Genomic DNA, 57,189 nt, shown 5'->3' with positions numbered 1-57,189 from the left:
TCGCCCCCACCGCGACGCTTCTCTGCGGTGGTTCGGGCTCGGGCAAGTCGACGCTGATGGACGCGTACGTCGCGCTCATGATGCCGCACACCACCCCGTTCAACGGTGCCTCCAACGGTGCGGTGGTGGGGCGTCCGCGCGGGCAGGAGCAGCGCAACATCCTCTCGTACGGCCGCGGCAAGCTCGATGAGTCGCGCACCGACGAGGGCACGAAGATCCGGGTGCTGCGCGGCGACGGTGTCGACACGTGGACCGCGATCGCGATGACCTGGGCCGACCACGACGGCGCCCGTTTCACCGCGGTGCGCGCCTGGTACATCCCCGCCGCCGCCCGCACGCTCGACGACGCCGTCAAGGTGCGCGCCACCGTGCACGGCGCGTTCGACCTGCGCGACCTGGAGCGGGCGGCGCAGCAGCACCTGTCCGACGCGGCGGTGCGGGCGACAGGGCTCGATACCCTCGCCACCGACCGCGAGTTCTCGGCCCGACTGCACGGCGTTCTCGGCATCGGTGCGGCGGGGGCGGGCACGAAGGCGATGAGCCTGCTCGCGCGCATCCAGGCCGGGCAGCAGATCACCACCGTCGACGACCTCTACAAGCGCATGGTGCTCGAGGAGCCCGAGACCCTCACCGTCGCCGACGCCGTCGTGTCGCACTTCGACGGGCTCGAGTCGACGCGCACGCGCATGCTCGAGGCGCGCCAGCAGGTGCGGGCGCTGCAGCCCATCCGTGCGATGAAAACGCGCATCGACGAGGCCGCCGAACGTCTGCAGCTGATCGACGCGCTCGGACGCTTCACCGACCTCGACTCGCGCGCCTCGCTCTGGCGGGCGCAGCGCCGAGTCGATCTGCTCGGCGCGGTCGAGGCGGAGCTGCGCGACCGCACGCACGCCACCGACGCGCTCGTGCGCGAACGCCAGGCCCTCGCCGACGCCGCCGAAGCCGAGCGCGAAGGCCTCGGCGACGTGCTGCGCGCGGCCGGCGGCGACCGCCTCGACGCCGCCCAGCGCGAGCTCCGCACGCTCGAGCGGCGCCTGGCCGGCATGCAGCGCGACCGGGAGCGCTTCGAGACGGCGCTCGCGGTGCTGCAGACCGAGGTGTCGACCGAGAAGCAGTTCGCCGCCCTCGTGGACGACGCGCGCCGCACCCTCGGTGACGCGGATGCCAAGACGGCCGTCCGCGACGCGTTCGTCGCCGCCAGCAGCACCCACACCGACCTGCGCCAGCAGCTCGCCGCCCTCGAGGCCGAGCACCGCCGCACGCAGACGCGAGACGACAACATCCCGCCCCGTCTGCACGAGGCACGCGAGGCCCTGGCCGAGGCCGCCGGTCTGACCGCCGCCGAGCTGCCCTTCGTCGCCGAGCTCGTGGACGTGCGCACCGAGTACGAGCCGTGGCGCGGGGCCTTCACCCTCGCGCTCGGGGGGTTCGCGACGACCCTTCTCGTGGATGCCGCGCACCTGACATCGTTCCGCGCGGCGATCGACGGCGTCCGGCTGTCGGAGCGCCTGCGGTTCGAGGGCGTGTCGACCGGGCTCCCCGAACGCGGCGGGCTGGATCCGGCGACCCTTCCCGGGCGTCTGGAATTCCGCACCTCGCCCTTCACCGGGTGGCTGCAGGACCGGCTCGAGCAGCAGTTCGCGTTCGTCTGCGTGGATGCCGCGTCGGAGTTGTCGCGGCACCGCCTGGCGCTCACCATCTCGGGGCAGACGAGCCAGGGTGCACGCGGCGCGCACGGGGGGTCGATCCGTCAGAGCGTGCTCGGGTTCTCGTCGCGCGTGCGGTTGACCGAGCTCGGCGAGCAGATCGTCGCCGCGCGCCGCGCCCTCACGGCCGCCAAAGCCACGGTCGACGAGGCCTCCACCGCCCTCGACGCGTTCGACGAGCGGCGCAGCGCCCTCGAGAAGATCGCCGACCTGTCATGGGACCAGGTGGACGTGGCATCCGTCCAGCGCGATCTGGACCGCTGGAACGAGACGATCGCCGACATCACCGCCGGCAATCCCCGTATCGCCGAGCTGCAGGAGCAGATCTCGGGCACCCGTGCCCGGGCCGGCCGCCTGCGCGAGGAGATCGGCGGGGCCAAGACCGAACAGCAGGCGACGGCCGCGCGCTGGGCCGAGATCACCGACGACGTCGACGCGGCGCAGATGCTCATCGAACGCGCGGAGGATTCCGAGACCGCCCTCTCGCCCGACGAGATCGACTACCTCGACGCTCTCTTCGTGGCACCGGGAGCGTCGGACGCGACGCCGTCGCAGCTCCTGGCGAGCTTCGACGCCGCCCTCGAATCCGCCTCCCGACGGTTGCTCGAGGAACAGCGGTCGGCGCAGGAGACGTGGGGCGACCAGCGCGAGAGCCTGCGGCGCACGCTCATCGCGTTCACCGACCGGTGGCCGAGTCCGAACCTGCTCGCCGACCCCGACGAGTCGCTCGGCGACTTCGAGCGGATCCTCGCCGACCTCGAAGCGAGCGGCCTGCACGAGCTCGAAGCGGAGTGGCGCGACAGTCTGCTGCGCCTGTCGGGCAACGACCTGACGAGCCTCGACTCGGCGCTGACGCGGGCGCTGCGTGAGATCCGGGAGCGGATCGCGCCGATCAACGACATCATGCAGGACCTGCCGTTCTACGACGACGAGCACCGCCTGCAGATCGTGCCGCGCGAGGGGCAGTCCGAGGTGCGTCGCCGTTTCCGTCGCGAGCTGCGCGACGTGCGTGCGGCCATCGACGCGGCCTCGTCCGACGAGGAACGCGAAGCGGTGTACACCCGCATGGCGCGCCTCATCAACCGCATCCGCTCGACAGCGCCCGACTTCGCCGACCTCGTCGACGTGCGCAACCACGTGCGGGTGAGCGCCGAGCGCTTCCGCGCCGACACCGGCGAGCACGTCGCCCTCTACGACCACATCGGTGAGAAATCCGGCGGGGAGTCGCAGGAGCTCATCGCGTTCATCGTCGGAGCGGCGCTGCGGTACCAGCTCGGGGATGCCGGAGCCGAGCGCCCCCGCTACGCCCCGGTGTTCCTCGACGAGGCGCTGATCAAGGCCGACGCGCACTTCACCAAGCGCGCGATCGGCGCGTGGCGCGGCCTCGGATTCCAGCTCGTCATCGGCGCCCCGAACGACAAATACAGCGCGATCGAGCCGCACGTCGACGTCGAGTACGACATCTTGAAGGACACGCGCGGACGGTCGTGGGCGAAGGCGAAGGTGGGGGTCGCGGCGGAGGGGTGAGGCGGCGCTGCGGGCCGGGTGGGCCGGGTGGGGCATCTCTGCGGAGGGGTGCTTCCACGCTGCGGGCTCGGCGGGCGGGGTGAGCCGTCGCTGCGGAGACGCGGGGGCCGAGATTCCGGGGCCGAGACTCGGGGGCGAGACTGCCGGGCCGAGACACCGGGTCGTGAACGGCCCGGGCGCGTGGGCAAGGGCGTTCTCGGGTGTTCGTCAGCCGTCCCGAGGCACCACACGCAGCAGCTGTTCGAAGGAGTCCGCAGCTGGCATCCACCGGTCTTCGCCGCCGAGGTAGACCCGCACGGCTCCCGTGGATTCGCGGCCGACGTGGAGCAAGAACAGGTTGCCCCCGGGATCGTGTGCGAACGGCATCCACTCGTCGAACGCGTCGCCGCCGCCTTGGCGAAGGTCCGCCCACAGCCGTTCGATCGGGAGCGCTCCGTGCTTGACCGCCGTGAAGCCGTGCAACATTCCTGACTCAGCGAGGGGCCACCCGCCGTTGTCCGCAGATAGAACGCGCGGAATGCCCGTGGCAACGCGCATCCGACGAGTTGCTCCAGCTCGTCGAGATCCTCCGCCCGCACGGGCAAGGCGGAGCCCTCCCAGTCTTCCGAGAATCACGGGAGGTCGGCCCAGGTTGGCAGATCGTCCACGCCGCTCACGCGGAGAATCATGTCACAGGCCAACCACGACGGGAGGGCCGACGGCTTCGATCCTGCCCCGGCGTTGCATCGTCGACCTCGGCGGCGGCGTGCCCGCTTCGACTCGGCTAGAACGGCGGCGGATCCTCGGCGATCTGGGCGCCGAGCGGCGACGTCCAGCGCAGGTCGCCGGTGTCGGGGTCGCGCGAGGGATTCCACCGAGTCTCGTGACGGATGCGGTGATGATGTCGGCACTCGGGTGCGAGGTTGTCGTCATCGGTGACACCGCCGGCGCTCCACGCGGCCAGGTGATCCAGGTCGCACTCGCGCGCGGGTCGTCCGCATCCTGGAAAGACGCACGTCGGCGAGGTCACGCCCAACCATCGACGCAAGGCGGTCGGCACGCGGTAGGTCGACCGATCGAGGGCGAGGGGCACGCCCGTCAGCGGATGCGTGAGGATCCGCACCCACGAGGTGGCCTCGCCGGCGAGACGCCGAGCCGTGTCGAGGTCGATCGGGCCGTACCCGTCGAGACGAGCGGGCTCGTCGCCTGCTCCGAGAAGCGTGAGTGCGGGGACCGTGATGACGATCGACGCGCGACGATCCGGGGGCGCGGAGGGCGTCGGCGGTGAGGCGTCGGGCGGCGGGGCGGCAGTCGGCGCGGCTGCAGTAGACACGGCGGCAGTCGGCGGGGCAGCGGCTGGCGGGGCGGCGGCCGGTACCACGGCAGCCGGTACCACGGCAGCCGGCACGGCGGCAGCCGGCACGGCGGCAGCCGGCACGGCGGTATTCGGCACAGCGAAGGAAGCGCCGTCGCCGGTACGACCACCCGCACTCGCCGGGCGTTCCTCGGCGCGATGGATCGAACCGGTCGCCGCGCGGGACCCGGCCCCGCCCGTGGACCGCGTGAGCAAATCCGCGAAAGCATCGGCCCGCAGCTGCGCGAGCGTTCGTTCCTCATCGGGGGCCACCCGCAGGTGACGGGCTGCGCGATCGACATGCGCGAGGGCATCGTGCGCACGATCCGCGGGAAGCAGAGCGGTCAGTGTGGCCATGCCATCGAGTTCGGCCGCGAGCCACACGCCTCGGTCGCGAGCCGCCCGACGGTGCCGCGTCTGAAGGGACTCGCGGTGCACGCGCTCGCGGAGAGCGCGCGCCGAGACGGAGAACCGCGCGGGCGGAAGCCGGAGAGCGCGGTCGAGGGCACCCTCGTCGAACGCCCGCCAGGATTCATGCTCGCCGGAGGCCGGAGCCGGCCCGCCAGAGGCCGGAGCCTGCTCGCCCGAAGCCAGAGCCGGTTCGTCGGCGAGCGTTGCCGTGTCGTCCAGAAGCACGTCGGGGAGCAGCGTCGAGCCGTCGGGACCAGGCGCCGGGCCATCTGCCCCGGTCGGTCCGGTCGGCGGCGACTCGGGCTCGTCGGCCGGCGACGACTCGGGCTCGTCGGGAAGAGACGTCGTCAGCCGCGCCGACTCGACGGCGTGACGCTCCGAGATCGTGCCCTCGACGAAGGCGTTCCAGATCTCGGGACAACGGCTCTGCAAGGTCTCGGCATGGGCGGCTCGCGTGCGCACCGTCTGCTCCGACAGCCGCAGGCGCGTCGCGATCTCGGCGATCACCGCCCGTGCGGCCATGTCACGCCTATCGCGGCGCACCGCCGCCACGGTGCGCCGCCGCGGGTCGGTCCACGCGATGTCGAGGGTCGGGTCGGGACCCACCCACGGCTCGGGATCGGCCACCGCCTCGTCGAGCAGCAGTCTCAGGAGGCGGTACTCCGCGGCCGTGGCCCGGTGGCGTTCGCGCACGTGGTGCTCGAGCTCGCCGAGAAGGTGCGCGGGAGTGGAGGTGAGGAGCCACGCGCCATCCTCGTCGGCGGCGCCGGTGGCACCGTCACCGAACGGGTGGGGGTCGACCAAACCCACGTCGATCGCCCACGCCGTGGCGGCGTCGGCGGACAGGTCTTCATCGCTGGGCCACGGCACGCCCCACCCCGAAGAAACCGGCTGTGACCGGCCTTTCGAAGGTCCATGGTGTCCATGCACCCAATCTAGCGAGGGGGTACGACATCGCCGCGAGCGGCACCTAGGGAGCCTGCTCGAGCAGAGCGGAGCTGCGCGTACGCGCCGCTCGCCGCACGCGAGCCGACCCACCCGCGAGCCGACCCGCGCGCGCTGCACCAATCCTCACGAGCCGACGCGCGCTGCACCATTCCGACACAAGCCGACCCACACCGCGAACCGACCCACACCCGCCAGTCGCCAGTCGCCAGTCGCCCACACCTCCCCGCCGCGCCACTCCCCACGAACCCGTCACACCGTAACGAGCACCCCCCGCGGCACCTCCGTCCGCTCCACGAAACCCAACACCTCGCCCAGGCGCCGAACACCCTGCGCCGGGTCGGCGACGACCCGCGAGGCGACCGAGCGCACGAGCACGACGACCCGCGCCGAGGGGACGACCGCGTGGCTCCCGGGAGCGGTGCGGGCTCCGGCGACCGAATCGCCCGCGAGCGCCTGGTCCACGGCATCCAGGATCTCGAACAGCCGTTCGTCGTGGCAGCGCTCGTCGTCGACACCGATCCACTCGAGGACGGCGGCAATGGTCCACTGGGGAGTGAATGGACTGGGGATGCGATCAGAGGATGCGAACGAGAGGGCCATTGGACCAGAATCACCAGGTATGACCCTTCTCGACAGAGCCACTTCCGCCCTGGTGGACCAGCGCACGGCTGTCGTCTCGGCGGAACAGCTGGCGTTGCGCCTCGGCCGTTGGGCGACGACCGACGCCACCCTCTCGGCGAGCCTCGCCGACGGCATCGCCCGGCTCGTGCGCGAGGGGGAACTGCGCGGCGGCGACCGGCTGCCCTCGGAACGCACGCTCGCCGCGACCGTCTCGGTGTCGCGGGGCACGGTCGTCAGCGCCTACGCGCGGCTGTACGACGACGGCATCCTCGATCGCCGCCAGGGCAGCGGCACGCGCGTCGCGGGGACGCCCCCGACGGCCGCGCGTCAGAGCGCCGGTCGCGCGGAGGCGCTGTACGCCACCCTGCCCTCGAGCATCGATCTGCTGCGCGCGGTCCCCCCGATCTTGCCGCTCGCCGTCGACATCGTGCAGCGCCACCGGCCCGTGCTCGACGCGAGCACCGTCGAGGGCGACCCCGCGGGCCTCCCCGCCCTGCGCTCCCTCATCGCGCAGCTGATGACCGACGACGGCACCGCCACGACGTCGGCGCAGATCCTGGTCACGCACGGGGCGCAGCAGGCGCTCAGCCTGCTCGTCGACGAACTGGTCTCCCCCGGCGACACCGTGCTCACCGAAGAGGTGGCCTGGCCCGGCTTCACCGATGCCGTGCGTCGTCGCGGAGGCCAGGTGCACGGCATCCGGCTCACGCCCGACGGCGTCGACATCGACGCGCTCGAGATGGCGATCGTGGTGCGCCGACCCGTTCTGATCGCGCTGAACCCGCACAATCACAACCCCACCGGCGTCCAGACGAGTCTCGCCGTGCGCCGGCGCATCGCGGATCTCGCCGCCGAGCACGGCGTGACGGTGATCGAGGATCGCGTGCTCGCGCACGTGTCGTTCGACGGCGTGACCCCTCCCTCACTGGCGAGCCTGCGCCCCGACGCGCCCATCGTCGTGGTCGAGTCGCTGTCGAAATGGGCATGGGAAGGCCTGCGGGTCGGGTGGTTGCGGGCGGACCCGGTGCTCGTGCGGCGACTGCGCGGACTGCGTCAGACCACCGACCTGTCGACCAGCGTCCCCTCGCAGCTGCTGGCGATCGACCTGATCGCGCAGGCTCCGGTCCTGCGCCGCACCGTGGCCACCGTGCACCGCGAAGCGGCCGACGCCGCGGCGAAGCTGCTCGCCGTCCACCTGCCCGACTGGCGGTTCCGTCCGCCGCGCGGGGGGCTGTGGCTCTGGGCGCAGCTGCCGTCGGGCTCGGCGGCCGGCTTCGCGCGCTACGCCGCGGGGCTGGGCGTGTCGGTGGCCGGGTCGGCGCAGTTCATGTCGGACGTGGATGCCGACGACCACATCCGCATCCCCGTCACCTCGACGCCCGCGGTGCTCGAGGCCGGAATTCAGCGTCTCGGCGAGGCGTGGCGGGGATACGCCGGGAGGGGCTGAACGGGCACCGATCGGGTCCGCTCCGCGCGGCGCGACGCGGCGCGGTCCTGCGCGGTGGCACCGTGCTGGCGCAGCGGCCCATAGTATGAAGTCGTGCCTTCACATCTTCCCGGGCGCCGGGTCGTCCCCACCTCGGCCATGCTCGCCGCCCTCGCGGTGCCGTCGCGCCTCGCGATCCTGTCGCTGCTGCTGTCGGTCGGGCCCCGGACGGCGACCGAATGCGCCGAGGTGGTCGGGGCGACGGCATCCAACTGCTCGTGGCACCTGCGCGAACTCGCCCGGCTCGGCCTCGTCGAGCGATCCGACGACGACACCGGCGACGCACGCAAGCGACCCTGGCGTGCGACGATCACGGGCATCGACCTGGATGCCGGCGGCGGACCCGCCGACGATCTCACGCGCGCCGCGGTGCGCTCGGCCTGGTTCGCCGACACCGACGCGCGGTTCGACGACTACCTGCGGCACGAGAGCGACCTCGCCGAACCTTGGCGCGAAGCGGCGGTGATCAGCGACTACGCCGTCCTGCTCACCGCCGACGAACTCGCCGACCTCGGTGCGCGCATCGACGCGATCGTGCGCCCCTACGTGCGTGCGACCCGGGCCGACGTCCCCGCGGGCAGCGCCGTCGCCTCGATCTCGGTGCGCGGTGTCGTCGACCCGCGCTTCGTCGACCCGCGCTTCGTCGACCCGGGCTCGGTCGGCGCGGGCTCGAGCGGCCGGCGCGCCCGGAACGCGGACGCGATGGGCCCGCGCGCCCGGGGCAACGACCCCGCCGACCCGCAGACAGGACCCCCGCGCACACCCGACCTCCCCTCCCCCGACAGCGCGACGTGAGCGGCGGCACCTGGCGGTTCCCCGGCGTCGTACGCCTGATGTCGGGGGGCGCGATCGCCGAGACCGCCGACTGGATGCTGCTGGTCGCCCTGCCCCTCTTCGTGCTCGGGGTCACCGGGTCGCCGCTGATCACCTCGATCGTCTTCGTCCTGCAGGCCGTGCTCACGGTGGCGGCCGCCCCGCTCGCGGGCCTGCTCATCGACCGGGCCGACCCCTGGCACCTGATGGGCGGCACCGCGGCGCTGCAGGTGATCGCCGTGCTCCCCCTGCTGTTCGTCGACTCGGCCGCCGACCTGTGGATCGTGTCCCTCGTCGCGGTCGTGCAATCGGTGCTCGGGGCGATCATCGAACCCGCGCGGCCGAGCGTGGCCGCCGCTCTCGTGCCCTCGGACCACGTCGCACCCGTGAACCAGCTGCTCGGCATCGGCTCGGGTCTCGCGCGCCTGGTCGGGGCACCGCTCGGCGGTCTGGCGCTGGGGCTCGGCGGAGTCGACGCCCTCGTCGTCGCCACCGCGGGTGCCTACGCCGTGGCATCCGTCGTGCTCTTCGCGCGGGCGAAACGGCGACCGGATGCCGCCACCCCGGCGAACGACGACACCGCGGCGCTGCGCACCCTCGAGGTCGACGCCGCGGGCGCCCCCGCGCGCGCCACGTTCTTCGGCGAGCTCGGGTCGGGACTCGCGATCGTGGCCGGCGACCGCGTGCTCCGACGTCTCATGCTCGTGGCGGTGCTCATGTCGCTCGCGCAGGGTCTGTTCTCGATCCTCTTCGTGCTCTTCGTGCCCCAGGTGCTGGGCGGCGGTGACGTCGAGATCGGCGTGCTGCGCGGCATCCAGGCGATCGGAGCTCTCGTGGCGGGCGTCGGACTGCTCGGCGTCGTCGGACGCGTCGCACCCGCGCGCCTGGCCGCCGCCTCGATCCTCGGATTCGGCGTGCTGTCGCTCCTGATCTGGAACCTGCCGGCGTTGACGACGTGGTTCCCGCTGTACGTCGCCCTGTTCGCGCTGGTCGGGGCGCCGGGCCTGCTCGCCATGACCGCGATGCTGACGATCGTCGACCGCGAGACGCCCGCCGGTCATCGCGGGCGGGTCACCAGCCTGCTGTTCGCCGCACTGACCGCCCTGCAGGCGGTGGGCACCCTGGTCGGCGGGTTCATCGGTACGGGACCGGCGTTCACCGTCTCGCTGCAGGTGCAGGGGGCGCTGTATCTCGTGGCCGGCCTCGTCGCGCTGACGTTGGGACGACGCGGATCCGCCTGACCCTCGGGAATGTCCGGGCCCCTCTCTACGCTGTGTGGTGAGGGCGCAGGGAAGGCGGTTGGCATGCAGGGACTCGAAGTCACGGTTCTGCTCGGACTCGCGATGCTGGTGGGCACGGTGCTCGCGCCGCGGCTGCGGGTGGCGACGCCGCTCGTGCTGCTGGTGATCGGCCTGGCGCTGGGCTTCATCCCCGAGCTCCGCGCGATCGAGCTGCCGCCCGAGACGGTGCTGCTGCTGTTCCTCCCGGTCATGCTCTTCCGCGAGGCGTGGACCACGTCGCTGCGCTCTGTCCGCCGGTCGCTGCGCTACATCATCCCGATGAGCACGCTCCTCGTCGTCGCCTCGGCGTTCGCCGTCGCCGGTGTCGCGACCTGGATGGGCGTGCCGTGGGAGGCCGCCCTCGTCATCGGAGCCGCCGTCGCCCCGCCCGACGCCACCGCGGTCGCCGCCCTCGGTCGACTGCTGCCCGCCAAGGCCTTCATGAAGCTCAAGGCCGAGAGCCTCACCAACGACGGCACGGCCCTCGTGCTCTACGCCATCGCGGTGTCGCTGCTGCTCGGCGGGCAGGTCACGCCGTGGTCGATCACGGGCATGGTGCTGCTGTCGTACGTGGGAGGTGCGGCCGCGGGCATCGCGGTGGCCGCGCTGGCGTACGTCGCCCTGCGTCGCATGCAGTCGACGCTCACGATCAACCTCACCCTGCTGCTCGTGCCGTTCCTCGCCTTCCTCATCGCCGAACTGATCGAGGCGTCGGGCGTGCTCGCCGTCGTGTTTGCGGGGTTGATCGTGGCCTGGGTCTCGCCGCGCATCACCACGGCGATGTCGAGAAGAGCGGCCGACGCCACCTGGCCCTTCGGCGTGTACCTGCTCAACGGGGCGTTGTTCGTGCTCATCGGCCTCGAGGTGCAGCTCGTGCTGCACGAGATCTCGCCGTCCGAGATCGGGATGCTGCTGCTGATCACGGTGGCCGCGTGGGTGGTGCTGTTCGTCGTGCGCTACCTGTTCCAGTGGCTCTTCTCGCCGTTCTCGAGGCCGCCCGCGGGGTCGTCGCGGTCGCTCCGGCACCGCTCCCGGGTGGTGAGCACGGTCGCCGGATTCCGCGGCGCCGTCTCGCTCGCCATCGCCCTGTCGGTGCCGACCACGACCGCGAGCGGCGAGCCCGTCGCCGGCCGCGACGCCGTGGTCTTCGTCACCGCGGGCGTCATCGTGCTCACGCTGCTCGTGCAGGGGCCGCTGCTGCCGGCCGTGATCCGGTGGGCGAAGCTCCCCAACGACGACGCCGCGATCGAGGAGTACGAACTCGCCGAACGCGCGATCTCGGGCGCCGCGCTGGCGGCACTCGACGACCTCGCCGTCGAACACGGCATCAGCGACCGGGTGCGCGACCGTGCCCGACGCGAGGGCTACGAGCGCCTCGAACTCGCCAACGCACGCGCCGTCGCCCGCCAGCGCGCGATCGAGGAACGCGACCTGGCCGAGCTCGACGCCTCGCTCGACGACGACGCCGGAGAGTCCTCGACGATGGGCCCCGTCCCGCCCGAGGCGAAGGACGAGGGCCGTCCGCGACGCCGGCTTCCCGCGCCCCCCGACGGCACCAACGGCGCCACGGGCGGAGCCGGCGCCGCCGGAATGGACACCGGTGACGCCGCCGCGCGGCTCGCCGCCGGCCCGCTCGAGATGATCGCCGTCAGCGACGACATCGACGTGACGCAGCGTTCCCCGCTGCTGCGCCACAAAGAGGCCGTGCGACTGCGTCTGGCGGTGCTCGACCGCAAGCGCGAGGTGCTGCTGCGGCTGCGCCGCGAGGGGACGATCGACGACCTCGTCGCGCGCAAGATCCTCGCCGGGCTCGATCTCGACGAGATCCGCGCGCGCGGAATCGACAAGTCGAACGACTGAGCGGGCGGCACCCGACGGCTCGACCGGGCTCATCGCCACGCGGTGACGCGGAAGCCTGTGGTCGGGCACGGATTCTCCGGCGTGCGCCGGCGCGATGACGCCCCCGACGCCAGGCGGACGATTCCGCGTCAAGCCAGCACGAGCTCGATGTTCTCGTGGTCGGCGAACACGCGCAGCACGAGGTCGAAGTACGTCTCGCCCGCTCCCGCGTCGAGGGCGTCGAGCGCTCTCTGCGCCGGTCCCGCGGCGTACACCTCGGGCCTCTCGAGCTTCGCGCGGTAGTACGCCCGAGTCGCCTCGACCCCCAGCGCCGCGCGTGACGCGGCGTGGTCGACCCAGGTCACGCGGGCCGGGGCCGCCCCGTCGAGCACACCGAACCCGCCGTACAGTAGGTCGTCGAGCGCGTCGAGGCTCTCCCCCAGCGTCCACGGCTCGTCGGGCATGAGCACGCGACCCAGTTCCCGGTAGAGCGAGGCGATGCCGTCGACGCGCGATCCCTCGAGGCGCAAGGTGAGCGGGCTCATGGCGTCTTCCTCTTCTCGATTCTCACGACGAAGGGCCGGAGCCTGACGGCATCCGACCCTCTCGCGACGAGCCCGAGGCCCGCACGTGGACGACCTCAGTTGCCGCCGTTGATGACCGACAGGTAGGCGCCGAAGGGGCGCGAGGCGTCGGTAGTGGCGAAGTCGTCGGCAAGGCCCTCGTGGGGGGTGTTCTCGTTGTGCATTCCCCGAGTGTGACCGACCGGACCCCGAGATCGACGTCGGTTGACATTCGGCTTTACTTCATCTAGCTAAATACTCGTCTACCAAGTATTCAGCCTCAGTCCGCCGCCGTCGCCGTCGGCCCGAGCATGATGATGCCCGCCCCCACGAGCGCCACCGCCGAACCGATGTAGTCCCACGAGGTGGGGCGGAACCCGTCGACGACGATCCCCCACGCGAGCGAGCCGGCCACGAACACCCCGCCATAGGCGGCCAGCACCCGTCCGAAGTGCGCGTCGGGCTGCAGAGCCGCGACGAAGCCGTAGGCGCCGAGGGCCAGGATGCCGAGAAGCGCGAGCCACCACCCGCGATTCTCGCGCACCGCCTGCCAGATGAGCCAGGCCCCGCCGATCTCGGCGACCGCGGCGAGGGCGAAGAGAACGACGATACGCGCGGTGGTCATGCGTCCCAGTTTCTCCTCCGAGGCTCGTTTTCCGAACGAACAGCGCCCGAAAAGACCTCATTGCGAACCCTTAGGTTACGGAGAGGGAACATCTCGGTAGTACCGGAGAAAGAGGACTACCGTTCCCCGCAAGGGGGTGAGCATGACTCGACCACGCACCGTGACCCACACCTACACGCTCGACGGCGGATGGCGCAGAGCCCACCACGAACCGCTGACCGTCGACCACGCCGACGACCTGCGCCACCAGGGGGTGACGATGGTGCGAGCGCGACGCGGGATGTTCGACAGCCGCGAGCTCTCGCTCCGCGAGTACCCGCCCCGCGCATCGACCCGGCCGCCCACACCGGCCTGACCCGACGGCGGCGCGCCTCACCGCCCGGGTGCCAGCAAGCCGCTCTCGTACGCCGCGATCACCAGCTGCGCCCGATCGTGCGCGCCGAGCTTGATCATCGTGTTCTTCACGTGCGTCTTCGCCGTGTGCGGCGAGATGTACAACAGCGCCGCGATCTCGTCGTTCGAGCGACCGCGGGCCACGTGCAGCAGCACCTCGCGCTCGCGGTCGGTGAGCGCGTCGAGCGCGGCGGGCGTCGGCACGTCGGCGGCGCCGGTGGCCCGCACGTATCGCTCGATGAGCGCGCGGGTCGCGGCGGGAGAGAGCAGCGCGCCGCCCTCGTGCACCGACAGCACGGCCCGCACGATGTCGTCGGGCTCGGCGCCCTTTCCGATGAAACCGCTCGCCCCCGCGCGCAGGGCCGCCACGACGTAATCGTCCTCCTCGAAGGTGGTCAGGATCAGCACGCGCGTGTCGGCCAACGCGGGATCGGCGCAGATCGCCGCGGTCGCCTCGATGCCGTCCATGCGCGGCATGCGGATGTCCGACACCACGACGTCGGGGCGGAGCCTGCGCGCGAGCGCGACACCCGCCTCACCGTCGGCGGCCTCGCCCACCACCGAGATCCCGTCGGCAGCGTCGAGGAGGTCGCGCACGGCCGAGCGGATCAGCGACTGGTCGTCGACGACGATCGCGGTGGTCACGAGCCCGACTCCCCCGCACGCGCGGGCAGGGGCAGGCGAGCGGCCAGGCGGTAACCGCCGGGGGCGAGACCCGCCGCGAGGTCGCCGCGCACCGCGTCGACGCGCTCCCGCAGCCCCACCAGACCGAAGCCCGACGACGGCAATGCCGACTCGGCGGCCTCGGGCACGCGCTCGATCGGATTGGTCACGACCACCTCCAGGTCATCGCCGTCGCGACGCAGCAGCACGTGGGCGCGGCGGGTGGTGCCGTGCTTGAGGGCGTTCGTGAGCCCCTCCTGCACGACGCGGTAGGCCACGATGTCGATCCCCCACGGGATGCCGGCGGCTTCGGCATCCGTTCCGATCTCGTCGCGCACCACGACGTCCCACCCGGCGACCCGCACCGACTCGACCACCTCGGGCACGCGCGCGAGCCCGGGCTGCGCGCGCACGGCGGCGTCGTCGGGCGCGCGGAGCAGGCTCATCATGGTGCCGATCTCGCCGAGCACGTCGCGCGAGGCGGTGCGGATGGTGGCGAGGGCCTCGCGCGCGCGGTCGGGGCGGTTCTCGAGCGTCGACGACGCGACCCCGGCGTTCAAACTGATGACCGAGATGCGGTGGGCGACGGCGTCGTGCAGGTCGCGCGCGATGCGCAGGCGTTCCTCGGTGACGCGGCGGCTCGCCTCGGCCTCGCGCGTCTGCTCGGCGCGACGGGCGCGCTCGACCACCGCCTCGAGGTAGGCGCGACGCGAGCGGGCGGCGTCGCCGACGGCTCCCGCGAGCGCGAGCGAGAGGGCCACCTGCAGCACACGCGTGTCCATGCCGGTGACGAGGGCGACGATCACCCCCGCCGACACCACGGCCCCCACGGCGGCCAGGGTCGCCGGCACCGACGTGCGCCGCTGCGCGCGGTGGGCGATGCCGTAGGTGGCCACGACCATCGCGATCGCCCCGCCCGGCGAGAGCGTGCCGAGGGCGAGGGCGGCGATCCAGACGGCGACGCTCACGGCCAGCACGACCCGCGGCGCCCGGCGACGGAACGGCAGCGCCAGGGCGGGCAGCAGCACGAGCACGAGCACGAACGGGTGCGACGGCCGCATCTCGGCGAAGGGCACGGGCGCGAGGGCCGGGACCGCGACGAGCACGACCAGCACGACGTCGATCAGCCAGGGCCGACCGGCCCACGGCGAGCGCGGCGCCGGCTCGTTCGTCTCGTCGGGCCTCACGGCTCCAGTCTCCCGCGTCCTGCGGCCCCGGCCATCGCCTGGCGGGGGCATTCGCGAATCCCCCACCGGGGGTAGACGACCGCCCCGGCGGTGGGACGCGCACGATCTCGCCGCGAACGAGGCTGAGGTCATGGCATCCGACCCTCCTCCCCCACTGTTCTCGATCACCGATCTGCACAAGTCGTACGGTCGCGGCTCCGCCCGCTTCGACGCCCTGCGCGGGGTGAACCTCGACATCCATCGCGGCGAGAGCGTCGCGATCATCGGCAAGAGCGGCTCGGGCAAGTCGACGCTCATGCACCTGCTCGCCCTGATGGACGCCCCGACACGGGGCACGGTGCGCCTCGACGGAGTGGATGCCACGACGCTGCGCGGACGTCAGCTCAACCGCACCCGCAACCAGACGTTCGGCTTCGTGTTCCAGCAGTTCTTCCTCACGCCCAGCGCCTCGGTGTTCGACAACGTCGTGCTGCCGCTGAAGATCGCGGGCGTCGGCCGCGCCGAGCGGAGCCGACGGGGGCGGGCGGCGCTCGCGGAGCTCGACATGGACGACAAGGCGCGCAACAAGGCCACCGCACTCTCGGGGGGACAGAAGCAGCGCGCGGTGATCGCGCGGGCCCTGGTGAACGACCCGCAGGTGATCTTCGCCGACGAGCCCACCGGCAACCTCGACACGGCCACCGGGGCCGTCGTCGAAGACATCCTGTTCCGGCTCAATCGTGAGCACGGGATCACCCTGATCGTCGTCACCCACGACGAAGACCTCGCCGCGCGCTGCGACCGGCGCGTGCAGATCCGCGACGGTCTCATCGTCGCCGACGAACGGCACGCCGCATGAGAACCGTCGATCTCGTCTCGACCGCCGTCGCGAACACCTTCCGCTCCAAGACGCGCACGATCCTCACCGTGCTGGCGATCTTCGTGGGCGCCTTCACCCTGACCATCACGAACGGCCTCGGTACGGGCATCAACGCGTTCATCGACAAGACGGTCGCCTCGATGGGGGCCTCCGACGTGCTCACGGTGACCAAGACGACGTCGGCGACCTCGACCGGGCCGCAGAAGTACGATCCGGATGCCGTCGCCTCGGCGCAGCAGACGGGGGGCCGCCCCGGCGCCACGGGGGAAGTGACGGCGCTCACCGATCAGGACATCGCGACCGTCTCGCAGCTCCCCGGCGTGGAGAAGGTCGTTCCCGTGACCTCGGTGTCGATCGACTACGTCGAGGCCCCCGGCGGGGACCCCTACACGGCGCAGGTGGGCAGTCTCGTCGCCGGGCAGACGCCGCAGATCGCCGACGGGGCGGCGCCCGACGATGCCTCCGACGCGCTGCAGGTCGCGCTCCCCGACGCGCTGGTCGCACCCCTGGGGTTCGCCGACGCGAACGACGCGGTGGGCGCGACCGTGACGATCGCCGTCACCGACCCGGTGCGCACGCAGCACCTGGTCGAGGCGACCGTGACCGGCGTGACCGAAGCGGCCTTCGGCGGGACGACCTCGCTCACGACCAACTCCGCGCTCGAGAAGACCTTATTCACCCTGCAGAACACCGGCGTGCCCGCCGACCAGCTCGACCGCTACGCCTCGGCGAGCGCGACGGTGTCGTCGTCGGCGACGACGGCGCAGATCGACGAGGTCAAGGCCGCGCTGACCGACGCGGGGTACACGGGAACCACCGTCGCCGATCAGCTCGGCACGTTCGAGTCGGTGATCGACGGCATCGTGCTGGTGCTCAACGCGTTCGCGGTCATCGCCCTCCTGGCGGCGAGCTTCGGAATCGTCAACACCCTGCTGATGTCGGTGCAGGAGCGCACCCGCGAGATCGGTCTGATGAAGGCCATGGGAATGGGCAGCGGTCGCGTCTTCACCCTGTTCAGCCTCGAGGCGATCTTCATCGGTCTGCTGGGCAGCGCTCTCGGCGCCGTCATCGCCATCGGTGTCGGCACCGCCGTCAGCGCGCAGCTCGCGGCGAGCCTGTTCAGCGATCTGCCCGGGCTGCAGCTGATCGCCTTCGACCCGGTGTCGATTCTGCTGACCGTGCTCGCGGTGATGGGGATCGCGTTCCTCGCGGGGACGCTCCCGGCCGCGCGCGCCGCGCGGGCCGACCCCGTGGAGTCGCTGCGATACGAGTGACGGCGGTGCGCCGAGCGGCGGGCCGGGGCGGCGGCGGATCATGCCGATGCCCCGGCCCGCCGCTCGCGCGCGGCGATCTCGGCACGACCACTGCGCCGCCCCGCGCAACCCCGACGGCGGTGGAGTGATCGTCTGTCATGCTCGGGCAGTGAAGTCGTTCCGTTGCCGCGTCTGCGGAAATCCCCTGTTCTTCGAGAACTCGGTCTGCCTCTCGTGCGGCACCGGCCTCGGTTACTCGCTCGAAGAGGCCGAGATCGTGCCGGTCGATGCCCGGGGCCGGTACGTCGACGCCGCCGGACTCATCTGGCACGTCTGCCGCAACCTCAACCTGTCGGGCTGCACGTGGCTCTCCCGCTTCGAGGGCGGGCAATGCTCGGCCTGCGAGCTGACCCGCGTGCGGCCGAACGACGCCGACGCCCGGGGTCTGTCGCAGTACCCGGTCGCCGAACGCGCGAAGCGGTGGCTGCTCGTCGACCTCGACCGCCTCGGCATCCCGATCGCGAGCAAGGCCGAAGACCCCGACCGCGGCCTCTGTTTCGACCTGCTGTCGAGCGTGGCCGAGAACGTCACCATCGGTCACGCCGACGGCGTGATCACGATCGATCTGGCCGAGAGCGACGACGCCCACCGCGTGCGCGTGCAGAGGCAGCTCGGTGAGCCCTATCGCACGATGCTCGGCCACTTCCGCCACGAGGTCGGGCACTACGTCGAGTGGGTCTTCGTCGAGGGCACCGACCGCATCACCGAGGCGCGCGCGCTGTTCGGCGACGAGACCGCCGACTACCAGGCCGAGATCGACCGCCACTACTCCGAGGGCCCGCCGAGCGACTGGGCGGAGCGGTACATCTCGACCTACGCGAGCATGCACCCCTACGAGGACTTCGCCGAGACGTGGGCGCACGTCCTGCACATCACCGACACGATCGAGACGGCCTCCACCTTCGGGCTGACGAACGTGTCGGGCCCCGGGGAGGTCCCGCGCTTCCGCGAGTTCGTCACCGAGGTGTGGATGCCGCTGTCCGTGGCCCTCAACATGGTCAACCGATCCATGGGCAAGAACGACCTCTATCCGTTCGCCCTCCCCGACCGCGTGCTCGACAAGCTCGACTTCGTCGCGTCGCTGCTGTCCACGCGCTGAGCGGGCTCGGGTCTCACGACCGCGTCGCGAACGCGCCGGGCGTCACACCCCAGACGCGGCGGAAGTGCCGGGTCAGGTGTGCCTGATCGTGGAAGCCCGTCTGCGCGGCGGCGTCGGCCGGACGGCATCCGTTCCCCAGCAGCCGCCGCGCGGCGTCGACCCGTCGCCCCACGAGGTACCGGTGCGGGGCGATGCCGTACGTGTCGGAGAACACCCGCACCGCGTGGCTCGGGTGGGCGCCGAGCTCGGCGGCGGCCGCCGCGATCGTGAACGACTCGGTATAGCGGGAGTCGAGCAGCACGCGAAGCCGGCGCGCGAGGGGCACGTCGCGCGTCGCCGGGCGGGCCGTTCCGGCGTGGCGGTACACGGCATCGCGCACGGCGAGCAGCCAGTGCTCGGCCGCCATCTCGTCACCCGGGTGCGCCAGCGCCGCGTGCACCCTGCGTGCGGCCGCGTGCGCGGGCGGCGCGGTGACGGTGGGCCGGTGCGCGATCCGGCCCGTCAGCTCATCGGGGAGCCAGTCGCGGCGAAGGTAGAGCACCTGCTTGCGGTACCCCGACCCGGTGACGGCCGGGCGCCCGTCGTGGGCGACGCCCGGGGGCAGCAGGGTCACCGCGGCGGGCGATGCCCGGTGCTCCGCGCGGTCGAGGGCGTACGTCACCGCGCCGCGGTCGACGAGCATGACGGCCCAGTCCTCGTGGGTGTGCATCGGATAGCTGTGCGCGAAGCTCGCGTGGTAGACCTCGCGCAGCATCGGCACGTCCGGGTGCCACGCGCGCACCCGGTTCTCCATGCAAGAAACGTACAAGACGCCGCGGCGCCCGGTCGCGATGCTGGAGGGATGACCGACGACATCGTCTCCCCCGCCCCGCTGTTCGACACGAAGGTGGTCGTGGTGCTCGCCGACGGCCTCTCCGCCTGGCAGGAGCTCAACGTCACCGCGTTCCTCGCTTCGGGTATCACCACCAGTGCGCCCGACCTCGTCGGCGAGCCCTACCGCGACGCCGACGGCACCGACTACCTGCCGATGCTCCGCCAGCCCGTGATGGTGCTCACCGCCGACGCGGGCCTCCTCGGCCGCGCGCGGGCCAAAGCGGCCGCGCGCGACGACATCGCCCTGGCGATCTACACGCGCGAACTGTTCACGACCTCGCACGACGCCGCCAATCGGGCCGCCGTCGCCGGCGTCGCCGCCGCCGACCTCGACCTGGTGGGCATCGCCGTGCGCGGTCCGCGCAACGCCGTGGACCGCATCCTCAAGGGCGCCGTGTTCCACGCCTGAGTTCGGCGAACGGAGGCGATGCGGTGCAGCCGCGCACCTCGGCGAGGCCGAAGGGGCCGCGGCATCCGTTCTAGTCGAGCGCCGCAGCCGCGGTCGCCGCGTCCAGCAGCGATGCCACCGCTTCTTGCTGTTTCGCGTCGACCCCCGAGAGGGCGGCCGAGAAGGCGTCGTCGAAACGGGTGAGGCAGTCCCACGGTTCGACGCTCAGATCGACCTGGGCGAAGATGTGGTTCGCGCGCCGGTCGTCGAGGTCGACTTCTCGGCGCAGGATGTCTCGGCGCACGAGGCGGTCGACGATGGTGGTCACTCCCGCCGACGTCACCCCGAGGTGCTGCCGCAGTTCCGAGGGGCGGATGCCGGGATTCCGGGTGATGTGCAGCACGGCGACGACGTCGACCTCGTTCAAGCCCAGAATGCGGCGGGCCTCGGCGAGACAGCGCGCCCGTTCCACGAGATATCGGTTCAGCGCGGCAACGACAGGGGAGGATTCGTTCGTCATATCGATTCAGTTCGTTTCGCGGCTCTTCTGCGCGTGTACACCTCACGGTACCCGGCGGGGCGTCGGCACCCGCCGCGGCGCGGGGCACTTGACATCCCGGTCATTGTGGTGCGCGGTGCCTTTACGTCGCACTCCGTCCGCGATACGGCAGACGCGAGGCGCCGCACCCCCATGGTCCGGGATGCGGCGCTGCGACGGGACGCTTTACTTCATTCGTCCGAAGGTCGCATCGATGTCGGCCATCTCCATCGCGGCCGTCGCCTCGATCAGTTCGCGCAGTTCGGCATCCGCTCCGGGAGAGAACTCCTCGAGACGTTCGGGCGCCACGGTGATCGGGGTGCCGGCGGGCGCCTGCTCGCTGGCGTCGAGTTGGGTTCCGTCGTGAGAGGGCGAGGCGCCCTGGAAGATCTTGCCCGCCTCGGACTGGTTGCCGAGGTCGAAGGAATACTGCTTGCTCTGCAGACCGAGGTCGAGCAGCCGCTTGACCTCGGGGAACTGCTCGGCGTTCGTCTTCGGAATAGGCAGCGAGGTGCGCCAGTTCACCCCGAGCGTTTCGAGAGCTTTGGCGTACGCGTTCTCATGGGCCTGGTCGCGCACGATCAAGTACGCGATGGTGCTGCGCGCCATCTTGTTGTCGGTCATCTCGTACAGCCGGCACTTCTGCAGGCGCCCGGTCGATTCGAGCATGAGGTTGTACAGCAAATCGAGCACGAGGTTGCCGGAGTTGTAGACGTAGCTTCCCGACCACGGGTTGCCCGCCGCATCCACGGGCAGCGCACCCTGAGCACCGACGAGGTAGTGGTGGATGTTGCTGTGATCCACCGCGATGCTCAGCGGAGTCGCGCCGCCGGCTCCCGGCTGATCCACCGGATCGCCCGGCTTGCCCTGATACGCGGGAGAGCCGTCCAACAGGCGGGAGATCGTGGTGCCGATGAGTTCGACGTGGCTGATCTCCTCGGTTCCGATGCCCTGGATCAGATCCTTGTACGCCTTGCCGGACGGGCCACGGAAGTTGATGCTCTGAAAGAGGTACTGCATCATCGTGCGCATCTCGCCGAATTGACCGCCCAAGCCCTCCTGAAGGGCATTGGCCGCCGCCGGATCGGGCTCGTCCTGGGCGATTTCATTGATGAATTCCTGCAGGTGGAAATACATGGTGCCTCCGAGGGGGAATGGTCCTCGAAGTGTCCGCAGCATCGGGGAGCGCCGCTCCCCCCTCGCCATCGCGGGCGACGGCGGGTACGCTTCCCGGCTCGTCGTCGGGGCGCGGGAGAGCAAGCGGACGGGCGCGGTGTTCCTGGCTTGGGCGCTGCCGCAGCTGATGTCGCGCCGTGTCTAGACAGCCCTGGGCGGCTCCGGGAACGACGAAGCCCCGGCAGATCTTGCGATCCACCGGGGCTTATCTGTCGGGATGACAGGATTTGAACCTGCGACCCCTTGACCCCCAGGCGTCCAGATGCCCCCGCCAGAGCCGAAGTCCGCATGATTCCGGGACTCAGATAATGCAGAGGACATCACGAGATGCATGGTTTGCATGATTCTGGTCTCCTTCTGGTCCCCCAATGCCTGCCATTCGACTCGTCATGAACGTGAAGGTGTGCGTAGCAAGCGGCATCTTCTACAGAGGGATCGGGCGCTCAGGTCAACGAGGGGTATGACGTTGAGCTTGTGGCAGGCGTCGACCACGGGCGCCATCAGCCCGCTCAAACAACTCGTTGAACCACTTCACGTTTGCGGTACGTGCGGCTGCCTGAGTTACACGAGCGCCAGCAAGGTACCGCTTACCGCCGTAAACGGTGCCGAAGCGGATGCCAGGACCGATGCGATGCAATCCAACTAGTTGCGGCCCGCCGCCTGAGTATGGGTCCGCACCCTGTGCCAGGGCCTCGGTGAAGGCACTGTAGATGGCTCGGCTAGTTCCGCCCTGAAGGCTCTCCTCCCATAGGCGTTCTGCGTTGCGGACCTCGTGAGCGCCGCTCCCTGCAACATGGAGCCGTGCCGAGGCGCGCGGCATCTCGACCTCTCTCAGGTTCCACGTGGCGGTAGCAGCTTCGAAGGTCATGATGGCTAGTTCGAAGACCGAGTCCATTCCCTCTCGTCTCCGTATTGCCATCACGATTCCGAAGTCCCGCTGCTCTTGCCTCGGGTAGTCCGTCCAGAGGCGCCGGATGCTGCTCGCGATACCGCCGAAGGCCGCCCGGCGAGGCCGGATGGTGCCTACGGCAAGTTCGTCGATGACGGTCGGTAGTGCGAGCGCCGGGAACAGCACGTCTCCCCAATATCCGAAGATGTGCGGCGTTCCTGGAGCCGCGAATGTCTTACGTCCTTGGTTCCAGAGGTGTGAGTCGCCCCAGGTGATGCGACTGTCGCTGGCAATGTAGATGGAGGAGACTTTGCGCTGGTCAACGCCGGCCCACGCGACGATCGTGGTCACGAAACCTGCCTCCTAATGAGGACCCGGGGCACCGGCTATGCCGGCACCCCGGGGAAGACCTGAGTGCTCCCGCGAGGGGAGCAGGGACACCTCGTACCGCCTCGATGATGGCAGCCTCAGGAGTTGCGTCCTCGGACGAGCTGCGACGCTTCGTCCAAGGTCATCGCCAGTAGGCGACTCTCGCATTCTAGAGGATGGCGCCGACCAACCTCGTGCAATCCAGCATCCCTCGTTCGCCCGCGACTCTATGCCAACAGCAATGCCCGCCGACCGGAACGCCGAGAACTTCGAGGCCCTGCCGCTTCTGCTTGGCCGGAGGGCTATCCACACGAGGCTTAGCCGAGATGCTATCGGCATGGGAACCGACGCTTGGCGGAACTGGAACGCATTCAACGAAGGGCTCCCGGAAAGTGAGAACGCAGACGACGAGCTCTACTCGGACCGACACTTCGTCGGTGGCCCGTCGACCCACGGTCCGTACACGCTGACCACGATCATCGGCAGGGGCCTACCCTCCGCCGTGCCTGCGGTCAGACCGGCAGTGAGGCTGCACACCAGTGTCCACGCGAATCTCATCCCGGAGACCATCATTGATCGCGCACTAGCGCCAGCCGATTCCGCTGCCTACCACGGTGGCACCGCCGGCGACGAGGTCGCTGCACTCGCGTCGTTGGAACTCGGCGTACGTCTCCGGGTAGCAGGAACCAGCCAACTCTCCGGTATTCACCGAGACGGTGAAGAGCATTCGCCCATCTACTTGGAAGTGGCGCCCCTCGCGCATCCTGGTCGTCCCGGATACGAGTTCGTCCCAGCTGCAACCAGCAGGCCTGCTGATCTCGGATAGCTCAGCCGCCTGGATTCGTTTTGCAGTATGGAGGAGACAGCTCAGATCGAACTGGTGCGTGCCGCTCGTGCGTATGCCACAGGATTGTGGTGGTCCAATGAGGATCAGAACCAGGCTTGGCTTCAGCTGGTGACCGCGGTGGAGATCGCCGCGAACCACCGGCAGCAAGTTCAGACTGCGCCTGAGAGCCTGGTTCAAGCCCTATGGCCTGAGCTCTGGTCAGCACTTACAACCGCAGGTGACACTGCCCGCGCCCAGGTTGCCTGGCTGGTCGCGCCTCAAATTCGAGCAACAAGGAAGTTCGTCGATTTCCTAGTCGCATGTGCACCGGAACCTCCAGCTCTCCGTCCGCCCCACGGCAAGCTGGAATGGGATGACATGGCTCAACACGCGAGGCTCATCTACGGCCATCGTTCGACTGCTCTTCATGCAGGAAAGCCGTTCCCCCTGCCAATGCTTGAGCGTCCTCGCTCCGAGGAGAACGGCACTATCCAGGAGGTGCCGTGGGGCCTCAACAGTGGCGGGCAAGGCGGTATCTGGGACGCGAAAGAAGCCCCGATGTTGCTCTCGACGTTCGAGCACATCGCTCGTGGCTCGCTCCTGAACTGGTGGGATGAGCTGCGCGGTGCTTGAGCGATGCGATCAGCTAACGGACCTGACACAAACCTCAGATCTACCACACGGCTACTCAGGGCATTCCCCGTACCCGACGCAGGTCTATCAGGATGGGCGCTATGCGCACGTGGTTGCCGCATCTCACGGCCGCCAGCCAACCGTAGCCTCCTGAGCGATAGGAACGATCAGGCTCCCCAGCGCCTGGGCCCGGCCCTCAAGGCCAAGTAGCCTGATTGTATGGATTCAGTTGAACTTGAACGGTCGGGCCAACGTTGACTCGACCTGGATACGTCGATCGCAGCAAGCTGCAGAACTGGGCAGACACGCGCTCAGCGCAGTCCGAGTTCCCGCGACTGGCGCGGCGTCTCGTCCTCGAGACCACCCCGGGGGTGCTGGAACTCGGTATGCCCGCTGGCGAGGGCGTCGCGGCGGGCGATTGGGATGGTTCTATCCGCACAACGGATGCCACCGCGTGGGTTCCTGAAGGCCTCTCCGTCTGGGAGTTGTCAGTCAACTCAAGCCCAAACAAGAAGGCGGATGAGGACTACGTCAAGCGCGCCGCCACCCCGGATGGCACCGCCACCGGAGACTGCACTTACGTGGAAGTGATCTTGCGGCCGTGGACTGCCCGCGCATCTTGGGCGAGGGGTAAACGTGGCGACAAAGTCTGGAGGGACGTTAGGGCACTGGGCCTAGATGACATTGAGATGTGGCTCGAAGCAGCGCCAATCACGTGGGCATGGTTTTCCGAGGAACTAGGTCTCTCGCCGCGCGGGCTCCGAACCGGATTGACGTGGTGGCGTGATTGGGCGGCGCAAACGAATCCGGCATTGACCTCGGGAGCCGTGCTCGCGGGCCGAACGGATGCAGCACAGGAGCTTGAAGACCGAGCGGCGACGTCCGGTTCGATTACCTCGGTGGCCGGCGCGTCATTGGAAGAGGTCTGCGCCTTCGTTGCTGCGGTCGCCGTGGATCGCGACGAGCAGGGCAAGGGACAGATGCTTGCTCGGCTTGCATTCGTTGACGACATATCCACTTGGAGGCAGTTGGCCGCATCATCTCAACCGCTCGTCTTGGTCCCTCGCACGCCCGAACTGGCGAGGGAGATTCCGACCGGAACGGTCCACAGTTTCTGCGTGCCGGTCGTCGCCGAGGAAGGCGCGGACGTCATACTTCCGCCGTTGGACCCGTCCGTGTTGGCAGACGCGCTGAAGGCCGCCGGCATCGCGGACAGCGAAAGGGCCGACAGGCTCGGCAGACTCGGACGTCGCAGCTTGACAGCCTTGCGTCGAAACATCGCCATCCAGGCCGCACTCCATCGACCGGTGTGGGCTGACACAACTCCCTCACGGCACTTCCGATCGATCCTCTTGGCCGGCTCATGGGGAGACAACGCAGCAGGCGATCGTTCGATGATCGAGGCGTTGACCGGGGTCGACTACGAGACGTTTAGGGATTCGATTACAGGGATCGTCGATAATCCCACCGATCCCCTGGCGATCCGGACCGATGGCGCATGGCATCTCGTCTCAGCCGTAGATGCGTGGATGCTGTTGGTGTCAAAGCTGACGTACGACGACATGCAGCGATTCGAGAGTGTTGTTGAGATGGTCTTGGCGGAGGGGGACCCGGCCCTTGATCTGCCGCGGGACCAGCGTTGGCGGGCATCGATCGACGGTAAGACCCGACGCTATTCAGGCGATCTCCGTCGAGGCCTCGCTCAGTCACTGGCCCTGTTGGGTGTGTACGGCGGGACCGTGACCTGGTCGGGTGGAGCATCGGGTGCAGGGGTCGCCAATTATCTGGTCCGGAAGCTGCTGGAGTGGGCATCGGCAGACCCCACAGGACGTGCCTGGCAATCACTCGCCGACATCTTGCCGCTGCTAGCTGAGGCTGGGCCAGAGGCGTTTCTCGATGCTGTGAGCGTAGCGGCTACGGGCGAGGAGCCGTTGTTGGCGACGATGTTCCAAGACAGCACTGATGAGTCCGGCCTCTTCTCTGGCGGCACTCCTCACACCAATCTGCTGTGGGCTCTTGAGTGTCTGTCGTGGTGCCCCGACTACTTCGGGCGCGCGGTCGCTCTCCTTGGGCGTCTCGACGAGATCGATCCTGGCGGCCGAATGTCGAACCGCCCGGCCGCGTCGCTAGCTGCGATCTACCGACCGTGGCATCCGGACGCGTCTGTCGATCCCGACCGACGCATTGCGGTGCTCGACTCGTTGCGCCGTCGGCATCCTGACGCCGCGTGGAAGTTGGAGTGCAGCATGCTTCCCGAGGGCCATAGCGGGGTTCACTTTCCGATCAGCGCGCCCGTCTTCCGGACGTGGAGGCCGAACAAGCAGTCCGTTACATATGGCGAGATATGGAAGATGACTACTGCGGCAGTTGAGCGCTGCATCGAGGACGCAGGTGCAGATGCTGAGCGGTGGGCAACGATCCTCGATCGTACGTCAGCCATGGCGCCAGCGGATCGGGAGCGTGTCGTTGCGGCACTCGATTCGATCGCCGATCAGGCTGATCTCGCGTCTGACTTCAGATATTCAGTGTGGCGATCGCTGATCGACCTCATTGGGCGTCATCGAGAGTTCACGGATGCCGCTTGGTCACTGCCAGAAGAGGAGCTGGCCAAGCTCGAGTCGCTAGCGGCTCGGTATCAGCCCGAGTCTGCTTATCTCCGACTAGTCGGACTGTTCCAGTCATACACACCGCACATTGGCGCTCGGCGATTGGATGACTACGAAGGCTTTGAACGCGAGCTTGGGCGCCTGCGCGTGGAAGCGATCAAGGAGATCGAGGCCGAAGGCAGGTTCGACGCCATCACCAAGTTGGCACGCGATGCGACCGTGCACGGAGCCGTCGGCATCTCCCTTGCGCACCTCGGATCATCGTATGACTCGGAACTCCTCGGCTGGTTGGCGATCGAGGGCCCAGACGATCTCGCCGAGACCGCAATGTCGTACTTCTCGGCCCGCTACGCGCTCGAGGGGTTCGACCTGATCACGGGCCTCCTCGCACGGGACGACCTCACTATCGAGCAGAGGGCCCGGCTTCTCCTGGTTGCACGAGAAGACCTCACGGAAGTGTGGGCAATAGCGGCTGCGGATCAGGAACTTGAGACTCGTTACTGGATGGCATTTCAGCCGCTCGGATTGGGTCACGACTTCGACAAGCTTGACGAAGTCGCCGACCGATTGATCCGTGTCGGCCGCCATGCCGACGTCCTGCACCTTATGAGCATGTACTCCCGCAGGGAGAAGGATGGGCCACGCCCGGAGGGCGCGAAGCTCATCGTGCGAGCGCTCGACGGACTGTTGGCGGATCAGGCCCAATCTGCCGCCGCGCGCGGCTTGCGGACATACGACTTCCAACGGCTTTTCGCTTACCTCGAAGCCATGCGCGACCATCTTGAGCCCGGCGATCTTGTCCGCCTCCAGTGGGCGTACCTTCCTGCGCTTGGCTATGACGCGAAGATCCCAGCGCTGTCCGAGAGTTTGGCTGCTGACCCGTCCGGGTTCGTCGGAATGGTCTGTCTCGTGTTTCGTGCTCGACCAGGGGCGGAGGACGAGGAGGGAGTTGAGGGCCAGGCTGACGACGAACAACACGACGCATCAATGGCGTCCAACGCCTATCGCCTGCTCAATGCATGGGATTCGCCGCCCGGGCTCGTAGACGGCTCCATGGATGCCGAAGTGCTTCGATCCTGGCTCGACAGGGCGATGGAGCTCCTGACAGAACGTGATCGGACAGAAGTCGGCCTGCAACAGTTCGGACAGGTTCTTGGGCACACCCCGCCGGACCCGGACGGCACATGGCCGGGCGTCGTTGTGCGGGACCTTCTAGAAGACGTGCAGCTCGAGCACATCGAAACGGGGCTCTACCTGCACGTCGTGAACAGTCGCGGCATCACAAGCCGTGGCCTGGAAGACGGTGGGGGTCAAGAATTCCAACTTTCCACCGACTACCGAGCCAAAGCAGAGGCACTCGCTGACACCGCGCCTAGAACGGCCGCTCTATTCCGGCGAGTCGCCGCTTCGTACGACAGCGACGCACGGCGCAATGAGGATGACGCCGAGCGCTTTAGGCGTGGCCTCCACTGACCACCGCGGCGCCCGACGCATCTGCAGACCGCTGAAATCCTACGGAGAGTTTGGCCAGTCCTACAGCGACTTCGTCATGCTCGCAGCGCTCCACTCCTCGCCGCACAATCCCCCAGGCGTCCAGACGGTTTCGACAGGGTCAGATTCCGCGTGGTTCCGGGCGTCAGATCACGCAGAGCATGTCACGAGCTGCATGGTTTGCATGGTTCTGGTCCCCGGTCCCCCAAAGGTCACGAGCCTAGGCGCCGAGTCACGCTTGTTCGTCGTCCTCCTGACGAAGGTCGCGAGCCAGCCGCATCAGTTCGCGGGTCTCGGCCTCATAACCGGGCTTGCCCACGTTTCGGAAGGGACTTCGGTCGGCGTCCGGAGGATTGAAACGGTAGGCCGAGTTCGGCAGAGACTCGCCCGGTACACCCTCCCTCAAGGATCGCTGCAGGTCCGCGCGGAACTCTTTGACAACGTCGTCCAGCTCTTCGCTCTCATCGAGAGCGAGCCAGGCTAGATCGTCGTCGTTCAGAGGCGGGAGCCCCGCTGCCTTCTCGTCCTGCTTCTTGCCTTCGATGTGCTCGCCAAGACGAAGCTGCCAGCCAATCTGATGAACGCGCGCGATTACCTCGCGCATGTCAGCATCGTCGGATACATCTGACGGAGCCATGACCTCGCCAGTCTTGCTAAGACCAACGTAAAAGCCGCGCTGCTTCGATCGGTCATGGCGACGTGCCCACGACCTAATCGTGCCAAGATACGCAGCGTTCTCGCCGGGATCGGAGGGCTCCACGCCGAACCAGTACCTCTCCTCCACGAGGAAGCGGTGAACAGCCTCCAGCTTCTTCTCATGACTCCCCCACAGTTCATCCAACCGATCGCACCTAAACGGCTCTCCGTCTGCGATATGGCACATCTCGACGCGGCGCTCATGAACGGCAATGGCCTTGCCCGACTCTTCGAGGCCCAAGATCGCAAGGGATCGTGCGAGAGCACCGTGTCCGACGTCGAGGAGAGCCAGAGCAGATGTGAGCAGCGTGTTGGCGTTCGCGAGCAACGCGTCTTGCAACCTCACCACTTGCACGGGGCTGAGGTCTGGGAGCCTTCGAACTGCCACGGCTCAAGTCTGCCAGCGAGGATCGTGCTTCTCGCGCCGACGGGCTCGTCGAGCCCGCCGGTGCGTAGCCTTAAGGATGATGAGTGCCAGCGAGTCGCGGGCGTCGTCCGCCGCCGGAACATGCAGGCCAACCGGTCACGTGACACGGGGCCTTGTCCCAATTGACCGTGTCAAGGGGCTGCGGGGCGAAGCAACTCGTCCGGCACTCATTGGCCACGCCGAGTCACCTCAGCTCCTGACCAGGGCGCGTGTACCTTGGAAACGCGGGCGATCCGCGCCCAGTAGACCGTGAGGAGGATGCCAGGTGGCGGCAGTCAATGACGAAGCGTCGTTCACGTTCAGCTGGCTCGCTTTGAAGCTGCTCGGGCGGGGTCTGTACTCGAACCCGTGGAGCGCGCTGTCAGAGCTCGTCGCAAATGGGCTCGACGCGGGCGCCACTGAGGTCTATGTCTACGTGGATGCCCGAGACAAGTCGAACGCCATTGTAGAGGTCATCGACAACGGCGGCGGCATGTCCCGCCATGACATCGACACGTATGTCAAGGTCGGCTACGACAAGCGCAAGGCCGAGAGCCACAACAATATCGCCGATGCCACCCCCAAGGGCCGCAAGGGGATCGGCAAGCTTGCCGCTCTATTTCTCTCACCGCACTTCTATCTGTCGACGAGGCACGTGGAAGGAGCCTCGTCGTGGGAGCTGGACGCACGTGAGGCCGAGGTAGACCTCGATGCGCACCCCAGCCTTGTAGCCGTAGATGCGACGTACTCGACCCCAAACGACACGATGTGGGCCAGACTCGATACCGGTACACGACTCACGATGCTCAGTGTTGATCTCACTGGGTATGGAACCCAGGCTGTCAACGCGCTCGGGACTCGCCTCGCAAACCAGTTCCTTCTGCCAGTGAGCGCGACGCCCCGAATATTGCTCTGGGTCCAGACGTCCAGCGCTCAGTCGGAGCCCGCGTACGAGCCAGTTGGGAAGAGCATCGCGTTCGGCAATCTCGCCGAGGTCGTGATGAACTTTCCCGACTCCTCTCTACAGCCAGTGGAACTCGCGTCCTCGGCGCAGGATTTACAGATCCCCGCGAAGGGACTGCCCGGCGACATCTACACGCACACGCCTCGGCGTTCTCTTATGCGCGCAGAGCCGGAACAGGACGAGGCCTGGGCCGAAATCGCGGACGACGTCGATCCTGAAAATCGCACCTACCTAGGCGTTCACTACAGACTCACCGGTTGGATCGGTGTTCATGCGACTATCGACAACGATTCCGCCCAGGCCAACGACGCACGCTTTACGAAGAACAGGTACTACAATCCGGCCCAGCTCCGTGTCTACGTGCGCGGAAAGCTGGCAAGCGATCACCTGCTCTCCCAGCTCGGGCTAACCGGAACCTACGTCAACTACATCGAAGGTGAGATTACGTTCGATCTCCTTGACGAGGATTCTCTTCCTGACATCGCTACGTCAAATCGGCAGGACTTCGACGAGACAGACAAGCGCGTAACGTTGCTGCGCGCACTCGTTCGGCCGCTGGTTCGCTACTTGATCCAGGAACGCAACAAGCTGGCGAGCCTCATATCCACCGAAGTCGGCAGAGAGAAGGAACGCCGCGAGACGGCGAGCAAGCGGCACTTCGCCGAACAGCTTCATGCGGATCTGGAGCAGCACGAGGAGATACCGCAGAGCACCAGAGACGAACTACAGATGGTGATCACGAACAAGATCCAGGGCGACGTGACACCGAAGCAGTCGTACCGGGTGTTCATATCCCATGCCAGGACGGATCGGGCGTTCGCTGTGTTCATCGATGAGCTCCTTCGGGCACGCGGCGCGAAGCAGGAAGAGATCTTCTTCACTTCCCGGACAGGGGCGACAGATGTGTTGCTCGACGCACAGGCGTTGAGCGAAGTGGTCAAGCGCAACATCACAGATGACAACACACTGATCTTCTATATGACGAGCAAGAACTTCCTCGCGAGCCAGTTCTGTCTTTTCGAAGGAGGAGCGGGATGGGCGACCCGGTCCGTCAGCGAGTACCTGAAGCTGAACGTCGAGTATGGCACCATCCCAGGATGGCTGACCAACGGGAGGGGTGAGGCGGTTCTCCTCGGTGCGAACAACACGATCGAGTTGACACCGGAGGTTCACAACTACCTAGTCGACGGAGTTCTCAACCCAATGATCGCCCACCTGAATCGCGGGCGAGACATCGCAGGCGAGCAGTCCATCCCCTCTTTCACTAGCGCGGAATTCCCCACCGCCGTCGAGATGGCTAAAGAAAGCAAGACGCCGCAGGACTACTACGATCCCGCCATCGTCGAGCATTGGGAAGCAGTAGTCCAGGGAGAGCTTGCCGGCTATCTGGAGCAGTACTTCGCACCGTCGAATGAAGCAAAGCGGATAAAGGAACTCGAGGTCGAGAACACTCAGCTGCGCGCGCTACTAGAGAATCAACCGGCTCCCTGAACGCCGCGTCCGCCAGCTAGTAAAACTAGCTGGCGACGGACTCGAGTTGCCGAGTTTCGTCAGGAATCACGTCCACTTCCATGCTGGCTAGCAACGGAACGAGATAGTTTGCCGAAAGCCACTCCACGACGGGCGCGCAGACCGCATCTCCGAAACCGGAGTATGCGTGATGTTCTTTCACGCCGTCGATCAGGTATTCCGGGGCGCCCATAAGTGATGCGTACTCGCGTGGAGTCATCCACCGGATACGGACGTCACCACGCCCGAGGAAGACGACCGCCTGCTTCGACGAGCCGCCGCTAGACGTGCGCAGACAACCGGCAATGCCGTCGGAACGCAGTTCCCAGCGTGGTGTTCCTTGGCGCATTCGACGGTATGCGGTGCGCGCAGTATCCGTCTTCCCGTCCCGAAGCGTATTGAACCTCTCGGACTGCAGGTCAGACAACGAGCCGACAAAGGCGTCGACACGCTCGGTCGACCACCAACGCGGATCGTCCTCGCTCAGTGTCTCCAGGTATGCGACGAGCCCGTCTGCGAGGAGCGGCGGCGGCTCCGGCACGCGCATCTTGTGGGTCACGAGGGCGGGGTCATCGAAGATCGGGGCCAACCAGTCCGGACGCAATGGACTTGGTTCAGTCACAGTCGCGACGGGCGCACTGGTGCCGATGAGGAACAGTCGCGGCCGCGATTGAGGGACGAAACGGCGGGCGTCGATGCTTAGGACATCCACCGAGTACCCAAGCCCGTTGAGCGATCGGATCGCGCTCGCGATGTCCTGCCCCGAGTGGCTCGTCGCGAATGCTGTGACGTTCTCCAATGCTATGACCGGTGGACGTGCGGAACCTAGTTTGCTCAACGCCTTGATGAAGTGCCAGAAAGTGGAGCTTGCGATTCCACGGTGAAGTCCAGCACGCCCGCCGGCGACCGAAAGGTCTGTACAGGGGAACGACGCCCAGGCTATGTCTGTGTTTTCTGGAAGTTTCTCACGAGCCACCTTGCCCAGATCCTCAACGAGGAACGTATGGTCTTCGGAGGTTCCGAAGTTTCGCTTGAACATCGCATGCTTCGTGGGCGCTATATCGTTAGACCACACGACGTCGATTCCGGCTTTGGACATCCCTAGCCGGGCGAGACCGATACCGGCGAAGAACTCGGCAGCACGCCATGCGCGTGGCGAGTCCTCAGCCATCATCTCTAGCTTCCTCCAAGGGGTGTTCGCAGTAGGTCATCTGGCGCATCGCCCTGAGGCTCAGAGCGTTCGGGTCTAAGCCTACTTTCTGGTCTGGCGGTGCGTGCGCTCCACGCCAACGCCGGGCGCGCCTCCACGTATGAAGCGATCAAAACAATGGCAGCGACCAGCTTCCTTGTGCGCGCGGTCGAAGCGTCCGGTCACCGTGTGCTCTGCGCTAGCGCCCCACGCGGAAGCGCTGGCCAATCGGAGCAGCAACTATGGGCGGAGCGGCCCCCGACCTGCACATCCGCACCGTCTGCATCGTCTGCATCGTCTGCATCGTCTGCATCGTCGACTGTGGCCTGGCCTGTGCACGCGATACGCGTCCGGCCGGCACCACACGGCGGGACGCGTCGTGGCGAGCAGCCATCGATCCGATCCCGCACGCTCCCGACCCCAGACCGTCACCGACGACTGAATCGGCAGCCTCCCGGCGATCAGGCGCTGACGCCCGCGCGGCGCGCGCGCACCTGCTCCGCGATGTGCTCCGCGACAGTGGCCGGCGGCTCATGCTCCCAGAACCGCAGCACGAGCCACCCGCGGGCCTCAAGCAGGGTCGTCGTCTCCAGATCACGAGCCTGGTTCCGGCCGATCTTCGTGCTCCAATATTCGAGGTTCGTCGCTGGCATCGAGAAGTGCTCGGGGCAGCCGTGCCAATAGCAGCCGTCGATGAATACAGCGACGCGGACCCGGGTAAACAGCAGGTCCGCCGTCCGACGGAGGCCCGGCTCTGGACGAGGGCCTCAAGTTCGCCGTCCGGGCCCTCGGCGCACACGCCCTCGCCTCAGCCAGGGGTCCAGAGGAGGACCAACAAAAACCGTCGCCGGACATGACGAAGACCCCGATGAAAATAGCTTCTCATCAGGGCTTTTTCGTCGGGATGACAGGATTTGAACCTGCGACCCCCTGACCCCCAGTCAGGTGCGCTACCAAGCTGCGCCACATCCCGTTACCCGCGAGCGGGCAACTCCCCTATGTTAGCCCCTCCCCGACCCCGCCGCGAACCAGCGCACGCCCCGGGCGTGTGGGGCTCGGCGGCCCGTTCTTGCGCGCGAAGGATTGTCGATGTCGGAGCCCCTCGCTACGGTCGCGTCATGACCATCGAGATCCTCCCCGCGACCGGCGACCGCTTCGACGACGCCGAGACGGCACTCGACAGCGGCGACGGCCCCGAGTGCCAATGCCAGTGGTGGCTGCTGCCGAACGGCCCCTGGAAGGAAGCCTCCGTCGATCAGCGCACCGACCTGTTCCGCGCCGAGCTCGACGGTCCCCGCCCGCCGGGCCTCATCGCCTACGTCGACGGCGAGCCCGCGGGATGGGTGCGCGTCGGCCCCCGTGTCGCGCAGCCCCGTCTACTGCGCACTCGGGATGTGACCTCGTCGACCGCCGAGAGCCTCCACGCCGATGATGTCTGGGCGGTCTCGTGCTTCGTCGTGCGCACGCAGCACCGCGGGCGGGGCCTTGCGGCGAAGCTGCTGGATGCCGCGATCTCCACCGCCCGAGAAGCCGGCGCCCGGGTGGTCGAGGGGTATCCCCTCGACCCGAAAGCGGCGAAGCGCTCGTCGAACCAGCTCTTCCGCGGCACGGTGTCGGTGTTCGAAGACGCGGGGTTCACCGTCGTCGACCGGCCGAAGCCCGACCGCGCGCTCGTCTCGCTCACCCTGCGGGACTGACCCGCGCGCGCCCATGCCCGTGCCCGTGCCCGTATGAGCCCCCGCGCCGTACGCCAGCAGCACCGACCCGTGTCGGTAACGGCGCCCGAGACGCCCACCCGCAGCACCCCACTTACGATGGGAGTTCCCCCGACGAGAGACCTGACATGACCGACGCCCCCACCAGCGCCCGCGTCGACGCGTGGCTGTGGGCGGTGCGCGTCTATAAGACCCGGTCGGCCGCGACGACCGCCTGCCGCGCGGGCCACGTGCGCGTCAACGGCGACCGGGCCAAGGCCGCGCAGCCCGTGCGTCCGGGCGATGAGTTGCGGGTGCGCATTCAGGGCTTCGAGCGCATCCTGGTGGTGAAGAAGACGATCGCCAAGCGCGTAGGAGCAGCCCTCGTCGCTGAGTCGGTCGATGACCGCACTCCCCCACCGCCCCCGCGCGAGAGCGTGCCGTTCGTTCCCGTCCGCGACCGGGGAGCCGGTCGGCCGACCAAGCGTGATCGCCGCGACATCGAGAAGCTGCGCGGCCGAGACGGCGAGTGAGGCATCAGCCGCCACGACCCGGCGGCCGCAACCCCGCGCACAACCTCCGCGGTGCGCACAACCTCAGCCACCCACGCCTGAATCGCACAGAGGTTGCGCGCATCGCTGAGCGTGCGCCGCGCCACGACCCCACCGCCGCGCCGCACCGAACCAGCCACACACACGACCCGGCGGTCGCACCCCGCGCACAACCTCCGCGATGCGCACAACTTCAGCCACCCACGCCTGAATCGCACGGAGGTTACGCGCATCAGTGACCGTGCGCCGAGCCGCGAAAACCCCGCAGCGCCGGCGAACGAGCCCGACGCACGCGCGTGAGCTCAGTCCAACTGCTCCAGCAACCACCGCGTGCCCTGCACGACAGCGCCGAGCTCCTGCACCCGCGCGGCGAGGCCCCGATCGCTCGTCACGACGATCACCGGGCTATGCAGCGCGACCAGCTCGCGGGTGACGGCGACGATCTCATCGTCTCCGGAACCCTCGGCGATGCGCACCGAAACCCCCGCCTCGTCGACGGTGGCGGAGCGCGCCTGACCCTCCAGCACCGCGGTGACCGGCGGGAACCAGCGCGTCGCCGAGAGGCCGAGGGTGTCGGCATCCATTCCCGCCACAGCCCTCGCCGAAACACGTGCGAGCAGTCGCGACGCGGCTCCCGCGCGATCCTTCCACCAGCCGTCGGGCACCGACCCGACGACGTTGGCGACGTCGACGACCACCGCGGGGCGGGTCGACAGCGCGGTGCGCAGCGCGGGCCATGCCGAGGCGAAGCCCGGATGCAGGGGCAGAGAGTCGACCCGGTCGACGGCGACCCACTCGAGGGCCACGCTCTCGGGGTCGCTGATCACGGGCTCGAACGGCACCGTGACGTCGGCGACGAGGGTCGAGTACGACCAGATCCCGAGGTCGAGGACGCTCTCGAAACGCGCCCGCACGGCATCCGCCGGCACTCCGGCCTCTTCGCCCGACTCGCGCAGGGCGCCGTCGAGGGCCGATTCGTTCTCGTGGCGCGCACCCCCGGGCAGAGCCCAGGTGTCGCCGAAGTGACTCCACGAGACCCGGTGCTGCAGCAGCACGCCCCGCCGCGGATCGAGCGCAAGCAGACCCGCCGCACCGAAACGACCCCAGTACTTCTCGCCCGTCGGGGCGACCACCCAGGCATCGCCGGGGTCGCGGGGCCCATGCGGGCGCCGCGGTTCGCCCGGGGCGGGAGGCTGGATCGTCATCCTCCCCAGCCTGACACACCCCGGCCGCGCGTGGACCCTCGGTCGTCATACGGCGCCGTCATCGGCCGGCGTTCCTCCGCAAACGCCACGCGCCCCGGCTCCACGAGGGAACCGGGGCGCGATGAGAGCGAGGATCAGCGGTCGAAGCGCGCACCCTCGGGCTTCGGGCCCATCAGCATGAACACGAAGAGCACGATGCCACCGACCAGCGGAACCAGACCGATGAAGATCCAGAAGCCGCTCTTGTCGGAGTCGTGCAGGCGACGCACGACCAGGGCCAGGTACGGCACGATCGTCGCGAGCGACCAGATGATGTAGACGATGTAGAAGACGAGGCCGACGCCCGAGGGAGTGGCCATCATTCCGTATTCGTCGACCGTGCCCACGCCGCCGGTGGCCGCGGCGAGCACGTTCAGGACGCCGCCGACGATGAACATGACCAGCACCCACCACCAGTACTCGCTGCGGCTGGCGCGACCCGAGAAGGTGGCGTACTTCTTGAAGAAGCGCTTGACGGCGGCGCCGATCGGCGCGCCGTAGTACGGCTGAGCCAGAGGCGGCTCGATCGTGGAATTGCTCATGGTTCCCCCAGGCTGAAGTTTCGATCACGACGGTGCGGGCGGGTATTGCACCGCCGCGAATGAACCTTATCGAACCTGAGTGTTGGCTGTGCACACGACGCATGTGTGCTGTACGCCGGTCCCCTTCGCCAGAACCACGCCCGCAGACGCCGAATGCCCCGATCCCTCGCGGGGACCGGGGCATTCGACACGCGCGTCAGCGCTGGCGCTTCTCGCGGATACGCATGTTCAGCACGATCGGGGTGCCGTCGAAGCCGTAGATCTCGCGCAGACGACGCTGGATGAAGCGGCGGTAGCCCGGGTCGAGGAACCCGGTCGTGAACAGCACGAATGTCGGCGGACGCGTCGCCGCCTGGGTGCCGAACAGGATGCGGGGCTGCTTGCCGCCGCGCAGCGGGTGCGGGTGCTCGGCCACGAGCTCCGACAGGAACGCGTTGAACTTGCCGGTCGGAATGCGGGTGTCCCACGATTCCAGCGCCGTCTCGAGCGCCGGCACCAGCTTGTCGAGGTGGCGGCCGGTGCGGGCCGAGATGTTCACGCGCGGGGCCCACGCGACGTGCGCGAGGTCCTGCTCGATCTCGCGCTCGAGGTACCGACGACGATCCTGGTTCTCCATGTCGTCGTCGTTCAGGCGGTCCCACTTGTTGAACGCCAGCACGAGCGCGCGACCCGACTCGAGCACCAGGTCGATGATGTTCAGGTCCTGCACGCTGATCGGCTGCGAGACGTCGATCACGACGACCGCGACCTCCGACTTCTCCAGCGCCGTCGAGGTGCGCAGCGACGCGTAGAAGTCGGCACCCTGCTGAAGGTGCACACGACGACGGATGCCGGCGGTGTCGACCAGCGTCCAGAGCTTGCCGCCGAGCTCGACGACCTCGTCGACGGGGTCGCGGGTGGTGCCGGCCAGCTCGTTGACGACGACGCGCTCTTCGCCCGCCGCCTTGTTGAGCAGCGACGACTTGCCGACGTTGGGGCGTCCCAGGATCGCGACGCGACGCGGGCCGCCGATCTCGTACCGTGCCACGGCCGAGACCTCGGGAAGCACCTTCATGATCTCGTCGAGCAGGTCGGCCACGCCGCGGCCGTGGATGGCCGAGACGGGGTGCGGCTCGCCCAGGCCGAGGTTCCAGAGGGCGGCGGCCTCGGGCTCGTGGCGGGCGTCGTCGACCTTGTTCGCGATGAGGAACACCGGCTTGCCGCTCTTGCGCAGCAGCTTCACGACGTGCTCGTCGGTCGAGGTCGCCCCCACCGTGGCATCCACCACGAACAGCACGATGTCGGCGAGGTCGATCGCGACCTCGGCTTGCGCGGCCACCGAACGGTCGATACCGCGCGCGTCGGGCTCCCAGCCGCCGGTGTCGACGAGCGAGAACCGCCGGTCGAGCCACTCGGCCTTGTAGGTGACGCGGTCGCGGGTGACACCGGGGGTGTCCTCGACGACCGCCTCACGGCGCCCGAGGATGCGGTTCACCAACGCCGACTTGCCGACGTTCGGCCGGCCGACGATCGCGACGACCGGCAGCGCCGGCAGGAACTCGATGGCTCCTTCGCCCGACGCGAGGCCCGCGAGCAGCGCGGCATCCTCTTCGTCGAGGTCGAAGTCCTCGAGTCCCGCGCGCAACGCTTCGGCCCGCTGTTCGGCGAGCACCTCGTCGAGCTGCTCCATCTTTTCGGCGAGCTGGTCGGGCCCGCCTTCGTACTCGTCTTCAACGCCCATCGCGGGCTCCCATCGTGGAGTCGACGACGCTCAGCACGGCGTCGACGGTCTGTTCGAAATCGAGGTGGGTCGAATCGACGACCTGCACGCCGGGGGCGGCGGTGAGGAAGTCGACGACCGTGGAATCTGCGGCGTCGCGCTGGTGCAGAGCTGCGGCGACCTTGGCGGCGTCGTGCCCTGTCAGCTCGGCGCTGCGACGCGCGGCGCGCACCTCGGGCGCCGCGGTCAGAAGAATGCGCACGGGCGCGTCGGGGAACACGACCGTGGTGATGTCGCGGCCTTCGACGACGACGCCGCGAAGACCCGCGGATGCCACAAGCCGGCGGAACAGCTCGTTCACCGCGTGCCGCACGGTGGCCACCCGCGCGACGCCGCTGACGGCGTCGGTCACGCGGGGTTCGCGGATCGCGGCGGTCACGTCGGTGCCACCGACGCGCACCCAGCGGTCGGACGCGTCGAGCGAGATCGCGTAGTCGAAGTCGCCGAACACCTCGACCACGGCCGTGGCGTCGGAGGTGTCGATCCCGTGCTGCAGCGCGTGCCAGGCGAGCGCGCGGTAGGCGGCGCCGGTGTCGAGGAAGCCGTACCCGAGGCGGGTCGCGGCGGCCTTCGACACGCTCGACTTCCCGCTGCCGGCCGGGCCGTCGACGGCCACGACGACGGGAGCTGCTGCTCCCGCGGGCGTCGTGGTCAGCGAGGGGGTGGAATCAGTCATGGGTGGTGCTCGCAATCCGCCATCCGCGCTGCTGGAGTCCGTCGACGGCACGGCGGACCGCGTCGGGGACGACGCTGATCTCGGCCAAGCCGAAGGGGGCACCGGGCGAGTGCTCGAGGCGTAGGTCTTCGACGTTGACGTCGAGGTCACCGAGTTCGCCGAACAGGCGACCCAGCTGGCCGGAGGTGTCGTCGACCATGACGACGAAAGTATCGAAACGGCGGTTCTGGCCGTGCTTGCCGGGCAGGCGTTCGACGCCCTCGTTGCCGCGGCGGATCGTGTCGGCGACCGTGCGGCGGGCTCCCGGTACGTCGGGGTCGCGCAGGGCGTCGGCGACGTCACCGAGGTCGGCGGCGAGCTGATCGAGCACCTCGACCACGGGGGCGGCGTTCGCGCCGAGGATCTGCACCCACAGCTCGGGGGCCGACGCCGCGATGCGTGTCGTGTCGCGCACGCCCTGGCCCGCGAGCCGCAGCGAGCCGTCGGGGGCCTCGATGAAGCGCCCGGCGAGCAGGCTCGCCACCAGCTGCGGCACGTGCGACATGAGCGCGACGGACTCGTCGTGCTCTTCGGGCGTCATCTCGATGAGCGTCGCGCCGAGGTCGAGCGCGAGCCCTTCGACGAGCGACAGGTCGTGGGCCGAGGTCTCGCCGTCGCGGCAGACCACCCACGGACGCCCCACGAAGATGTCGGCGCGGGCCGAGATGGCTCCCCCGCGCTCGCGCCCGGCCATGGGGTGCGAGCCGATGTAGTGCGTGAGGTCGACGCCGCGCTCGCGCAGGGTGCGCAGCGGCTCGAGCTTCACGCTCGCGACGTCGGTGATCACGGCAGCGGGGAACGCCGCGAGCTCGCGCTGCACGACGTCGGCGACGACGTCGGGAGGCGTGGCGACGACGACGAGCGAGGGCGCGTCATCGGCGCGCTCGGCGCGGCCGGCGCCGTAGTCGATGGCCAGACGCAGCTGCGACGGAGACGCGTCGACGAGCACGACGTCGACGCCGCGTGCCGTGAGCGCGTGACCGATGCTCGCGCCGAGGAGCCCCGAGCCGACGATGCGGACGGTGCCGCTCGTGCGGGTCGCCAAAGGCCCGGCCGCGCGCGCGGACGTTTCCTTCGGTTCGGTCATCGGGTCTCCTGCTGCCCTGGGCGGCGCCGCTCGCGCCGCGAGACGCGCCGCACGTCACTCAGCCGGATCGGCCGAGGTGTCGCCGTCTCGACGAGACAGCGTGAGAAGGGCGCCTCGTTCTACTGTAGTCAACTCGCGTGCCTTGCCCACCGGGAGAGTTCCCAGGTGGAGGGGACCGAACTGCCGCCGCACGAGTTCGATGACCGGGTGTCCGACCTCGTCCATCATGCGCCGCACGATGCGGTTCTTCCCCGAGTGCAGCGTGAGCTCGACCAGGCTCTCGCCCCGCGACGCGTCGAGCAGGCGTGCCTTGTCGGCGGCGATCCGCCCGTCCTCGAGGTCGACGCCCCGGGTCAGCTTCGCGATGGTCTGCGGCGTGACGAGCCCCTCGACCTTGGCGATGTACACCTTCGTCACCCCGAACGAGGGGTGGGCGAGCACGTGGGCGAGGTCGCCGTCGTTGGTCAGCACGAGCAGGCCGCTCGTGTCGGCATCCAGTCGTCCGACGTTGTAGAGGCGTTCCTCCCACTCGTCGGCCCACTCCCGCAGGTCGGGGCGACCGCGGTCGTCGTTCATCGAACTGACGACACCGGTCGGCTTGTTCAGCACCACGTAGCGCTTGGACTCGTCGAGCTGGATGGCGACGCCGTCGACGTCGACGAGGTCGGTCTCGGGGTGGATGCGCGAGCCCAGCTCGGTGACGGTCTCGCCGTTCACGCGCACGCGGCCCTCGACGATCATGTTCTCGGCCACGCGCCGCGAGGCCACGCCCGCGTTGGCGAGCACCTTCTGCAGGCGGATGCCCTCGTCGCTCGCGGAGCCCGCGCCCCCGGTCGCTGCGCCTGTCGAAGCGTCGCTCATTTCAGTACCTCTCCGTCGAATCCGTCGGCGCCGTCGTCGAGCAACGGCGAGATGTGCGGCAGCTCGTCGAGCGAGTTGATGCCGAGGTTGACCAGCAGCTGGTCGGTGGTCCCGTAGTGGATGGCGCCCGTGTCGGGGTCGGTGAAGACCTCGGCGATCAGCCCCCGCGACAGCAGGGTGCGAACGACCGAGTCGACGTTCACCGCGCGGATGGATGCCACCTGCCCGCGCGTGACGGGCTGCTTGTACGCGATGACGGCCAGGGTCTCGAGCGCCGCCTGCGACAGGCGCGAGGGCGCCTGGGTGTTGACGAACTCGCCGACGACGTCGTCGTACTCCTCGCGCACATACAACCGCCATCCCCCGCCGACCTCGCGCAGTTCGAAGCCGCGCACGGGTCCGCCGGTCTCTCCGTCGTAGTCGGCGACGAGGCCCGCGACGGCCTGGCGCACCGCGGGCACGGGAGCGGCGACCGCGGCGGCCAGACTCACGAGGCTCTGCGGCTCGTCGAGCACGAGCAGGATCGCCTCGAGGCGACGGGCGACGGATGCCGGATCGGTCGGGCGGGCGACGGGCGCCGGTTGCTCCGCGGCCGCGACGGCGTCGACGGGGGTCGCCGCGGCGTCGACGGCGACGGCGGGGGGATCAACGGTCATAGTCGGCTCCGAGGGCGGCGAGGTTCTCTTCCGACCACCGTTCGGCGGTCCAGCGCAGCGTCAATTCTCCCAGGGGTTCGAACTGCTCGAACGACAGGGCGGCGTGGCGGTACAGCTCGAGGATCGACAGGAAGCGTGCCACGACGACCCCGGTCTCGGTGACCCCGGCCACGAGGTCGCGGAAGTTCAGGGTACCGGCGGAGCGCAGCAGGGTCACGACGATGGCGGCCTGCTCGCGGATGCTCACGAGCGGGGCGTGCAGGTGATCGAGGCCGACGGTGGGGATCTGCTTCGGCGCGAGCGCCACGACCGCCAGCGCCGCGAAGTCCGCGGCGTTCAGCGTCCACTTCAGCTCCGGCACGGCGCTGCGGTACTTCTCGTCGAGGCGCACGGCGCGCGTATGACGGCGGTCCTCACGCTGCAGACAGCGGGCGAACCACGCCGACACCTCTTTGAACGCCCGGTACTGCAGCAGGCGGGCGAACAGCAGGTCGCGTGCCTCCAACAGCGCCACGGACTCGGCATCCACCAGCTCGCCCTGCGGCAGCAGACCCGCGATCTTCATGTCGAGCAGGGTCACGGCGACCACCAGGAACTCCGACGCCTCATCGAGATCGCCGTCGGGTCCCATCGCGCGCAGGTAGGCGATGAACTCGTCGGTCACGCGGCTGAGGGCGACCTCGGTGATGTCGAGCTCGGCCCGCGAAATGAGCGTGAGCAGCAGGTCGAAGGGACCGTCGAAATCGGGAAGGGTGACGCGGAAGCCCGCGGGCTCGGGGGCCGAGGCGGGCTCGGTCACCGGCGCGGGCTCGGGCACCGACGCCGGCCGGGAGTCCGAGGCCGGAGCATCGAGCGTCGCGGCGGGGGCGCCGTCATGCGGCGCGGCGGAGGCGGTGTCGTCAGGCGACGGCGCCACGGGCGACCAGTTCCCGCGCCAACCGCAGGTAGGCCTGGGCTGCGGCGTGCTCGGGCGCGAACTCCGTGATCGGCATGCCCGACACCGAGGCGTCGGGGAACTTGACCGTGCGGCCGATGACCGTCTCGAGCACATCGTTGCCGAACGCCTCGACCACACGCTCGAGCACCTCGCGCGAGTGCAGCGTGCGGGGGTCGTACATCGTCGCCAGCACGCCGTCGAGCTCGATCGCCGGGTTGAGACGGTCGCGCACCTTGTCGATCGTCTCGACCAGCAGTGCGACGCCGCGCAGGGCGAAGAACTCGCACTCGAGCGGGATCAGCACGCCGTGCGCCGCGGTCAGCGCGTTGACGGTCAGCAGGCCGAGCGAGGGCTGGCAGTCGATGAGGATGACGTCGTAGTCGGCCGCGACCTTGCGCAGCACGCGCGCCAGAATCGTCTCGCGGGCGACCTCGTTGACGAGGTGCACCTCGGCCGCCGACAGGTCGATGTTGGCCGGCAGGATGTCGAGGCCCTCGACGCGCGTCGCCACGATGACCTCGCGCGGGTCGCGCTTGGTGTCGAGCAGCAGGTCGTAGATGGTCGGCACGTCGTGGGTCTGGATGCCGAGACCCGCCGACAGCGCACCCTGGGGGTCGAAGTCGATGGCGAGCACGCGGCGCCCGTACCCCGCGAGGGCGGCGGCCAGGTTGATGGTGGTGGTCGTCTTACCGACGCCACCCTTCTGGTTGCACAGCGCGATGATGCGCGCCGGACCGTGGCTGTCGAGGGCGGCCGGAGTGGGGAACCCTTGGTAGGGGCGACCGGTGGGTCCGAGGATGACCTCGTCCGCGACCGTCTTCTTGCCCTTCGTGCTCGCCGACACCGAGTCTCCCGCCTTCGTCATAACGCCCCCGAGTCTAACCGCCGCCCGCTCCCCCGCCCGGTGCACGCGCCGGACGCCGGCCCGGTCGGTGCCGAGACCGCTGGGAGGCCGCCGGGCGGGCCGCAGGGGGCGACCGTCGGGCGGGGGGCGTGCCGCCGGACGCGGGCGAAGCCGCCGAAGACGCACGCGATTGACGAGGACGCACGGGATGGGCGTCGAAGCCGTGCGGCCTCGACAATCGCATGCGGTCTCGGCGCCGGTCGGTGCCGGGCGCGCGGGTCCGGGGCCGCCGGGCGCGGGTCAGCGGCTGCGACGCATCGCGGCGCCGCGGGCCTGTACGGCGAGCGCGAGCACCAGCGTCGCCGCTCCCCAGGCGGCGGCGACCTTCACCAGCACACCGTAGATGAGGTGGGTCGGGGTGTAGCCCGCGTCGAAGCCGCCCGCGACAGCGAGCGCAACGATGGACGCGACGACCAGGGCGGCCGGCAGCGACAGCCACCACGCGACGCGCACGGCATCCGGAAGCACGCGGCGCACGGGCGTCGCCGCGCGCCGCGACCACCACCACAGCCCGAACGCCGCAAGACCCGCCAGCCCGAACACCCCCGAGCCGTACTGCAGCCACTTCACGCCGAGCAGCGGCCCCCACTGCTGCTCCAGCACGGGCAGCAGCGCCTCGCCCGCCCGTCCCTCGTGCGTGAAGAAGTCCCAGACGACGTGCGTGACCACACCGATCGTGAGCGAGAGCACGAGCCACACGATGCCGCGCACTCCCCCGCTCAGCGTCTCGCGGGCGGCGGCGCGAGCCCCGGCATCCCACCCGTCGGGAAGACGGTCCGCGACGACGCGGGGAGTCAGCTCCCGCGTCGCGGGGCGCAGGACGCACCTCCACACCAGCAGCAGCACGAACGCCATGACCACCGTCACCGGTAGCCACGCGAGATCGTGCGTCACCGCGTACGGGGGCACGATCCCGCGCAGGAACAGCGGAAGGTCGGGCGTCATCGCGCCGATCGCGATGGCCGCCGGCACGAGCGGTGTGCGCAGGAACGGCAGCGCGACGACGGCGTGACTGACCGTGAACGGCATGTCAGTCGAGGAACAGGCCGGCGAGCGTCTTCTTGCCGCGGCGCAGCACCGACACTCCACCCGGGAGCGTCCCCTCGACGACGGCGTCGTCGGAGGTCACCTTCTGGCCGTCGAGCGACACCCCGCCCTGAGCGATCGCGCGGCGGGCCTCGCTGAGGCTGCCCGACAGCTCGGTGGCGGTGAGCGCCTCGACCACGGTCGTGCCCCGGGCGACGGTCGCGTGCGGCAGCTCCTCGAGGGCGGTGCGCAGCACGGCGGCGTCGAGGGCCGTCACGTCACCCTGACCGAACAGGGCCTCGGTGGCGGCGATGACGGCCTCGGTCGCCTCGGCGCCGTGCACGGTCGTGACGACCTCGCGGGCGAGACGCTTCTGCGCCGCGCGCCGGAAGGGCTCGGCCTCCACCTGGGCGGCGTACTCCTCGATCTCGGCGCGCGTGAGGAACGTGAACACCTTGAGGCGCTCGAGCACGTCGCGGTCGTCGGTGTTGAGCCAGAACTGGTACATCGCCCACGGGCTGCACATCTCGGCATCCAGCCAGATGGCGTTGCCCTCGCTCTTGCCGAACTTCGTGCCGTCGCTGTTGGTGATCAGCGGCGTGCCGATCGCGTGCACCGAGGCGCCCTCGGCGCGACGCACCAGGTCGGTGCCGCTGGTGAGGTTTCCCCACTGGTCGCTGCCGCCGGTCTGCAGCACGCAGCCGTAGGCGCGGTACAGCTCGAGGTAGTCGAGCCCCTGCAGGATCTGGTAGCTGAACTCGGTGTAGCTGATGCCCGCCTCGGAGTTCAGGCGCGCGCTCACCGCGTCTTTCTTGAGCATCGTGCCGACGCGGAAGTACTTGCCGATCTCGCGCAGGAAGTCGATGGCGCTCAGCGGCGCCGTCCAGTCGAGATTGTTGACGATGCGGGCGGCGCTGTCGCCCTCGAAGCTCAGGAAGCGCTCGACCTGCGCCCGCAGGCTGGCGACCCACTCGGCGACGGTCTCGCGCGTGTTGAGCGTGCGCTCGGCCGTGGGGCGCGGGTCGCCCACCAGACCGGTGGAGCCGCCGACGAGGCCCAGCGGGCGGTGACCGGCGAGCTGCAGGCGACGCATCGTGAGCAGCTGCACGAGGTTGCCCAGGTGCAGGCTCGGCGCGGTCGGGTCGAAGCCGCAGTAGAACACGATCGGGTCTCCGCCGAGCAGTTCGCGCAGCTCGCCCTCGTCGGTCGACACGTGGATCAGCCCCCGATAGACCAGCTCGTCCCAGACGTTGTCGAAGGTCGGGTCGTTGGCGGGGGTGAGGGCGCTCACGGGCGCCGCGTCGATCGGTGCAGACACCGGCCCAGGGTATCAGCGGGGTCGTGGGGCTCCGGATGCCGAGACCCCGCCGCCGCCGCGCTCGCCCCGCGTACCGCGCGATCGCCCCCTGCCGCTCGGTCCGCGCGCGGCCGCACGCTGCCGTCAGCCCGCGTGCACGCCCCACCACACGAGGAACGCCGCCGCCAACGACGTGACCCAGCTCACGAGGCTGCCGATCAGGAAGTACTCCGCGCGGTCTCCCCCGTCGCCGTCGCGCGAGATCTCGGGGAAGCGCACGATGCCCTTCGCGGCGAGCACCGCGGCGATGAGCGTGTACGCCCCGGCGAGCGTCAGCACGAAGACCAGGATGCGCTCCAGCGGTCCGATGAGGCGTCCGCCCTTGAGCGTCGGCGTCGCCGTCTCGTCGGGGGCGACGCGGCCACCCATCTCGGAGCGGAGCGCGATGCGCACGACCGCGTTGCCGGACTCGAGCAGGAACACCAGGCACCCGACGACCAGCACGATCACGTCGACCGACACGGCGTCGGCCGGTCGGTAGGTGGTCCACATCTCGCCCAACATGCCGGGGCGGACGCGGCCCGGGGCGATGACCACGCAGGCCGCCGCGGCGAGCGCCAGCAGGGCCACGGGCCAGAGGCCCGCGCGCGCGGGACCGTGCTCGGGCACGACCCACGTCCAGATCGCGGCGACGGCGACGGCGAGCAGGCCCGCGATCACGGCATCCAGTCCCGCCGACACCACGACGAGCGCCACCGCCGCCGCCGCGAAGGCGATCCAGCGGCGGGAACGGATCATCTGGCGCACCAGGTCGACCGACCCGACGGCCAGCAGCAGGAGTCCCGCGGCGATCACGAGCGCGCTCCGCGGGTGAGGGCGGCGAAGCCCTCGATGATCGCGGCGGAGCCGGCGGAGGCCAGGGCCTGCGAGACGGCCGACTGGCTGACGCCCTCGGTCTCGGCCAGGTCTCGCTGCGAGCGGCCCAGGCATCGGCCGTAGGTGAGGCGGCGCGTGCGTTCGCTCATCGTCGAGACCAGTTGGTCGCGGCTGAGCGCGTAGGCGTTGGCGAGCGAGATGGTGTCGACCATGGCGGCATCCTCTCCCTCGGCGGCCTCGATCCACGTGCGCGCGAACGGCGCGGCGCGTTGCTGCAGTCGTGCGGTTCTCTCGATCGCGGCGCGGGCCGCCCACCAGGCCGGCCCTTCGGGCACGGTGCGTCCGTCGAGCTCGATGGGTCGCACCGCGCCGACTCCCACGCCGAAGCGGCAGTCGATCCCGTCGGGGAGCGCCAGACGCACGAGCAGCAGCGACGCGAGGGCGTCGCCGAGTCGGTCGTACTCCCCCTGCAGTTCATCGCCCACGACGGCCGCGAGGGGCTGCCTCGCGACCGGCAGGTCGCGGTCGGCGTCGCCGACGACCCGCGCGATGCGTCGCTGTGCGGCGGCGCGGTCGGCGAGCTGCCTCGAGGCGACGATGTCGGCGATCACGGCGATACTCATGACATAAGCGTATCGCTTATCTTTACGGTTTGATAAGCGAAAAGCTGATACTCAGTCGATGAGTGTGCGAGCGGCGGCCTGCGCGCGCGAGACGAGCTCGTGACGCTGCTCGCTCACGCGTGCGGGCGCCGTTCCCCCCACGCCCGTGCGGCTCGACACCGACCCCTCGATCGAGAGCACCTCGCGCACCGCCGGAGTGAGACGGGGCGAGACCGAGGCCAGCAGAGCGTCATCGGCGTCTTCGAGGCCGATCTCGCGCTCCTCGCAGGCGCGCACGAGCTCCCCCGAGATCTCATGCGCGTCGCGGAAGGCCACGCCCTGACGCACGAGCCACTCGGCCACGTCGGTCGCGAGCGAGAACCCCTGGGGGGCGAGCTCGGCCATGCGCTCGGTGTGGAACCGCAGCGTCGCGATCATGCCCGAGAAGGCCGGCAGCACGAGCTCGAGCGTGCGCACCGAGTCGAACACGGGCTCCTTGTCTTCTTGCAGGTCGCGGTTGTACGCGAGCGGAAGACCCTTGAGAGTGGCCAGCAGGCCCGACAGGTTGCCGATCATGCGGCCGGCCTTGCCGCGCGCGAGTTCGGCGATGTCGGGGTTCTTCTTCTGCGGCATGATGCTCGAGCCCGTCGAGTAGGCGTCGTCGAGCGTGACGAAGCCGAACTCGCGCGTGTTCCACAGGATGACGTCTTCGGACAGCCGCGACAGGTCGACGCCGATCATGGCGGTGATGAACGCGAACTCGGCCACGACGTCGCGCGACGCGGTGCCGTCGAGGGAGTTCTCGGCCGGTCGGGCCAGGCCCAGGTGATCGGCGACCAGCTGCGGGTCGAGGCCCAGGGTCGCGCCGGCGAGCGCCCCGCCGCCGTAGGGCGACACCGACGCGCGCACCGACCAGTCGCGGAGGCGTTCGATGCCGCGCGTGAAGGCCCAGCCGTAGGCCTGCAGGTGGTGGGCCAGCAGCACCGGCTGCGCGTGCTGCAGGTGGGTGCGGCCCGGCATGATCGCGGTGTCGTGCGCCTCGGCCTGGGCGACGAGCGCGTCGATGAGGCGCAGCACCTCGCGGGTGATCGTGCGCGCGTGGTCGAGCAGGTACAGCCGCACGAGGGTGGCGATCTGGTCGTTGCGACTGCGGCCGGCGCGGAGCTTGCCCCCGAGCGCGGGCCCCACGGTCTCGATGAGCACGCGTTCGAGGGCGCCGTGCACGTCTTCGTCGCCGGGAGCAGCGATCAGGGTGCCCGCGCGCAGGCGCACGGCCAGGTCGTCGAGACCGGCGTGCATGGCCGCGGCCTCATCAGCGTCGAGGTAGCCCGCCGCCTCGAGGGCGGCGGTGTGCGCGTGCGAGCCCGCGATGTCGTACAGGGCGAGGTCCCAGTCGAAGTGCGTGGAACGGCTGAGGGCCGCCAGCTCGGGAGAGGGTCCGCCCGAGAAACGGGCCCCCCACAGGGCGCCCTCGTTCGTCGACTGACCGCTCTCGTGACTCATGCCCCCAGCCTACCGAGGCGTCTCAGCGAACCGCGGCCGGGGTCGTGGCATCCCGGCCCACGACGAAGCGCACCACGGCGTCGATGAGCGCCTCGAGAGGCCCGCGCCCCACCGTCAGCGCCCACGCGGTGCACCCCACGACCAGGCCGAGGGTCAGCGGCCCGAAGAGGCCCAGGGCGCGGATCCCCCACAGGTCCGACGTGTCGCCCAGCACCGCGAGAGCGACGAACGCCCACACGACCAGCTGCAGCGCGTAGGCCGTGAGCGGCATGGAGCCGACGGCGCGGAGCGGGATCGCGAGCCACCGCACCGGCGTCCGGCACAGCAGCAGGCACAGCCCGATCGTCGCGATCGCGAAACCGCCCGATCCGATGACCTCCCACAGCCCCGCCGAGTGGTCCTCGGCGGTGAGGACGGTGGACAGGTACCGATCGCCGGCGACCGCGGGTTCCGTCACCAGCGCCAGGCCGTAGCCCGCGAGCATGAGGGCACCACCCGACAGCAGCATCAGGGTCTGCTCGGGCAGCAGACGCAGGTCGAGGCGGCCGAGCCCCATGCCCGCCAGCAGGAACGCGATCCATACCGGGAACGGGTAGTTCCAGCCGAGCGCGGCGGAGATCTCTTCGCCGAACCGGCCGCTCCAGAGGGGGGCCGCATCGAGCACGGGTTGGATCCACGGCATGACGAGGGCGACGGCCCCCGCCGTGAGGAACAGCCCGCGCGGACGCATTCCCAGGAACGGCAGCGACAGCGCGAACAGCAGCGCGTACGCGGGAAGGATCACGTACACCGGCACCCCGGTGAACACCAGCAGCATGCCGATCACCCACAGCAGCGCCCCGCGCAGTGCCAATCGCGCGGCCGCGCGAGCGCGCCGGGGTCCCTCGAGCGGACGGGGACCGCCGGTCACCAGCGCGATCGACACGCCCGCCAGCACCGCGAAGAGGATGGACGAGCGCCCGTTGACCACGTCGAGCCACGACGACGGGTCGCGCGCGACGAAGTCCTCGGTGTCGAGCAGGTGCGCGGCCAGCATGCCCAGGACCGCGAGGCCCCGGGCCAGGTCGACACCGATCAGCCGCCCCGGCCCGTCGAAGCGGGTCCAGGTGCGGCCGATCCGCGTGGTCAGCCCTGGCGCAGAAGCCACACCAGCAACGCCTTCTGGGCGTGGAGCCGGTTCTCGGCCTCGTCCCACACCACGCTCTGGCGACCGTCGATGACCTCGGCGTCGACCTCGTAGCCGCGGTCGGCGGGCAGGCAGTGGATGAAGATCGCCCCCTCGTCGGCGCGCGTCATGAGCTCGCTCGTGACCTTGAAGTCGCCCAGGTCGCGGATGCGCGCGAGCTTCTCTTCTTCTTTGCCCATCGACACCCACGTGTCGGTGACGACGACGTCGGCTCCGGATGCCGCGGCCTCGGGGTCGCTGGTGAGCGTCACCGATCCGCCGGTGGTGGCGGCGATGCGCTCGGCATCGGCGATGACGTCGGCGCGGGGCGCGTAGTCGGCGGGAGCTGCGACACGGACGTGCATTCCGGCCGTGACGCCGGCGAGCACGTACGAGTGGGCCATGTTGCTCTGCCCGTCGCCGAAGAACGACAGCGTCAGCCCCGCGAGCTCGCCCTTGTGCTCACGGATGGTCAGCAGGTCGGCGAGCAGCTGGCACGGGTGGAAGTCGTCGCTCAGCGCGTTGACCACCGGAACGCGCGTGCCGCGCGCCATCTCTTCGAGGCCCGCTTGCGCGTAGGTGCGCCAGACGATCGCCGCGACCTGACGCTCCAGCACGCGGGCGGTGTCGGAGGGGGTCTCCTTGCCGCCGAGCTGGCTGTTCGCCGTCGAGATGATGAGCGGCGAGCCGCCCAGGTCGGCGATGCCCACGGCGAACGACACGCGCGTGCGGGTCGACGACTTGTCGAAGATCACCGCGACGGTCTGGGGGCCGGCGAGCGGCTTCTGCGCCCAGCGGTCCTTCTTCAGCTCGATGGCGAGATCGAGGATCTCGGCCTGTTCGGCCGGGCTCAGGTCGTCGTCGCGCAGCAGGTGGCGGGTCACGCGGGGGCTCCTTCGAGGATGAGGGCGTCGGAAACGGTGGCGAGCGCGGCGCCGAAGAGCGAGAGGAACTCGGCCACTTCTGCATCGCCGATCGTGAGGGGCGGCGCGATGCGGATGGTGTCGTCGTTCGCCGCGTTGATGATGAGACCGTGCTGCTGGGCAGCCGCGACGACGGCCTTTGCGACCGGGCTGGTGAGACCGATGCCGAGCAGCAGGCCACGCCCGCGGACGCCGGCGACCAGGGGCGAGCCGAGCCCGGCGATACCCTCGCGCAGTTCGGTCTCGCGGCGTGCGGCGTTCTCGACGAGGCCGGACGACTCGATCTCGTGCAGGACCGCTCCGCCGACGGCGGTCCCCAGCGCGTTGCCGCCGAAGGTCGAGCCGTGCGTACCGGGGAAGAACAGGTCGCTGGCCGCCCCGAAGGTGATGAGCGCGCCGATCGGGAAACCGCCGCCGATGCCCTTGGCCACGGTGATGGCATCCGGCACGATCCCGGAGTGCTGGAAGCCGAACCAGGCACCGGTACGGCCGGCGCCCGTCTGGATCTCGTCGATGATCAGCAGCGCGCCGTGGCGGGCGGTGATCTCGCGGGCCGCCTGCAGGTAGCCCTCGGGCAGCTCGACGACCCCGGCCTCGCCCTGGATGGGCTCGACGAGCAGGGCTGCGACACGGTCATCGACAGCGCTCTCCAGCGCCTCGATCGTGGCGTCGATGTGCTCGACCCCCGGGACCATGGGCAGGAAGTCGGCCTGCAGCGCGGGCTTGCCGGTGAGCGCGAGGGCACCCATGGTGCGCCCGTGGAAGCCGCCCTTGAGCGTCAGGATGCGGGTGCGCTCGGTGCCACGACCGTGCAGACGCGCGAGCTTGAGCGCCGCCTCGTTCGCCTCGGCACCCGAGTTGCCGAAGTACACCCGGCCCGATTCGCCCGTGCCCGCGAGACGCTTCAGACGCGCGGCGAGCGCGAGCTGCGGCGGCGTGGCGAAGTAGTTCGACACGTGCGCCAGTGTGGATGCCTGGGCGGTCAGCGCCTCGACGAAGGTGGGGTGCGCGTGACCGAGGGCGTTGACGGCGATTCCGGCCAGGAAGTCGAGGTACTTCGTGTCGTCGGCGTCCCAGACGTAGGCCCCCTCGCCGCGCACGAACAGTGCCATGCGGTCGCCGAAGCTGCGGACGAGGTCGCGTCCGGCGTCTTCCTGCCAGGTTGCGGTGGTCATGCCACCACCTCCGTTCCGATTCCCTTGCTGGTGAACAGTTCGACGAGCACCGAGTGCGGCACACGACCGTCGATGATGGCCGCGGAGGGCACTCCCCCGTCGACCGCGTCGAGGCAGGCCTGCATCTTGGGGATCATGCCCGATTCCAGACGCGGCACCATCTCGCGCAGCTCGGTCGAGGTCAGGTGCGACACGAGCGAGTCGCGGTTGGGCCAGTCGGCGTAGAGGCCGGGCACGTCGGTCAGCACCACGAGCTTCTTGGCGTTCAACGCCACCGCGAGCGCCGCGGCCGCGGCATCCGCGTTCACGTTCAACGACGCGCCGGGGTGGTCGAGGTCGGGCGCGATGCTCGAGACGATGGGCACGCGGCCCGCGGCGAGGTGATCGAGCACCGGCTGCGGGTCGACCGTGACGACATCGCCCACGCGGCCCAGGTCGTGCTCGACGCCGTCGACGACCACACCGCGACGACGACCGCCGAACAGGCCGGCATCCTCACCGCTCAGTCCGGTGGCCAGTGGTCCGTGGGCGTTGACCTTCGCGACGAGCTGCGGGTTGATCTGCCCCGTCAGCACCATGCGCACGACGCCGATGGCCTCGGTGGAGGTCACGCGGTAGCCGCCGCGGAACTCGCTCGGAATGTCGAGGCGGTCGAGCATCGACGAGATCTGAGGTCCGCCACCGTGCACGACGACCGGCTTCACCCCGACGTAACGCAGGTAGGCGATGTCGGCCGCGAAAGCGTCCTGCAGCTCGTCGCTGACCATCGCGTTTCCGCCGTACTTCACCACCACGACCTGGTCGCGGTACTTGCGCACCCACGGCAGCGACTCGACGAGCGTGACCGCCCGGTCACTGGCCTGGGCGGGATCGGTGTCTTGAAGGTCGATGTGTGTCATGAGGAGTAGGCGCTGTTCTCGTGGACGTAATCGTGCGTCAGGTCGTTGGTGCGGATCGTGGCCTCGGCCGAGCCGGCACGGAGGTCGACGACGAGGTCGAGCGCGCGCGGGGTGAGGTCGACGTCTTCGCGAGGGCGGTCGGGGCCACCCGCGGTGCACACGCGCACGCCGTTCATCCAGACGTCGACGTCGTACGGGTCGAACCGGGCCGAGGTCGTGCCGATCGCCGCGAGGACCCGCCCCCAGTTGGGATCGTTGCCGAACACGGCGGCCTTGAACAGGTTGTTGCGCGCGATGGACCGGCCCACCTCGACGGCCTCGTCCTCGGAGGCGGCCTGGGTCACCCGGATCGTGATGTCGTGACTCGCCCCCTCGGCGTCGCCCTGCAGCTGCGCGGCGAGGTCGTCGCACACCGCGGCCAGCGCCGTGGCGAACTGATCGGCGGGCACACGGATGCCACTGGCCCCGCTGGCGAGCAGCGTCACCTGGTCGTTGGTCGACATGCAGCCGTCGGAATCCAGACGATCGAAGCTCACGCGCGTGGCCGCCCGCAGAGCCGCGTCGGCTTCGTCGGCGTCGAGCACGACGTCGGTGGTGACGACGACGAGCATGGTGGCGAGGCCCGGAGCCAGCATGCCGGCGCCCTTCGCCATCGCGCCGATGCTCCATCCGTCGCCGACGTGCACGGCGCGCTTGGGGCGGGAGTCGGTGGTCATGATCGCCAGCGACGCGTCTTCTCCCCCGTCGGTCGAGAGAGTGGCGATACCCGTGTCGACACCGGCGAGCACCTTGGCGCGGAAGACCTCGTCGCCCGTGCCGATCAACCCGGTCGAGCAGACCACCACGTCTCCGGCGCCGACACCCAGCAGCTCGGCGGCACGCTCGGCGGTCTGGTGCGTCGTCTGGAACCCGAATGCGCCCGTGAAGCAGTTCGCCCCGCCCGAGTTGAGCACGACGGCCTCGATGACGCCGTCCTTCACGACCTGCTCCGACCAGAGGATCGGATTGGCCTTGGCACGGTTCGACGTGAAGACGGCCGCACCGACCTTGAGAGGGCCGCGGTTCACGACGACGGCGACATCGCGCGCACCGGTCGACTTCAGGCCTACAGCGACTCCGGCTGCCTCGAATCCTGCGGGGACGGTCACGCTCACGGGGCGACTCCGTTCAAGGGGAGGGCGGTGGTCTCGGCGAGGCCCAGCGCGATGTTCATGGATTGCACGGCGGCACCGGCGGTGCCCTTGACGAGGTTGTCGACGGCGGCGACCACGACCACGCGGTTCGCCGCGCGGTCGATGGCGAGACCCAGCGAGGCGACGTTGGCGCCGAGCACGTCGGCGGTGCGCGGGAACACACCCTCGGGAAGCAGCTCGACGAAGTTCTCGTCGGCATAGGCCTGCTCCCACGCGGCGCGGATCTCGGCATCCGAGACCCCCTCACGGATCGGGGCCGACGACGTCGCGAGGATCCCGCGCGCCATGGGAACCAGGACGGGGGTGAACGAGATGCGGATGCTGGCGGCGGGCGTCCCCGCGGCGGCCAGCGCCTGGCGGATCTCGGGGATGTGACGATGTGTGCCGCCGACGGCATATGGGTTGGCGGTCCCGAGGATCTCGCTCGCGAGGAGGTTCGTCTTGGCCGACTTTCCTGCCCCGCTCGGGCCCACCGCGAGCACCGAGACGATGTCGCCGGGCTCGATGACCCCCGCCGCGATCCCCGGCGCGAGCGAGAGGGCGACGGTCGAGGCATTGCATCCCGGAGCGGCGATACGTGCGGCGCCCCGCAGCAGCTCACGCTGCTTGCGGCCCCCGACGGGCAGCTCGGGAACGCCGTAGGCCCACGGCTCGGGGTGCGCTCCGCCATAGAACTCCGCCCAGTCGTCCGGCGAGGTCAGGCGGTGGTCGGCACCCGCGTCGATGACGAGCGGGGTGTCGGCAAGCGCGTCGGTGTACTGCGCGGACTGGCCGTGCGGGAGGGCGAGGAAGACGACGTCGTGACCGGCGAGCACCTCGGGTGTCGTCGGCTTCAGTTCGAGATGCGCGAGAGAGCGCAGGTGCGGCTGATGGGCGACGAGGGGCTGGCCGGCACTGGAGTGCGCCGTGACCGTTCGCACCTGGACGTCGGGATGATCGGCCAGCAGACGGAGGATCTCGCCGCCCGCGTAGCCGGAAGCGCCGGAAACGGCGACCGAGAGGGTCATGTGTCCACCTTAGGAGTCGGGGCTGGTGCTGAACTCAGCGATAACCGGGGCGGCGACGCCCGCATGCCCGACCGTCGGCGGGTTACGAGGTCGCCGAAACTCGGCGTGCGACCCGACGTCGACGCACGGCAACGGGGCTCACGGAGAGCTCCTCGGTGCACACGACGGTCGACGACATGTGGCGAGGTTATCCGCCGCGCCCGGGCGAGGGCAAATCAGCGACCGTATGCACGCCCGCGTGAGAGCAGCGAATGACCGGCCGCGCGAAGGCGTCGCGTTCGCGGAGCCCGCCGAGACGACGAAGCGCCGCGCGGCGTGAACCGGCGGCGCTCCGTTCGATCAGGGCGTCAGTCGCGAATGGCCGCGCCGAAGCGCTTGGCGGCCACCGCGACGCCGGCGAGCTTGGACTCCGTCGCCTCGGCGGCGGTAAGGGTGCGGTCGTCGGCGCGGAAGCGCAGGGCGAACGTCAGGCTCTTCGTGCCGTCGGTCAGCCCGGGGCCGCGGTAGTCGTCGACCAGACGCGCCCCCTCGAGCAGCGGGGCTCCACCCTCGATGAGGGCGGCACGCACCGATCCCGCCGACACCTCGACCGGGACCGTCAGCGAGACGTCCTGCGTCGCCGCCGGGAAGCCCGAGAGCGATGCCGCGACCACGCGCGCCTGCGCCAGCTCGAGCACCGCATCGAGGTCGAGTTCGGCCACGAGCACCCGGCCCGGCAGGTCGGCGTCGGCCGAGACGGCGGGCAGCAGCTCGCCGACGTAGCCGATGTCCTGTCCCGCGGCCAGGACGCGTGCGGTGCGTCCGGGGTGCAGGGCTGCGCGCTGAGCCTGCACGAGCTCGATGTCGAGGCCTGCCGCCGAGGCCAGCACGCGCACGGCGTCGACCGCATCGGCCAGGTCGGCCGCGACGGCCGGCTGCCCGGGCTGCTTGGCGACGGTGTTCCCGGCCAGCAGCACGGCGACGTGTCGGCGCTGCGGCGGGATCGAGGCGTCCAGAGCGGTGAGGGTCGCGGCATCCGGTCGCACCGCCAGCGGCGGAACCGACGCGGTGCCGTACTGCACGCCCGGCTTCGGCAGGAAGACGGTGCCCATCTCGAACAGGGCGAGATCGACGATGCCGCGCGAGACGTTGCGGTGTGCGACCTGCAGCAGGGCGGGCACGAGCGAGCGACGCAGGTACGGCGCGAGACCGTCGAGCGGATTGGCGAGCTTCACGCTCGGCAGCGCGTCACCCGAGGGCGAGCCGTGCAGGGCGTTCTGCTCGTCGGTGGTGAACGGGAACGACGGCGTCTCGACGAAACCGGCCGCGGCCAGGGCGTTCGTCACCCGACGACGACCCTGCTGCGCGGCGGTGA

Annotated in this window: 51 protein-coding genes and 1 tRNA gene (2 of these 52 only partly in view); 16 read left to right on the top strand and 36 right to left on the bottom strand. The window is 69.5% G+C overall.

What is annotated here, in order from left to right; genetic code table 11:
* On the top strand, nt 1-3,233 hold the 3' portion of the coding sequence (locus IFU19_RS14515; protein WP_192212051.1) for an ATP-binding protein. It extends 121 nt beyond the left edge of the window; only the last 3,233 of its 3,354 coding nucleotides appear in the window; the start codon falls outside the window, past its left edge; its stop codon occupies nt 3,231-3,233.
* Between the two features lie 207 nt (nt 3,234-3,440).
* Here the strand turns inward: IFU19_RS14515 and IFU19_RS14510 are convergent, their stop codons facing one another.
* From IFU19_RS14510 to IFU19_RS14500, 3 genes are all read right to left on the bottom strand, one after another.
* Nucleotides 3,441-3,770 carry an SMI1/KNR4 family protein gene (locus tag IFU19_RS14510; protein WP_207301774.1) on the bottom strand — a complete coding sequence of 110 codons (330 nt, stop codon included), beginning with the start codon at nt 3,768-3,770 and terminating at the stop codon, nt 3,441-3,443.
* A 226-nt stretch (nt 3,771-3,996) separates the two neighbouring features.
* Nucleotides 3,997-5,847, bottom strand: coding sequence for an HNH endonuclease signature motif containing protein (locus IFU19_RS14505; protein WP_342343433.1), 1,851 nt, complete (start codon nt 5,845-5,847; stop codon nt 3,997-3,999).
* A 327-nt stretch (nt 5,848-6,174) separates the two neighbouring features.
* Nucleotides 6,175-6,525, bottom strand: a complete 351-nt coding sequence (locus IFU19_RS14500) for a hypothetical protein (RefSeq protein WP_192212048.1) — start codon at nt 6,523-6,525, stop codon at nt 6,175-6,177.
* A 19-nt stretch (nt 6,526-6,544) separates the two neighbouring features.
* Here IFU19_RS14500 and IFU19_RS14495 point away from each other — a divergent pair, with 19 nt between their 5' ends.
* The 4 genes from IFU19_RS14495 (at nt 6,545) to IFU19_RS14480 (ending at nt 11,985) form a co-directional block, all read left to right on the top strand.
* A complete protein-coding gene (locus IFU19_RS14495) occupies nt 6,545-7,993 on the top strand; it encodes an aminotransferase-like domain-containing protein (protein ID WP_192212047.1) in 1,449 nt (482 codons plus the stop codon).
* 93 nt (nt 7,994-8,086) lie between these two features.
* Nucleotides 8,087-8,827 (top strand): ArsR/SmtB family transcription factor, encoded by a 741-nt coding sequence (locus IFU19_RS14490; RefSeq protein ID WP_213016649.1) that lies wholly within the window; start codon nt 8,087-8,089, stop codon nt 8,825-8,827.
* Nucleotides 8,824-10,086, top strand: coding sequence for an MFS transporter (locus tag IFU19_RS14485; RefSeq protein WP_192212046.1), 1,263 nt, complete (start codon nt 8,824-8,826; stop codon nt 10,084-10,086). The genes IFU19_RS14490 and IFU19_RS14485 overlap by 4 nt, the downstream gene beginning before the upstream one ends.
* Nucleotides 10,087-10,149: 63 nt before the next feature.
* Complete coding sequence (locus IFU19_RS14480; RefSeq protein WP_192212045.1) at nt 10,150-11,985, top strand: Na+/H+ antiporter; 1,836 nt, start codon at nt 10,150-10,152, stop codon at nt 11,983-11,985.
* A gap of 128 nt (nt 11,986-12,113) precedes the next feature.
* On the opposite strand, the gene IFU19_RS14475 is transcribed toward IFU19_RS14480, so the two are convergent.
* Together IFU19_RS14475 and IFU19_RS14470 are read right to left on the bottom strand one after the other, a co-directional pair.
* Nucleotides 12,114-12,509, bottom strand: coding sequence for a hypothetical protein (locus tag IFU19_RS14475; protein ID WP_055835373.1), 396 nt, complete (start codon nt 12,507-12,509; stop codon nt 12,114-12,116).
* Between the two features lie 298 nt (nt 12,510-12,807).
* On the bottom strand, nt 12,808-13,152 hold the full coding sequence (locus IFU19_RS14470; protein WP_055937258.1) for a YnfA family protein: 345 nt from the start codon (nt 13,150-13,152) through the stop codon (nt 12,808-12,810).
* Nucleotides 13,153-13,294: 142 nt separating this feature from the next.
* On the opposite strand from IFU19_RS14470, the gene IFU19_RS14465 reads away from it, so the two are divergent.
* A complete protein-coding gene (locus IFU19_RS14465) occupies nt 13,295-13,507 on the top strand; it encodes a hypothetical protein (protein ID WP_083285677.1) in 213 nt (70 codons plus the stop codon).
* 17 nt (nt 13,508-13,524) lie between these two features.
* Here the strand turns inward: IFU19_RS14465 and IFU19_RS14460 are convergent, their stop codons facing one another.
* Entirely contained in the window at nt 13,525-14,190 is a 666-nt protein-coding gene (locus IFU19_RS14460; protein WP_192212044.1) for a response regulator, read from the bottom strand.
* Nucleotides 14,187-15,395 carry a histidine kinase gene (locus IFU19_RS14455; RefSeq protein ID WP_192212043.1) on the bottom strand — a complete coding sequence of 403 codons (1,209 nt, stop codon included), beginning with the start codon at nt 15,393-15,395 and terminating at the stop codon, nt 14,187-14,189. The genes IFU19_RS14460 and IFU19_RS14455 overlap by 4 nt, the downstream gene beginning before the upstream one ends.
* 130 nt (nt 15,396-15,525) lie before the next feature.
* Between IFU19_RS14455 and IFU19_RS14450 the strand changes: the two genes are divergently transcribed.
* The 3 genes from IFU19_RS14450 to IFU19_RS14440 all read left to right on the top strand — a co-directional run bounded on the left by IFU19_RS14450 (nt 15,526) and on the right by IFU19_RS14440 (nt 18,666).
* The gene (locus IFU19_RS14450) at nt 15,526-16,233 is read left to right on the top strand and encodes an ABC transporter ATP-binding protein (RefSeq protein WP_192212042.1); all 708 of its coding nucleotides are present in this window, start codon (nt 15,526-15,528) and stop codon (nt 16,231-16,233) included.
* A complete protein-coding gene (locus IFU19_RS14445) occupies nt 16,230-17,528 on the top strand; it encodes an ABC transporter permease (RefSeq protein ID WP_192212041.1) in 1,299 nt (432 codons plus the stop codon). The genes IFU19_RS14450 and IFU19_RS14445 overlap by 4 nt, the downstream gene beginning before the upstream one ends.
* A gap of 148 nt (nt 17,529-17,676) precedes the next feature.
* Nucleotides 17,677-18,666, top strand: a complete 990-nt coding sequence (locus tag IFU19_RS14440; RefSeq protein WP_192212040.1) for a putative zinc-binding metallopeptidase — start codon at nt 17,677-17,679, stop codon at nt 18,664-18,666.
* A gap of 13 nt (nt 18,667-18,679) precedes the next feature.
* Here the strand turns inward: IFU19_RS14440 and IFU19_RS14435 are convergent, their stop codons facing one another.
* Nucleotides 18,680-19,459: a helix-turn-helix transcriptional regulator gene (locus IFU19_RS14435; protein ID WP_192212039.1), complete on the bottom strand. Its 780-nt coding sequence runs from the start codon at nt 19,457-19,459 to the stop codon at nt 18,680-18,682.
* Nucleotides 19,460-19,507: 48 nt separating this feature from the next.
* Between IFU19_RS14435 and IFU19_RS14430 the strand changes: the two genes are divergently transcribed.
* Nucleotides 19,508-19,948, top strand: a complete 441-nt coding sequence (locus IFU19_RS14430) for a DUF2000 domain-containing protein (protein ID WP_192212038.1) — start codon at nt 19,508-19,510, stop codon at nt 19,946-19,948.
* Nucleotides 19,949-20,018: 70 nt separating this feature from the next.
* On the opposite strand, the gene IFU19_RS14425 is transcribed toward IFU19_RS14430, so the two are convergent.
* The 3 genes from IFU19_RS14425 to IFU19_RS14415 all read right to left on the bottom strand — a co-directional run bounded on the left by IFU19_RS14425 (nt 20,019) and on the right by IFU19_RS14415 (nt 22,881).
* The gene (locus tag IFU19_RS14425; RefSeq protein WP_192212037.1) at nt 20,019-20,447 is read right to left on the bottom strand and encodes a MarR family winged helix-turn-helix transcriptional regulator; all 429 of its coding nucleotides are present in this window, start codon (nt 20,445-20,447) and stop codon (nt 20,019-20,021) included.
* A 204-nt stretch (nt 20,448-20,651) separates the two neighbouring features.
* Nucleotides 20,652-21,602, bottom strand: coding sequence for a manganese catalase family protein (locus IFU19_RS14420; protein WP_192212036.1), 951 nt, complete (start codon nt 21,600-21,602; stop codon nt 20,652-20,654).
* Nucleotides 21,603-22,089: 487 nt separating this feature from the next.
* Nucleotides 22,090-22,881 (bottom strand): hypothetical protein, encoded by a 792-nt coding sequence (locus IFU19_RS14415; RefSeq protein WP_192212035.1) that lies wholly within the window; start codon nt 22,879-22,881, stop codon nt 22,090-22,092.
* 259 nt (nt 22,882-23,140) lie between these two features.
* On the opposite strand from IFU19_RS14415, the gene IFU19_RS16495 reads away from it, so the two are divergent.
* The 3 genes from IFU19_RS16495 (at nt 23,141) to IFU19_RS14405 (ending at nt 28,437) form a co-directional block, all read left to right on the top strand.
* The gene (locus IFU19_RS16495) at nt 23,141-23,725 is read left to right on the top strand and encodes a hypothetical protein (RefSeq protein ID WP_207301773.1); all 585 of its coding nucleotides are present in this window, start codon (nt 23,141-23,143) and stop codon (nt 23,723-23,725) included.
* A 27-nt stretch (nt 23,726-23,752) separates the two neighbouring features.
* Nucleotides 23,753-24,358 carry a hypothetical protein gene (locus IFU19_RS14410; RefSeq protein WP_192212034.1) on the top strand — a complete coding sequence of 202 codons (606 nt, stop codon included), beginning with the start codon at nt 23,753-23,755 and terminating at the stop codon, nt 24,356-24,358.
* Between the two features lie 371 nt (nt 24,359-24,729).
* Nucleotides 24,730-28,437, top strand: coding sequence for a hypothetical protein (locus IFU19_RS14405; RefSeq protein ID WP_192212033.1), 3,708 nt, complete (start codon nt 24,730-24,732; stop codon nt 28,435-28,437).
* A 250-nt stretch (nt 28,438-28,687) separates the two neighbouring features.
* Here the strand turns inward: IFU19_RS14405 and IFU19_RS14400 are convergent, their stop codons facing one another.
* Complete coding sequence (locus IFU19_RS14400) at nt 28,688-29,539, bottom strand: AbiV family abortive infection protein (protein ID WP_199858808.1); 852 nt, start codon at nt 29,537-29,539, stop codon at nt 28,688-28,690.
* 304 nt (nt 29,540-29,843) lie between these two features.
* On the opposite strand from IFU19_RS14400, the gene IFU19_RS14395 reads away from it, so the two are divergent.
* A complete protein-coding gene (locus IFU19_RS14395) occupies nt 29,844-32,012 on the top strand; it encodes an ATP-binding protein (RefSeq protein ID WP_192212032.1) in 2,169 nt (722 codons plus the stop codon).
* Nucleotides 32,013-32,037: 25 nt separating this feature from the next.
* Here IFU19_RS14395 and IFU19_RS14390 read toward each other — a convergent pair whose 3' ends face one another.
* The 3 genes from IFU19_RS14390 to IFU19_RS14380 form a co-directional block, all read right to left on the bottom strand.
* Nucleotides 32,038-33,204, bottom strand: a complete 1,167-nt coding sequence (locus tag IFU19_RS14390) for a DNA cytosine methyltransferase (protein WP_192212031.1) — start codon at nt 33,202-33,204, stop codon at nt 32,038-32,040.
* Between the two features lie 476 nt (nt 33,205-33,680).
* Nucleotides 33,681-33,872, bottom strand: coding sequence for a DUF559 domain-containing protein (locus IFU19_RS14385; RefSeq protein ID WP_249405503.1), 192 nt, complete (start codon nt 33,870-33,872; stop codon nt 33,681-33,683).
* Nucleotides 33,873-34,118: 246 nt separating this feature from the next.
* Nucleotides 34,119-34,192, bottom strand: a tRNA-Pro gene (locus IFU19_RS14380).
* Between the two features lie 145 nt (nt 34,193-34,337).
* Here IFU19_RS14380 and IFU19_RS14375 point away from each other — a divergent pair.
* Both IFU19_RS14375 and IFU19_RS14370 read left to right on the top strand, forming a co-directional pair.
* Nucleotides 34,338-34,916: a GNAT family N-acetyltransferase gene (locus IFU19_RS14375; RefSeq protein WP_192212030.1), complete on the top strand. Its 579-nt coding sequence runs from the start codon at nt 34,338-34,340 to the stop codon at nt 34,914-34,916.
* 146 nt (nt 34,917-35,062) lie between these two features.
* The gene (locus tag IFU19_RS14370; protein WP_192212029.1) at nt 35,063-35,446 is read left to right on the top strand and encodes an RNA-binding S4 domain-containing protein; all 384 of its coding nucleotides are present in this window, start codon (nt 35,063-35,065) and stop codon (nt 35,444-35,446) included.
* 320 nt (nt 35,447-35,766) lie between these two features.
* On the opposite strand, the gene IFU19_RS14365 is transcribed toward IFU19_RS14370, so the two are convergent.
* The 21 genes from IFU19_RS14365 to pheT all read right to left on the bottom strand — a co-directional run.
* Nucleotides 35,767-36,669 carry an NUDIX domain-containing protein gene (locus IFU19_RS14365; RefSeq protein WP_192212028.1) on the bottom strand — a complete coding sequence of 301 codons (903 nt, stop codon included), beginning with the start codon at nt 36,667-36,669 and terminating at the stop codon, nt 35,767-35,769.
* Nucleotides 36,670-36,803: 134 nt separating this feature from the next.
* On the bottom strand, nt 36,804-37,250 hold the full coding sequence (locus IFU19_RS14360) for a DUF805 domain-containing protein (protein WP_192212027.1): 447 nt from the start codon (nt 37,248-37,250) through the stop codon (nt 36,804-36,806).
* Between the two features lie 196 nt (nt 37,251-37,446).
* Complete coding sequence (der, locus tag IFU19_RS14355) at nt 37,447-38,970, bottom strand: ribosome biogenesis GTPase Der (protein WP_055835296.1); 1,524 nt, start codon at nt 38,968-38,970, stop codon at nt 37,447-37,449.
* On the bottom strand, nt 38,960-39,685 hold the full coding sequence (cmk, locus tag IFU19_RS14350) for a (d)CMP kinase (protein ID WP_055937184.1): 726 nt from the start codon (nt 39,683-39,685) through the stop codon (nt 38,960-38,962). Before cmk ends, der begins: the two co-directional genes overlap by 11 nt.
* A complete protein-coding gene (locus IFU19_RS14345) occupies nt 39,678-40,811 on the bottom strand; it encodes a prephenate dehydrogenase (protein ID WP_192212026.1) in 1,134 nt (377 codons plus the stop codon). Before IFU19_RS14345 ends, cmk begins: the two co-directional genes overlap by 8 nt.
* 54 nt (nt 40,812-40,865) lie before the next feature.
* On the bottom strand, nt 40,866-41,672 hold the full coding sequence (locus IFU19_RS14340; protein ID WP_055835286.1) for a pseudouridine synthase: 807 nt from the start codon (nt 41,670-41,672) through the stop codon (nt 40,866-40,868).
* Nucleotides 41,669-42,328 carry an SMC-Scp complex subunit ScpB gene (gene scpB, locus IFU19_RS14335; protein WP_192212025.1) on the bottom strand — a complete coding sequence of 220 codons (660 nt, stop codon included), beginning with the start codon at nt 42,326-42,328 and terminating at the stop codon, nt 41,669-41,671. The genes IFU19_RS14340 and scpB overlap by 4 nt, the downstream gene beginning before the upstream one ends.
* Nucleotides 42,318-43,145 carry a segregation and condensation protein A gene (locus IFU19_RS14330; protein ID WP_441004778.1) on the bottom strand — a complete coding sequence of 276 codons (828 nt, stop codon included), beginning with the start codon at nt 43,143-43,145 and terminating at the stop codon, nt 42,318-42,320. The genes scpB and IFU19_RS14330 overlap by 11 nt, the downstream gene beginning before the upstream one ends.
* Nucleotides 43,146-43,227: 82 nt before the next feature.
* Nucleotides 43,228-44,130: a ParA family protein gene (locus tag IFU19_RS14325; protein ID WP_082509317.1), complete on the bottom strand. Its 903-nt coding sequence runs from the start codon at nt 44,128-44,130 to the stop codon at nt 43,228-43,230.
* A gap of 279 nt (nt 44,131-44,409) precedes the next feature.
* A complete protein-coding gene (locus tag IFU19_RS14320) occupies nt 44,410-45,198 on the bottom strand; it encodes a DUF4184 family protein (RefSeq protein WP_192212023.1) in 789 nt (262 codons plus the stop codon).
* Nucleotide 45,199: 1 nt separating this feature from the next.
* Nucleotides 45,200-46,513 carry a tyrosine--tRNA ligase gene (tyrS, locus tag IFU19_RS14315; RefSeq protein ID WP_055937169.1) on the bottom strand — a complete coding sequence of 438 codons (1,314 nt, stop codon included), beginning with the start codon at nt 46,511-46,513 and terminating at the stop codon, nt 45,200-45,202.
* A 123-nt stretch (nt 46,514-46,636) separates the two neighbouring features.
* Entirely contained in the window at nt 46,637-47,347 is a 711-nt protein-coding gene (locus tag IFU19_RS14310; protein ID WP_191915366.1) for a hypothetical protein, read from the bottom strand.
* On the bottom strand, nt 47,344-47,991 hold the full coding sequence (locus IFU19_RS14305; RefSeq protein WP_192212022.1) for a SatD family protein: 648 nt from the start codon (nt 47,989-47,991) through the stop codon (nt 47,344-47,346). Before IFU19_RS14305 ends, IFU19_RS14310 begins: the two co-directional genes overlap by 4 nt.
* A gap of 51 nt (nt 47,992-48,042) precedes the next feature.
* Nucleotides 48,043-49,473: an argininosuccinate lyase gene (gene argH, locus IFU19_RS14300; protein WP_191926152.1), complete on the bottom strand. Its 1,431-nt coding sequence runs from the start codon at nt 49,471-49,473 to the stop codon at nt 48,043-48,045.
* Between the two features lie 22 nt (nt 49,474-49,495).
* The gene (locus IFU19_RS14295) at nt 49,496-50,620 is read right to left on the bottom strand and encodes a heparan-alpha-glucosaminide N-acetyltransferase domain-containing protein (RefSeq protein WP_192212021.1); all 1,125 of its coding nucleotides are present in this window, start codon (nt 50,618-50,620) and stop codon (nt 49,496-49,498) included.
* Entirely contained in the window at nt 50,599-51,522 is a 924-nt protein-coding gene (gene argF / locus IFU19_RS14290) for an ornithine carbamoyltransferase (protein WP_055835270.1), read from the bottom strand. Before argF ends, IFU19_RS14295 begins: the two co-directional genes overlap by 22 nt.
* The gene (locus tag IFU19_RS14285) at nt 51,519-52,736 is read right to left on the bottom strand and encodes an acetylornithine transaminase (RefSeq protein WP_055835267.1); all 1,218 of its coding nucleotides are present in this window, start codon (nt 52,734-52,736) and stop codon (nt 51,519-51,521) included. Before IFU19_RS14285 ends, argF begins: the two co-directional genes overlap by 4 nt.
* The gene (gene argB / locus IFU19_RS14280; RefSeq protein WP_055835264.1) at nt 52,733-53,635 is read right to left on the bottom strand and encodes an acetylglutamate kinase; all 903 of its coding nucleotides are present in this window, start codon (nt 53,633-53,635) and stop codon (nt 52,733-52,735) included. Before argB ends, IFU19_RS14285 begins: the two co-directional genes overlap by 4 nt.
* A complete protein-coding gene (argJ, locus tag IFU19_RS14275; protein ID WP_055937151.1) occupies nt 53,632-54,789 on the bottom strand; it encodes a bifunctional glutamate N-acetyltransferase/amino-acid acetyltransferase ArgJ in 1,158 nt (385 codons plus the stop codon). The genes argB and argJ overlap by 4 nt, the downstream gene beginning before the upstream one ends.
* Complete coding sequence (gene argC, locus IFU19_RS14270; protein WP_192212020.1) at nt 54,786-55,835, bottom strand: N-acetyl-gamma-glutamyl-phosphate reductase; 1,050 nt, start codon at nt 55,833-55,835, stop codon at nt 54,786-54,788. The genes argJ and argC overlap by 4 nt, the downstream gene beginning before the upstream one ends.
* Before the next feature lie 347 nt (nt 55,836-56,182).
* On the bottom strand, nt 56,183-57,189 hold the end of the coding sequence (pheT, locus tag IFU19_RS14265; RefSeq protein WP_192212019.1) for a phenylalanine--tRNA ligase subunit beta. It continues 1,504 nt past the right edge of the window; the window shows 1,007 of its 2,511 coding nt (coding positions 1,505-2,511); its start codon lies beyond the right edge, outside the window — the gene reads right to left on this strand; it ends in the stop codon at nt 56,183-56,185.

It is taken from the genome of Microbacterium sp. CFBP 8794 (assembly GCF_014841235.1).
In the GTDB taxonomy this organism is placed as follows: domain Bacteria; phylum Actinomycetota; class Actinomycetes; order Actinomycetales; family Microbacteriaceae; genus Microbacterium.
The sequence above is the reverse complement of the archived record's forward strand: the minus strand, read 5'-3'. Positions and strand labels throughout refer to the sequence as shown.

What these genes read in the sequence shown, in the direction of transcription:
- IFU19_RS14510 (WP_207301774.1), bottom strand. Translation starts at nt 3,770, where the DNA reads ATGCGCGTTGCCACGGGCATTCCGCGCGTTCTATCTGCGGACAACGGC.
- IFU19_RS14500 (WP_192212048.1), bottom strand. Translation starts at nt 6,525, where the DNA reads ATGGCCCTCTCGTTCGCATCCTCTGATCGCATCCCCAGTCCATTCACT.
- IFU19_RS14495 (WP_192212047.1), top strand. Translation starts at nt 6,545, where the DNA reads ATGACCCTTCTCGACAGAGCCACTTCCGCCCTGGTGGACCAGCGCACG.
- IFU19_RS14480 (WP_192212045.1), top strand. Translation starts at nt 10,150, where the DNA reads ATGCAGGGACTCGAAGTCACGGTTCTGCTCGGACTCGCGATGCTGGTG.
- IFU19_RS14475 (WP_055835373.1), bottom strand. Translation starts at nt 12,509, where the DNA reads ATGAGCCCGCTCACCTTGCGCCTCGAGGGATCGCGCGTCGACGGCATC.
- IFU19_RS14470 (WP_055937258.1), bottom strand. Translation starts at nt 13,152, where the DNA reads ATGACCACCGCGCGTATCGTCGTTCTCTTCGCCCTCGCCGCGGTCGCC.
- IFU19_RS14465 (WP_083285677.1), top strand. Translation starts at nt 13,295, where the DNA reads ATGACTCGACCACGCACCGTGACCCACACCTACACGCTCGACGGCGGA.
- IFU19_RS14450 (WP_192212042.1), top strand. Translation starts at nt 15,526, where the DNA reads ATGGCATCCGACCCTCCTCCCCCACTGTTCTCGATCACCGATCTGCAC.
- IFU19_RS14445 (WP_192212041.1), top strand. Translation starts at nt 16,230, where the DNA reads ATGAGAACCGTCGATCTCGTCTCGACCGCCGTCGCGAACACCTTCCGC.
- IFU19_RS14435 (WP_192212039.1), bottom strand. Translation starts at nt 19,459, where the DNA reads ATGGAGAACCGGGTGCGCGCGTGGCACCCGGACGTGCCGATGCTGCGC.
- IFU19_RS14430 (WP_192212038.1), top strand. Translation starts at nt 19,508, where the DNA reads ATGACCGACGACATCGTCTCCCCCGCCCCGCTGTTCGACACGAAGGTG.
- IFU19_RS14425 (WP_192212037.1), bottom strand. Translation starts at nt 20,447, where the DNA reads ATGACGAACGAATCCTCCCCTGTCGTTGCCGCGCTGAACCGATATCTC.
- IFU19_RS14420 (WP_192212036.1), bottom strand. Translation starts at nt 21,602, where the DNA reads ATGTATTTCCACCTGCAGGAATTCATCAATGAAATCGCCCAGGACGAG.
- IFU19_RS16495 (WP_207301773.1), top strand. Translation starts at nt 23,141, where the DNA reads ATGCCCGCCGACCGGAACGCCGAGAACTTCGAGGCCCTGCCGCTTCTG.
- IFU19_RS14410 (WP_192212034.1), top strand. Translation starts at nt 23,753, where the DNA reads ATGGAGGAGACAGCTCAGATCGAACTGGTGCGTGCCGCTCGTGCGTAT.
- IFU19_RS14390 (WP_192212031.1), bottom strand. Translation starts at nt 33,204, where the DNA reads ATGATGGCTGAGGACTCGCCACGCGCATGGCGTGCTGCCGAGTTCTTC.
- IFU19_RS14385 (WP_249405503.1), bottom strand. Translation starts at nt 33,872, where the DNA reads ATGCCAGCGACGAACCTCGAATATTGGAGCACGAAGATCGGCCGGAAC.
- IFU19_RS14375 (WP_192212030.1), top strand. Translation starts at nt 34,338, where the DNA reads ATGACCATCGAGATCCTCCCCGCGACCGGCGACCGCTTCGACGACGCC.
- IFU19_RS14370 (WP_192212029.1), top strand. Translation starts at nt 35,063, where the DNA reads ATGACCGACGCCCCCACCAGCGCCCGCGTCGACGCGTGGCTGTGGGCG.
- IFU19_RS14365 (WP_192212028.1), bottom strand. Translation starts at nt 36,669, where the DNA reads ATGACGATCCAGCCTCCCGCCCCGGGCGAACCGCGGCGCCCGCATGGG.
- IFU19_RS14360 (WP_192212027.1), bottom strand. Translation starts at nt 37,250, where the DNA reads ATGAGCAATTCCACGATCGAGCCGCCTCTGGCTCAGCCGTACTACGGC.
- der (WP_055835296.1), bottom strand. Translation starts at nt 38,970, where the DNA reads ATGGGCGTTGAAGACGAGTACGAAGGCGGGCCCGACCAGCTCGCCGAA.
- cmk (WP_055937184.1), bottom strand. Translation starts at nt 39,685, where the DNA reads ATGACTGATTCCACCCCCTCGCTGACCACGACGCCCGCGGGAGCAGCA.
- IFU19_RS14345 (WP_192212026.1), bottom strand. Translation starts at nt 40,811, where the DNA reads ATGACCGAACCGAAGGAAACGTCCGCGCGCGCGGCCGGGCCTTTGGCG.
- IFU19_RS14340 (WP_055835286.1), bottom strand. Translation starts at nt 41,672, where the DNA reads ATGAGCGACGCTTCGACAGGCGCAGCGACCGGGGGCGCGGGCTCCGCG.
- scpB (WP_192212025.1), bottom strand. Translation starts at nt 42,328, where the DNA reads ATGACCGTTGATCCCCCCGCCGTCGCCGTCGACGCCGCGGCGACCCCC.
- IFU19_RS14325 (WP_082509317.1), bottom strand. Translation starts at nt 44,130, where the DNA reads ATGACGAAGGCGGGAGACTCGGTGTCGGCGAGCACGAAGGGCAAGAAG.
- IFU19_RS14320 (WP_192212023.1), bottom strand. Translation starts at nt 45,198, where the DNA reads ATGCCGTTCACGGTCAGTCACGCCGTCGTCGCGCTGCCGTTCCTGCGC.
- IFU19_RS14305 (WP_192212022.1), bottom strand. Translation starts at nt 47,991, where the DNA reads ATGAGTATCGCCGTGATCGCCGACATCGTCGCCTCGAGGCAGCTCGCC.
- argH (WP_191926152.1), bottom strand. Translation starts at nt 49,473, where the DNA reads ATGAGTCACGAGAGCGGTCAGTCGACGAACGAGGGCGCCCTGTGGGGG.
- IFU19_RS14285 (WP_055835267.1), bottom strand. Translation starts at nt 52,736, where the DNA reads ATGACCACCGCAACCTGGCAGGAAGACGCCGGACGCGACCTCGTCCGC.
- argB (WP_055835264.1), bottom strand. Translation starts at nt 53,635, where the DNA reads ATGACACACATCGACCTTCAAGACACCGATCCCGCCCAGGCCAGTGAC.
- argC (WP_192212020.1), bottom strand. Translation starts at nt 55,835, where the DNA reads ATGACCCTCTCGGTCGCCGTTTCCGGCGCTTCCGGCTACGCGGGCGGC.